Origin of the sequence: Muriicola sp. (genome assembly GCF_049669965.1) — a bacterium.
In the GTDB taxonomy this organism is placed as follows: Bacteria; Bacteroidota; Bacteroidia; order Flavobacteriales; family Flavobacteriaceae; genus Muriicola.
The window spans coordinates 1-55,186 of record NZ_JBATLB010000111.1 but is presented as its reverse complement, the minus strand read 5'-3'; the positions used below and the strand labels follow the sequence as shown (position 1 = coordinate 55,186).

Sequence of the window (55,186 nt, the reverse complement as noted above, 5' to 3'; positions counted from 1 at the left end):
GGGATAGCAGCATGATCGTAAAGGCTTTTACGGAATCTGACGGACTAAAGACCTATTTGTTAAAAGGCGTGTTGGGCTCCAGAAAAGGCAAATTAAAAGTGGCTTATTTTCAGCCTTTGATGCAGTTAGAGATGGTGGCCACCCACAGAAACAAGGGTAGTATGGAGCGCTTACAGGAAGTAAAAAGCACCTATCCCTATCAGACCTTACAGACCAACGTTACCAAGAATGCAGTTGCCTTTTTTCTCTCGGAGATGTTAGTGAACAGCATACAGGAAGAAGAACGCAACCAGGGTTTGTTCCGATATATGGAGGCGGCCTTCCAATGGTTGGATACCCATGATCAGATCGCTAATTTTCATTTGTATTTCTTACTGGAAATTACAAAGTATTTTGGCTTTTACCCCGAAATCGCGACCGGAAGATCTGCCTATTTTGATCTACAGGACGGTCAGTATATCCCCCAACCCGGAGTTAACCCCATGCTAACAGGGATAGAATTAGACCATTTTGCGGACCTCTTAGGCATAAATTTTGATGCAATCCATACGATCAGGATTGGGAAAGAAGAGAGACAGGCCTTATTACAAAAGATAGTCCTCTATTTTGAATTACATTTGCACGGTTTCAGAAAACCCAGGTCACTGGCAGTATTGAACGAAGTTTTTAACTAAACATGCGCCTACTATTCTTATTAGGATGTTATTTTGTTATTTCCTATGGTTGGTCACAGGAAATTAAGGTATTGGATGCCGATACCAGGCAGCCACTTGTCAATGCTTTACTCTACAATGTATCCAAGTCTAAAACTGCCTTATCTGATGTTGATGGGGTATGCGATATTTCCCAGTTCAAAGGATCGGAACGCATTACCATAAGCTATATGGGTTATCAGCCAAGAACGGTTACCAAGAATCAACTCTTAAAACGGGGGAACCGTATTTTCCTGATGCCCCAAACAGAACAGCTAGATGAGGTAGTAATGTCTATCTCCAAATGGGAGCAACAGAAAAAAGACATTCCGCAAAAGATCACCTCTATTAGTGCACAAAGCATCGCATTTACCAATCCCCAAACGGCCGCGGATCTCTTACAGAACAGCGGGCAGGTATTTGTACAGAAAAGTCAGCTTGGAGGCGGAAGCCCTATGATCCGTGGGTTTGCCACTAACAGACTGGTTTTATCTGTGGACGGGGTACGTATGAACAATGCTATTTTCAGGGGGGGAAATATTCAGAATGTAATCTCCATAGATCCTTTTACCATTAAGAATACCGAAGTAATTTTTGGTCCGGGATCTGTGATCTACGGAAGTGATGCTATAGGGGGAGTAATGAATTTCCTAACCCTTCAACCGCACTTTTTAAAGAGAGATTCAGTGGTAGTCTCCGGGAATGCCAATGTGCGCTATGCATCTGCAAATAACGAGAATACCACACACGGCGATGTGAACCTGGCTTCAGAGAAATGGGCATTCTTAAGCAGCATTACCTACAATAGTTTTGATGATCTTAGAATGGGCAGTCACGGCCCGGACAGCTACTTGAGAAATACCCTTGTGGTACGTCAGAACGATACGGATGCCCTTGTTGCCAATGGAAATCCAAAAAAACAGCTGCCCACCGGGTATGACCAGATCAACCTCCTACAAAAAATATCACACAAACCATCTAACACCTGGCAGTACGATCTGGGGTTGTACTATTCGGAAACATCTTCTTATTCCAGATACGACCGACTAATAAGGCCCAACCGTGATGGTACGGCACTGCGTTCTGCCGAGTGGAATTACGGCCCTCAAAAGTGGTTTATGGGAAACCTACAACTCTTTAATAAGGCGCGCAGTAAATTCTATGATGGGATAAAATTTAGCACGGCCTATCAGTTCTTTGAAGAAAGCAGGAACGATCGGAATTATCAGGATGCCATCCGCAACAAAACAAAAGAAAAAGTGGATGCCCTTTCTACCAATATAGATTTTGAGAATAAGAGAATTGGGAACCTTCGGCTGTATTATGGCGGAGAATACATATACAATAAGGTACATTCGGAAGGGAGTCAGGAAAATATTGAAACTGGTGCTAAGAACAGGGCGGCATCGCGCTACCCGGATGGGGCCTCCTGGCAAACACTTGCAGGGTACGTGAATGCAGAGTACAAAGCAATGCCCAATCTGACGGTTTTATCGGGCATCAGGTACAGTCATGTATGGATCAATGCTGTTTTCGACACTACTTTTTACCCCTTTCCATTTACCAAAACTACCCTAAATAATGGGGCTCTAACAGGTAGCCTGGGGATCAGTTGGTTCCCTTCCCAGTCTTTTCAACTAACGCTAAACGGATCAACAGGTTTCAGGGCACCCAACATAGATGATATCGGCAAGATCTTCGATTCCGAACCCGGTTCTGTTGTAGTTCCCAATCCGCAGTTAGAGCCGGAATACGCCTACAACGTGGAAGTGGGAATAAAGAAAAATTTTAAAGATAAGGCTGTGCTGCGCGGGGCCGCTTTTTATACCTATCTGGTAGATGCCCTTGTCCGAAGGGATTTCACCTTTAACGGTGAACGGGAGATACTATACAATGGGGAATTGAGCAATGTACAGGCTATTCAGAATGCTGCAAAGGCCTATGTGTATGGATTTGAGATGGGAGCCGAAGTATTTCTGACCAATGAGCTGCAGTTTACTACAAATCTGACCATTACCAAAGGTATAGAAGAAGACGATAGTGGAGAAGATTCCGCAGCGAGGCATGCTGCCCCCACCTTTGGGGATGTTCATATAATATGGACCCTGCCGCGACTAAAGACAGATCTTTTTCTCAACTATAACGGGGAAATCTCCTATGAAGATCTGGCCCTCACGGAAAGGAGCAAAGACTACATTTATGAGTTAGATGCCAACGGGAACCCTTTTTCTCCCTCATGGTACACACTTAATCTACGCTCACAGTACAAACTCAGCGAAAAGTTAACTACCTCCCTCGCTTTAGAGAATATCACAGACCAACGCTACAGAACTTATTCTTCGGGGATCGTTGCACCGGGGATCAACCTTATTCTAGGGCTGCGCTATTCATTTTAAGGTGGGGACTAAGCCTCACATTTCTATTTATACTACATGCAAAGTAATAAATCACCATTCCCTGAACCAGCGTATAGGTGGTTACAGAACCCCGTCTCAAAAGCTCTTTGGAACCACTTTTTTTGTACTCCTTATAGAGCTTTTTTTGGGTAAAATTCACTAGTTTTGCCACCTTTAAATAGGTCAAAGGAAAGGCAATATGAAGTTTCAGGAATACAAAGGATTGGATTTATCCAATATTGGAGAAGAGATCCTCCATTTTTGGAAGGCCCATCAGATTTTTGAAAAAAGCATTTCCACCAGGGAAGGGAAACCCAACTATGTTTTTTATGAAGGTCCGCCTTCTGCCAATGGCATGCCCGGCATCCACCATGTAATGGCTCGGACCATTAAGGATATCTTTCCGAGGTACAAGACCATGAAAGGATACCAGGTTAAACGTAAAGCCGGCTGGGATACCCACGGCCTTCCCATAGAATTGGGTGTTGAAAAAGAACTTGGGATCACCAAAGAAGACATTGGGGTTAAGATCAGTATAGAAGAGTACAATGCAGCCTGCAAAAAGGCGGTAATGCGCTATACCGATGTCTGGAATTCCATGACCGAAAAAATTGGGTATTGGGTAGATATGGAGGACCCGTATATTACCTATAAATCCAAATATATGGAGTCTGTTTGGTGGCTCCTGAAACAGATCTACGATAAAGGTCTGTTGTACAAAGGGTACACTATTCAGCCATATTCGCCCAAAGCAGGAACCGGTTTAAGTTCGCATGAGTTGAACCAGCCTGGAACGTATCAGGATATTACAGATACCACCGTTACAGCCCAGTTCAAGGTAAGAAAGGAAAGCCTGCCCGCTAACTTGAAGGATGTAGCAGGAGATATTTTTCTCCTTGCATGGACCACCACTCCCTGGACACTGCCGTCTAATACGGCCCTGACCGTTGGTGCCAAAATAGACTATGTGCTGGTGGAGACCTTTAACCAGTACACCTTTGAACCCACGAAGGTGATCCTTGCCAAAGCATTGGTAGGAGAACAATTTAAAGGAAAGTTTGAAGAGGTTAGCTCGGAGGAGGCACTAAACGAGTATTCCAAAGACGATAAAAAGATCCCGTTCAGGATTTTGCAACAAACCAAGGGAAAGGAATTAGTGGGGATACGTTATGAGCAGTTACTGCAGTATGCGCTTCCCTATGAGAATCCGGAAAATGCCTTTAGGGTCATTGCCGGCGATTTTGTAACCACTGAAGATGGTACGGGAATCGTACATACGGCCCCTACCTTTGGGGCAGACGATGCCATGGTGGCCAAACAAGCTATCCCCGAGGTGCCACCTATGCTGGTGCTAGATCAATATCAAAATCCGGTGCCTTTGGTAGACCTACAGGGAAAGTTCAGGCCCGAAATGAAAGAACTGGCCGGTAAATATGTGAAGAATGAATATTATGAAGATGGAGATGCCCCGGAAAAATCAGTGGACGTTGAAATTGCGATCAAACTTAAGGAGGAAAATAAAGCCTTTAAAGTAGAAAAATACCTTCATAGCTATCCCAATTGCTGGCGTACCGATAAACCTATTTTATATTATCCGCTGGATTCATGGTTTATAAAGGTTACTGATATCAAGGATAGAATGTTCCAACTAAACCAAACCATCAATTGGAAACCGAAGGCTACCGGGGACGGAAGATTTGGGAACTGGCTGGCCAATGCCAACGACTGGAATTTATCCCGAAGCAGATTCTGGGGAATTCCCTTGCCTATATGGCGCACAGAGGATGGAACAGAAGAAGTGATCATTGGCTCTGTAGCAGAACTTAAAAAGGAGATATTAAAGGCAGTGAAGGCCGGCTTTATGACTGAAGATGTATTTGCTGCTTTTGAGGTAGGGAATATGGAGGAGGCTAACTATGATACCATAGACCTGCATAAAAATGTAGTAGATGCCATCGTGCTGGTCTCATCCTCAGGGAAACCAATGAAACGCGAATCCGATCTTATAGATGTATGGTTCGATAGTGGATCCATGCCCTATGCGCAATGGCATTATCCTTTTGAGAACAAAGATCTGATTGATGAAGGGAAGACCTTTCCGGCCGACTTTATTGCCGAAGGGGTAGACCAGACCAGGGGGTGGTTTTATACCCTGCATGCCATCGCCACCATGGTATTCGATTCAGTAGCCTATAAGAATGTGGTTTCTAATGGGCTGGTGTTAGATAAGGAAGGGAAGAAAATGTCTAAAAGACTGGGCAATGCAGTAGATCCTTTTGAGACCATTAAAGAACATGGACCGGATGCCACACGCTGGTATCTGATCTCCAATGCAAATCCTTGGGACAACCTGAAATTCGATATGGATGGTATCCTGGAAGTAAAGCGAAAGTTTTTCGGAACCCTTTACAATACCTATTCATTTTTTGCCCTGTATGCCAATATAGACGAGTTTGCGTATGAGGAAGCAGAGATTCCTTTAAAGGAACGCCCTGAAATAGACCAATGGATCCTTTCCGAGCTGCATTCCCTGATCAAAACAGTAGATGAAGCCTATGGAGACTATGAGCCTACCCGGGCAGCAAGGGCCATTTCGGACTATGTGCAGGAAAATTTGAGCAACTGGTACGTTCGCTTGTGTCGCCGCCGTTTTTGGAAGGGTGATTACCAACAGGATAAAATTTCGGCCTATCAAACCCTGCATACATGTTTACTTACGGTAGCCAGGTTATCTGCACCTATAGCACCCTTTTTTATGGAACGCTTATATGTGGATCTAACCCTCCATACAAAAGTAAAGTCCTTGGAGAGTGTTCATCTTTCCGATTTCCCGGCTTATGATAATGCCATGGTAAACAAGGCATTGGAAAGTAAGATGGAAAAGGCGCAGACCATCTCTTCTTTGGTACTTTCTATCCGTCAGAAAGAGAAGATCAAAGTGCGTCAACCCTTACAAAAGGTAATGATACCCGTACTCGATGATAAACAGCGAAGTGAGATAGAAGCAGTGGCAGAGCTTATCAAAACAGAAGTAAACGTAAAGGAAATAGAGCTGCTGGACGATGCCTCCGGGATACTGGTAAAGAAGATAAAACCGAATTTTAAGGTGTTAGGTCCTCGTTTTGGGAAGGATATGAAAAAGATCGCTCAAGCGGTAGGGATGTTGAAACAGGAAGATATCCAACAAATTGAACGGGAAGGCGAAATATCGCTGGCGATAGAAAATAAAAATGTTATCTTACAGTTAGAAGAGGTAGAAATAAGCTCCGAAGACATAGAAGGATGGTTGGTAGCAAGTTCCGGAGGCCTAACAGTGGCCTTGGACGTCACAATCAATGAAGATCTGAAACAAGAAGGCATTGCCAGAGAGTTGGTGAATCGCATCCAGAATCTGCGTAAGGAGTCTGGATTTGAAGTGACAGATAAAATTGACATAAAAGTACTGAAGGACGGTTTTGTAGAAAAAGCGATCGAAAGTAACATGCAATATATAAAAACGGAGACCCTTACCGCAGATCTTGCTCTGGAAGAGCAACTGGAAACGGGTACTGAAATCGTTTTCGATGAGGTTAATACAAGATTGTTGATTCAAAAACACTAGATATTATGGGACAGGATTTAAAAATTAGATATTCAGATAAAGAATTAGAAGAATTCCGAGTGCTGATAGAAGAGAAAATAGTCAAAGCTAAAAGTCATTTAGATTTACTGCGAAGTTCATATATGAATGATGGAAATAACGGTACAGATGATACTTCGCCTACCTTTAAAGCTTTCGAAGAAGGGTCTGAGACCATGAGCAAGGAAGCAAACACACAACTTGCTATACGGCAGGAAAAATTTATCAGGGACCTGAAGAACGCTTTGTTGAGAATTGAGAATAAAACCTATGGTATATGCAGAGTTACCGGGAAACTTATCAATAAAGATCGTTTAAAGCTAGTTCCCCATGCTACTCTGAGTATTGAAGCAAAGAACATGCAAAAATAATGGATAACGTTCTATAAAAGGAACGTTTACTTATGTACCACGTAAAGTACTTTGCATTTTTTCTGATCAGTATGGCAATGCTGAGCCCTGTGTTGGGACAAAAAACCATTAAGAAGGTTTTCCTTTCTCCCCATGTAACGGCTATACAGATAAATACAGATCTTTTTTTTGAGGTAACCGTGGTCACCACTAAAGAAAAGGAGTTGGTGTTGGAAGCTTCCCTGGAGGGCGAATATCAGAAAGATCTTGGGATAGAGGTTAGAGAAAATGGGAACACTCTTTTTGTTGCCGGCGAGTTTCAACCTTATTTTACTCTTCCTAATGATAAACTAAGTGCCCATAAAGTGGTCTCAATTTCTCTCCATGTAATAGTTCCCGAGAATAAAGAGGTGTTTCTGTACGGCGGCAGCGCCAATATTAAGGCAGAAGGTAACTACAAGGAGTTAAAAGTAGTTTTGAACGATGGTACGTGCACGTTTGGAGAAGTAGGGCAGAAGGTGAGCGCCACCACTCAAAGTGGGCCTATAAACCTGGCGATTGCCAGAGGAACGGTAAAGGCCAAATCAAAGTACGGCACTGTTGCCAAGGAAATGATCCCTGACGGGATAAAGCAATACGACCTATCTTCAACCACCGGTAATATCACTATAAAAAAAGCCAGGTAATTTAAAACAACAGGATAAAAACACATCTTCTTGTGAATGTTTAATAATCCCTATTTTTGCCCAGCAGAAAATCATCTATGAATCTAAAGAAGTCAATTGCCCTTATTTTTATCATTCTACTTATAGATCAGATCAGCAAGATCTATATTAAAACTCATTTTATACTGGGAGAGTCCGTAGATGTTTTTAGTTGGTTCAAGATCTTATTCATTGAAAACGAAGGAGCCGCCTGGGGAACTAAGTTGAGTGATCTTTTACCAATATCGGACAGTACGGGGAAGTTGGTACTTACGGTATTCCGCTTGTTCGCCATTGCAGGGATTGGCTACTGGTTATTAGACAGCATTCGGAAAGAAGCTTCTAAAACTTTGGTCATTGCGGTGTCACTTATTTTCGCCGGAGCGGTTGGGAACATTGTAGATTCATTATTCTACGGTCTAATATTCAATGACAGTTATAGCACAGTGGCTACCTTTTTCAGTGCAGATCCCTATGGAGGCTTGTTTTATGGCAAGGTGGTAGACATGCTTTATTTTCCATTAATAGATGCGACCTGGCCAGATTGGATGCCATTGGTTGGAGGAGACACCTTCCGTTTTTTTGAACCTGTATTTAACATTGCTGACACCGCCATTAGTACGGGTGTAGGTATCCTTATAGTGTTTAACAAAAAAGCATTTAGCAAGACGCAAGAGGCGGCTGCTGAAACAGATCAGAAAGAATAGGTCCTACCCGGGGTAACACAGTAGTTTAGTGGGATATCATGAGGACCAACATCTTCAATACTCGCTTCGGCATCGAACATACTCAATCCTACAAAAATAGCTTCTGATCTACACTGACTTAAAAACAGATCGTAATACCCTTTCCCATATCCTACTCTATGACCTTTTTTATCGAAGGCGAGCAAAGGAACAAATATCACATCGAGTTTTAAAGGTGCAATTTCTATGCCTTGAACGGGTTCCGGAATGGCCCATGAATTGGGTTTCAGCAGCGTATTATCTGTTAGAAGAAAATGTTCCAGACTGTTCCCCTTGGCCATTCTGGGAACTACGATCTCCTTGTCCTTTCCCTGAAGGAGGGTAATAATAAGGTTGGTATGAAGTTCTTTTTTGCTGGGACTATGAAGAAAGATGTGGTAATAGGTGTGCGCCCAAATAGGCAGCGATAATAAATTGTTTGCTATGGAGAGGCTGGCTTGGTACACATCTTCTTCGGACGTGTTGTTTCTTAAGTTTAGGTATTTAGTTCGGATTTCTTTTTTAAGCATATAGCCGAACTGTACTTAAGGAAATAGAATACGTTCTACTCTTTGGTGAAAACAGCAAAATAGATCTTGAAGAAGAGCATTAGAATGAGATACATTCCTAAGGTAATCAGATAGTTATCCATTTGCTTGTTTTATGATAGCACTAAAAATAGAAAAAAAATTAAAACAAACTCTATCAAAAGCACATTTTGCCGTTGAACTACACAATTTTATATAAAGTTTAACAGAAACAGACCCTTAGGCTTCTCATTTCTTTATCATAATTATAATTAGATCTTCACAGCTTAAATGATTTTGCTAAATTATATTTGTAATACATTGGCTCCAAATTCTTCAAATGTCAGAAGTATCGGTTGAACTTCAGTTAAATACCCTTCCCCATTCCCCCGGGGTATATCAGTTCTATGATAAGGATAGTAAGATCCTGTATGTCGGAAAAGCAAAAAACCTAAAAAAAAGGGTTACGTCTTATTTTACCAAGACCCATGAGAATGGGAAGACCCGGGTAATGGTCAAAAAGATCCATTCTTTGAGGCATATTGTGGTACCTACAGAATCGGATGCCCTGCTGTTGGAGAACAACCTGATTAAAAAGTACCAACCCCGTTATAATGTCTTGCTAAAGGACGACAAGTCGTATCCCTGGATCTGTATAAAGAAGGAACGTTTTCCAAGGATTTTTCCCACTCGAAAATTAATCAAGGATGGTTCGGAGTATTTTGGCCCCTACACCAGCATGAAAACCGTAAGGACCTTATTAGACCTAATTAAAAGTGTCTATCCTTTGCGCACTTGTAACTACGACCTTTCGGAAGAAAAGATCACTGCCGGGAAGTATAAAGTATGTCTGGAATACCATCTGGGAAATTGCAAAGGTCCTTGTGAAGGGTTACAAACAGAAAAGGAGTATCATCAACAGATAGACGACATCCGGGAGATCATAAAAGGAAACTTTAAAACCTCCCTTCATTACTTTAAGAAAGAGATGAAGGCTCTGGCAGCTGAGATGCATTTTGAGGAGGCAGAGCGCATCAAGAATAAGATCGAAGTGCTGGAGAACTACCAGGTAAAATCGACCATTGTAAATCCCAAGATCAACAATGTAGATGTGTTCAGTATCATTTCGGACGATGCCTATGCCTACATTAACTTCCTGCAACTCTCCCATGGGTCTATTATCAGATCTCATACTATGGAGATCAAGAAGAAGCTGCAAGAAGCGGATAAGGATCTTTTGCAATTGGCGATTATTGAGTTAAGGCAACGATTCAACTCCCAATCCAGGGAACTATATCTGCCTTTTACCCTTACCTTACCCGACGATCTAAAACTTACCGTTCCCAAATTGGGAGATAAAAAAAAGATCCTGGATCTCTCGGAACGCAATGCTAAATTCTACAGACAGGAGCGTTTTAAACAAACAAGGATCACAGACCCAGACCGCCATGTGAACAGGATCATGGCACAGATGAAAAAAGACCTGCGATTATCTGAAGAACCCAGACATATTGAATGTTTTGACAATTCCAACATACAAGGCAGTCATCCTGTGGCAGCCTGTGTTGTTTTCCGGGATGGAAAACCTGTAAAAAAGGAATACCGGCATTACAATATTAAAACAGTGGAAGGCCCGGATGATTTTGCTTCCATGGAAGAAGTGGTTTTCCGCCGCTATAGAAGACTGCTGGAAGAGGAGGCATCCCTCCCGCAGCTAATCGTAATAGACGGAGGGAAAGGTCAGCTATCCTCTGCCCTGAAAAGTCTGGAAGCGCTTAACCTGCGTGGAAAGATCGCAATCATTGGGATTGCTAAGAGGTTGGAAGAGATCTATTTTCCGGAGGATCCCATTCCTCTTTATCTGGACAAAAAATCGGAATCGCTAAAGATCATTCAGCAATTGAGGAATGAGGCCCATAGGTTCGGTATCACTTTTCACCGTAATAAGCTAAGTAATACAGCCTTCGAATCGTTGCTGGAAGGGATTGATGGGATTGGCGACAAGACCGCCGAGCAGGTTCTTAAAAAGTTTAAATCGGTAAAAAGGATCAAAGAAGCCTCTCTGGAAGACCTGAGTGAAGTTGTGGGCTGGTCCAAAGCAAAGAAAATATATGAAAACTTTCATTAATCTGCTATCTTCACTACATGGGTAAATGGTTCCTTTTATTGGCAGTTCTTTTATGCTGTTTTCAATTCTATGGGCAGCAGGAACCTGTGCAGGATCCTCCCAAGGTTGGATTGGTTCTAAGTGGTGGGGGTGCGAAGGGATTGGCCCATATAGGAGCCTTAAAGGTTATTGAGGAGGCAGGAGTTACCATAGATTATATTGGAGGCACCAGTATGGGAGCCATTGTAGGGGCCCTTTATGCCTCCGGGTATTCTGCTGATCAACTCGAAACACTTTTCAGGAATACAGATCTTTCGGATCTTATTCAGGATAACCTGCCCCGGGATGCGAAAACCTTTTATGAAAAGGAAGACTCTGAACGATATGCCCTTACCCTGCCATTCAATAATTTTAAATTATCCTTTCCACAAGGCCTTTCCAGCGGCCAGAATATCTACAATACCTTAGTCAAAATGCTTTTCCATGTAAAGGACGTAAACGATTTTAGCAAACTTCCCATCCCATTTTTCTGTATTGCCACCAATGTTGAGACAGGCAAAGAGGTGTTACTGAACAAGGGATATCTCCCGGAGGCGATTCTTGCAAGCGGCACCTTCCCGTCCTTATTTCAACCTTCGGAAGTGAACGGCGAAGTTTTGATCGATGGGGGTGTACTAAATAATTATCCGGTGGAAGAGTTGCGTGCCAAAGGCGCGGACATTATCATTGGGGTAGATGTACAACATGGCCTCAGGGACAGGGCTTCTCTGATGTCTGCCACAGAGATTTTACTGCAGATTAATAATTTCAGAACCATAAAAGACATGCAGCGCAAGTCCGCTCTTACCGATATTTATATCAAACCCGAGATGGATAAATTTTCGGTGATAGATTTCGAACTTAAAGATACAATTATCAATACAGGAGAGGCAGCGGCCATGCTCCATTTAGATGAATTGAAAGCCCTCGCTACAAAACAAAATAAACCTTTTTCTAAGAGACCTGATATTGTAGAGGAAGATTCCCTTACAGTAAACCGGCTCATCGTTAATGGGAATGATAATTTCTCCAGAGGATATATTAAAGGAAAATTACGGGTAAACCTCAATGAGCGCCTGAGTTTTACCAAACTACAACAAGGAATCAATAATTTGGTGGCTACCGGGAACTTTAATACCATTCGCTATCAGTTAACCTCCAACGGTTTGGGAGATGACCTTACCATGAACCTGGTTGAAAATAAAGACAAATCCTTTCTCCGGATTGCTGCGCATTATGATAATTTGTACAAGAGTGCCGCCTTGATCAATCTTACCAAAAAGAATGTATTGATGAACGATGATGTTGCATCCTTGGACCTGATCCTCGGGGATAATCTTCGCTACAACTTTCAATACTATGTAGATCGGGGCTTTTATTGGAGCTTTGGTATTAATTCCAGGTTTTATGAATTTGTAAAGGAAATAGATTACGGGGTAGTCTTGCAGTCTAATTTTGAGCTGCCGGTGAACAGCAATGTCAATAATATAAATCTGGATGTATCCGATTTTACCAATCAATTCTATATTCAAACTGTTCTTAAAGAAGAATTTGCCTTTATTCTGGGCGCTGAACATAAATTATTGAAATACAGTTCTACCACCTTGAATGAAGTGGTCAATGATTCTACTCAACCTCCGCCAACTGCAAGTCCGGCTACCTTTTTTGAGAAAAGCAACTATTTATCTACCTATGGGAAATTGATCCTGGACACCTATGACGACAAGTACTTTCCGTCTAAGGGAGTATATTTTAATGGCGACTTTCATTTTTATTTATGGTCGTCCGACTTTAATGACAATTTTAAAGAATTCTCTATTGCCAAAGCAACTATTGGAACGGCGTTTTCAGTAGCACCTAAATTATCGCTGAATATAGAAACCTCCGGAGGGTTTAAATTAGGTACCTCCCGCGTGGCTGCTTTTGATTTTGTGTTGGGGGGCTATGGAAATTATCCCATCAATAATTTTGAACCATTTCTGGGATACGACTTTCTGAGTTTGCCCGGGAATAGTTATGTAAAGGCATATGCAAGGTTTGACTATGAATTTAGCCCAAGAAATCACCTGTTGTTAGCGGCCAACATATCCAACGTGGATGACGATATTTTCAGAACCGGGGAATGGTTCACAGCTCCTGATTACTCTGGCTATGGCCTGGGTTATGGCTGGGAATCCTTTTTTGGTCCGGTTCAGATCATTTATTCCTGGTCTCCCGAGAATGACGATGGCAATTTATTCTTTAGCATTGGGTACTGGTTCTAGGATGGGGATAAAATCAACTTGTAGTCTCGGGAACTGAATATTGTACTTCTTTCCCCCTTTTTTACGATCTTTGTAGGGTAAATGAGCTTACAATGTTGCACAAAAGAATAGATATTACCCCTCACTTAAGGGCCATGTGGTAGCCCTCCGGTATAATCAGGATAGGACTAGTACACAATTACACAGAATCAATTCAAAAAATATATCATGGCTACATTAGATAATACTTCATTACACTTACCAAAAGAAAATCCGACAGCTGAGGATTTCCTGCCATTGTTAGGCACAGATCATGTTGAGCTCTATGTGGGAAATGCCAAGCAGGCAGCCTACTATTATATGGCCGCCTGGGGGTTTCAGCCACTTGCTTATGCCGGACTCGAAACAGGCTTAAAGGACAAGGTTTCTTATGTTGTTCAGCAAGATAAGATCAGACTGGTCCTTACCTCTCCTTTAAAATCCGGGGGAGATATTAACCGGCACATAGATAAACACGGGGACGGAGTAAAGGCCATTGCGATATGGGTAGACGACGCAACAAAAAGCTATGCAGAAACTACCAAACGTGGTGCAGAATCATATTTTGAACCCAAAACACTCAAAGACACCCATGGTGAAGTGATCTTATCCGGGATCCATACCTATGGGGAAACAGTTCATGTGTTTGTGGAAAGAAGCAATTACAAGGGTGTATTTATGCCGGGCTACAGGGCATGGAACCCGCAGTATCAACCCACTGATGTTGGACTGAAATTCATAGATCATATGGTGGGGAACGTAGGTTGGAACGAAATGAATAAATGGTGCCATTTTTATGCACACGTCATGGGCTTTGCACAACTGGTTTCCTTTGATGACAAGGATATTTCCACGGAGTATACTGCCTTGATGAGTAAGGTAATGAGCAATGGCAACGGACGCATCAAATTTCCGATCAATGAACCTGCCGAGGGAAGAAAGAAATCGCAAATAGAAGAATATATTGAATTTTACAATGGTGCTGGGGTACAGCATATGGCCCTGGCTACAGACAACATCATTGAAACTGTTACTTCCTTGCGCAATCGTGGCGTAGAATTCCTTACCGTCCCCGTAACGTATTACGAAGACGTATTAGACCGGGTAGGCGAGATAGACGAGGAGCTGGCTCCATTGAGAGATTTGGGAATATTAATAGACCGCGATGAGGAAGGGTATTTGCTCCAGATATTTACCAAACCTATCTTAGACAGGCCTACTATGTTTATAGAGATTATTCAGCGAAAAGGAGCCAAGTCTTTTGGAAAAGGGAATTTCAAAGCCTTGTTCGAAGCTATAGAACGGGAACAAGAATCTAGAGGAACTCTATAGAAACACACCACTTTTTATACTGATTTAATGGTAATTTGATAAAGAATTGTTAACTCTTGAGTTAAATTACGTTAAAACGAAATGTGTTTTCAGTAAGTTATAGTAGATTTGTTGTCATAAGGGGTGGTTCCCTTATAACTTTAAGTATTGGTTTTTCATAATTTAAAGTTTGGTTGGTTATTTAGGAAAAAGCTCCGACGCTCGTCGGGGCTTTTTTTTTTGAAGAGTTTGGAATAAATATTGTTTAATTAACGTTAACGACATGGCCATCAGGCCCGAATTACTATTTTTGAACAAAAATTTGATGAAAAGAACTGCACTGGCATTTTTCCTTCTTCTTCAGGGGATCTTGTTTGCACAGAACAAACAAGAATCTTTTAAGGCCGGAGAATGGTTGAAATTCAGGATACATTACGGTATCCTCAATGCCAGCTATGCCACCTTGCATGTAAAGACAGACTCCGTTGGAGAAGTTCCTGTATACCATGTGGTGGGGAACGGAAAGACCACAGGCTTTGCAAGCATCTTTTTTAAGGTAGATGACACCTATGAAAGTTATTTTGACATGGAGAATGGAAAACCCTATCGATTTATACGAAAAGTCGATGAAGGCGGGTATACCAAGGACATCGAGATCAACTTTGACTATCAAAATAAGCAGGCATTACTAGACGATAAGAAGAACGATAAAAAGTTTACTTTTACATTACAGAACGGTATTCAGGACCTGGTTTCGGCCTTTTATTATTTGCGAAACAATTATAGGGCTAAAGATTTGGTAATAGGTGAGTCTATAGATCTCAACATGCTCTACGACGACGATGGTATTTTTAAATTCAAATTAAAATACCTTGGAAAAGAGATTTTGAAAACCAAGTTTGGCAAAGTAGAATGTCTAAGTTTTAGACCCTATGTACAATCTGGGAGGGTTTTTAAGGAACAAGAGAGTCTCACCCTATGGGTTTCTAATGATCTCAATAAAATACCTATTCGCATTAAGGCCGACCTTACTGTAGGATCTCTAAAGGCAGATCTGGATGGGTACAATGGCCTTAAACATCAGTTTAAGATCATAATGGATTAATAAGGTAATGAAAGACAAAGAACAGATAGCGTCACAGATCCAAAAACTTGCGGAGAAATACAAGGATTCCGGCCAGGATCTAAGCTCCTATTTGGATGGCTTATTGTATCAACGATACCTTACCTATTGGGATTATATTCATTTAGACACCCTGTTAAGCTTACAGGTGCCACGCACCTACTTTCCAGATGAAGAGATCTTCATCATGTATCATCAGATCACAGAACTTTACTTTAAGCTAATTATTCACGAAGAGAAGCAGATCGTAGATGACCAGTCCCAGGAAGTAGGTCATTTTATAGAAAAAGTAAATCGCATCAACAATTACTACAAAGCCCTGATCTCTTCTTTTAGCATCATGATAAACGGGATGGAAAGAGAGCAATTCCTGCGATATAGAATGGCCCTGTTGCCATCTAGTGGATTCCAGTCGGCCCAATACCGCATGATAGAACTCTATGCAACTCCTTTGGAGAATCTTGTGTATGAATCGGAAAGGGATCAGTTTTCGAAAGATACTCCTATAGAAGAGCTTTATGAGCATATTTACTGGAAGAAAGGGGCAACCGATCTGAGTACCGGAGAGAAGACCCTTACCCTGAAGCAATTTGAATACCGATATACGCCTAGATTTATTAGGATTACTAAGGAGGTAGCCGAAAATACCATTTACCATAAATACCTTCATCTGCCGGAAAAAAGCAGGAATAATAAAGTGTTGATTGACGCGTTAAGGAAGATGGACCTGAATGCTAATGTAAATTGGCCGCTGATGCACATGGGTTCTGCCTACCGCTATTTAAACAAGGGCGATAAAGCCATTGAAGCCACCGGGGGTACTAATTGGAAAGAATATCTGCCTCCAAGTTTTCAAAAGGTGGTGTTTTTTCCGAAATTGCACAGCAAACAAGATATAAATAATTGGGGGAAACAATGGGTAGACCACCTGTTCAACCCCGAAAAAGTGTTATAGAAAATGCATAAATACTGGGGCCTCTTTTTAGCATGTATTCTGCTGTCTTCTTGTGGGGAAGACAAAAAAACTACCGATGATGACCAACTGTTAGTGGAAGTTCCTAAAGTTGTTGTCAAGAATATAAAAAAATACGGATTTAACCTTGGCGATTTCGACGTGGTGGAAGACACCATCCGCAAGGGAGATATTTTCGGGACCCTTATGACCCGCAACAAAGTAGACTATCCAAAGATCTACGAACTTACCCAAAAATTTAAGGACACCTTCGATGTGCGGAGAATACGCGTAGGCAATCCCTATACTATTCTCAGATCCAGGGATACTTCCCAGGTAGCACAGATCTTTATTTACGAAAACGATGCCATCAATTACACCGTGGTAGATTTTCGAGATTCGGTTAATGCCTATAAAGGGAGGAAAGAAGTGAAATTAGTACAACGCGAAGCATCCGGGGTGATCCCGCAAGGGGGCTCTTTGTCTGATGTGATCGTGAAGCAAAACATAGACTATCTAATGGTGAATGAATTGTCAGGGATCTATGCCTGGACCATTGACTTTTTTAAATTAGATGCAGGCGATAAGTTCCGCATCATCTATGATGAGAAATATATTAATGACAGTATTTATGCCGGGGCAGGCTCTATTAAAGCAGCTTATTTTGAACACAGAGGGGAACCGTTTTACGCCTTTGCCTATCACAATGATTCCCTGGATATCCGGGAATATTATGACCAGGAATCTAATAATTTGCGCCGTACCTTTCTAAGGGCCCCCCTGAAATTTGGACGTTTATCCTCCCGATATAATTTAAAAAGGAAGATTCGCTATTACGGATATAAAGTACGTCCACATAAGGGAACAGATTATGCCGCACCCATTGGCACGCCAATCTTGGCCACGGCAGATGGGGTGGTCACCGAGTCTACCCGAAGAGGTGGAAATGGAAAATACGTTAAGATCCGTCATAATGGTACTTATAGTACGCAGTACCTGCATATGAAGGCTCAAAAGGTAAAAAAGGGGGAATACGTGAAACAAGGTGACGTTATTGGGTGGATAGGTATGACCGGAAATACAGGAGGGCCTCATGTATGCTATCGTTTCTGGAGAAATGGCAGGCAGGTAGATCCGCTTAGGGAAAAACTTCCCGCTGCCGAACCATTGGCCGAGGTATTGAGACCTGCTTTCTATGAATATATGAATCCCGTGAAGACACAATTAGATTGCATAGAATTCCCCTCAGTACCTTCAGAAGACCAACTAACACTTAACCCATAGAATGTCTTTAGAGAACATTGATCCAACCACTACCTCCGCCTGGAGAAAACTTACAGAACACTACAACCAAAGCAAAGGGGATCATTTAAAAGAGCTCTTCGAAAAAGAGCCTAACAGGGCTACAGAATTCACCAGAAAATGGAAGGATTTCCTGCTCGATTTCTCCAAGAACAGGATTACTACAAGCACATTGGATCATTTGCTGGAACTTGCAAATGAAGCCAGGTTGGCAGATGCCATTAAAAAGTACTTTGCAGGAGATCTTATCAATGAAACCGAAGGAAGGGCCGTATTGCACACCGCCTTACGCGCCGCAAAAGATGAGGTGGTCCTGGTTGAAGGGGTCAATGTAGTTCCAGAGATATATGACGTACGAAACCATATCCGGGAATTCTCAGAAGCGGTCATCTCAGGAGAAAAGAAAGGGTATACCGGCAAACCCATTACCGATGTGGTAAATATCGGGATCGGAGGTTCAGATCTTGGTCCGGTGATGGTCACAGAAGCACTGAAGTTTTATAAAAATCATTTAAAGACCCATTTTGTAAGCAATATTGATGGGGACCATGTACAGGAGATCTTAAAGGAATTAAATCCGGAGACCACCTTATTTATTATTGTTTCCAAAACCTTTACTACCCAGGAGACCCTTACCAATGCCCTGACCATTAAAGACTGGTTCTTACAAAAGGCATCCCAAGCAGATATTGCTCACCATTTTGCAGCAGTTTCTACCAATGTAGAAAAGATCGCAGAATTTGGGATCGCTGAGGAAAATGTATTCCCTATGTGGGATTGGGTTGGAGGGCGCTTTTCTCTTTGGAGTGCGGTTGGTTTATCCGTTGCCCTGGCAATTGGGCCAAAACATTTTGAAGAATTATTGCACGGGGCCCATGAGATGGATGTTCACTTTAAAAATACGGCATTCAAAGATAATATGCCTGTCCTTATGGGCTTGTTGAGTATCTGGTACAACAATTTCCATAAGGCAGAGACGGAGGCCATTATTCCTTATACCCAATACCTCAGTAGATTTTCGGCCTATTTTCAACAAGGCATCATGGAGAGCAATGGGAAAAGTACAGACAGAAATGGAAAACCAGTTTCGTACCAGACCGGGACCATTATTTGGGGAGAACCCGGTACCAACGCTCAGCATGCGTTTTTTCAGTTGATCCACCAAGGCACTAAATTAATACCAGCCGACTTTATTGGCTTTAAGGATTCGCTGTATGGGAATACAGATCATCATCAAAAGCTGATGGCCAATTTTTTTGCACAAACGGAGGCACTGATGAATGGAAAATCGGCCGCGGAGGTAAGGAAGGAACTCGAATTAAAGAATATGACAGAAGAAGCGATCAAAAAGTTAGTTCCTTTTAAGGTTTTTGAAGGAAACAAGCCAACAAATACCCTCCTGATAGATAAACTTACTCCTGGCAGTTTGGGTTCACTCATCGCTTTATACGAACACAAGATCTTTGTGCAGGGCGTCCTTTGGAACATTTTCAGTTATGACCAATGGGGGGTGGAACTGGGGAAACAATTGGCGACTACCACTTTAAAAGATATCCAGAATTCCGAAATTTCAAATCACGATACTTCTACTTTACAATTACTGCAATATTTTAAGAAATTATAGACCATTTTCGTATTTATTTACTCAAGTTCAATTCTTCGAGCGTAAGAGTTTGGTATTGCAAATATTGTGTTAAATTTGTTCTCCTTAATTTAACAATGACTTAATGTGTAAGTGCCTAAAATATGACACTTTTGCTGACAGATTAAAAACTAATTAACACGAGAACTATGAAAAAAATGTACTTCGCCCTTGCTGCGTTTTTGATAACGGCAATGGCTTTTTCACAGGGCATTACCACTGCAAACATGCAGGGACTGGTAACGGACGAACAAGGGGAGCCTTTGTTTGGGGCTAACATTGTAGCTGTCCACACACCTTCAGGAACAACCTATGGTGCTATTTCTAACGAAGAAGGAATCTTCTACTTGCCCAACATCAGGGTAGGGGGGCCTTATGCCGTGAATGTAACCTATGTTGGGTTTCAGGATAGAAGCTTCGACGGGATCAATTTGGGTCTTGGCCAAAGTTACAACCTAAAAGTAGAGATGGTAGAAGGTGTTCAACTCGCAGAAGTGGTCGTAACCTCAGTAAGTGGAGGAATAATTGATCCAGACCGTACAGGTCCCTCCGTAAACCTTAGCCGTGAAACTATAGATGCCCTGCCAACTATTAACAGGAGTATAAACGATTTTACAAGGCTTACTCCACAATCCAGTGGAAACGCCTTTGCCGGAACCTCCAGCAGGTTTAACAACTACACCATCGATGGGAATATTTACAACAACAACTTCGGGTTGGGAAGCGGTCAGTTTGCCGGTGCAAATCCGATCTCTCTGGATGCTATCGAGGAAGTGCAGGTTAATCTGGCACCATATGATGTTCGCTTGGCAGGTTTTACAGGTGCCTCGGTAAACGCCATCACCAAATCTGGTACCAACGATTTCAAAGGGTCTGCCTATTATTTCTTTAGAAATGACCAAATGGTCGGAAATAAATTAAGAGATATTGAACTGAATAGAGGTAGTTCACAAAACGATATAAAAGGTATTTCTCTTGGAGGACCAATTATTAAGAACAAACTTTTCTTCTTTGTAAGTTATGAAGAAGAGGAAGAGGCTGTACCAGGCTTTACTAGACAGGCCTCAAGGCCAGGTCTTTCACCAGACGGACTAACTATTTCAAGAGTTCCGGCATCTCAACTCGATTTTATACGTGAAAGAATGCTTTCCTTATATGGGTATGAAACCGGGCCTTATGAAAATTATCCATTTGCCTCATCACAAACAAGGTTCAATGCAAGACTGGATTATAACCTGAATCAAAGTAACAGGTTCTCATTGCGATACAATGTGTATGAATCTGCCAGCGATGTTTCCATAAATGGGAACTCCAACAGGTATTTAGCCACGCGTTACCGAAACACCAGAAGAGATAATATTGAGGCCATGACCTTTGCCAATGCAAACTATACCAACGACAGAAAGGTAGAATCCTGGGTAGGAGAATGGAATGCCAGGGTAAAAGATAATATGGTAAACCAGTTAACCGTTGGATACACCTCAATTCAAGATCCTAAACGGGGAATTCCGGGTGGGCAAGCCTTCCCTTTTATAGAAGTACTTGAGCCGGATGCGGGTGGTAACCTGTTGTATTATACTGCTCTTGGAAACGAACTGTTTACTGTTGGTAACCTATTGGAAAACAACATATTAAATATTACTGATAACTTTACAATCTTTAAAGGAAAGCATACCTATACCATGGGGGCTAACTTTGAATACATGACTTTTAAGAATGCTTTTAACCCTGTATTTAACGGCTTCTACAGGTTCACTAGCTATGACAGCTTTGTTGAAACAGTGATCAATCAAACTCCGGGAGCTTTTCCGGATGCCTTTGCTAAAGGATATGCCCTAGATGGTTCATCAACTCCTCCGGTAGATGAGACCAAATTCGGACAGTTTGGGGTGTATTTCCAGGATGAATATCAAGTAAACAATAACCTGAAAGTAACAGGGGGTCTTAGGATTGATTTCCCTTTCTACGCTACGGATATTCCAAGCAACACCTTGCTAGATGGTCTTAATAAGACATTTACTGATGGGGATGGAAACGACTTCACTCCGGATGTAAGCCAGTTCCCAAAAGTGAAGCCATTGTTTTCTCCAAGAGTTGGGGTTAACTGGGACGTTAAGGGAGAAGGCACCACACAGGTACGAGGTGGTACAGGGGTTTTCTCAGGACGTATTCCTTTTGTATGGCTAAGTAACCAGATCAATGGTTCTGGTGTGGTTAGAGGAGGTCTTGGGTTTGAAGGTGCCGATGTAGCTACGGAATTTGGACCAGGTTATGTGTTTAACCCGGATGTTACCTTTGGTAATCCTGCAAATCCGTCACAGACCCTTTCTAATGAGTTGAACCTTACAGACCGTGACTTTAAATTACCTCAGGTATGGAGGACAAACATAGGGGTCGATCATGAACTGCCTTGGGGTATCACAGGAACTTTGGATTTTATTTATTCAAAAGACCTGTCTACACCTATAGTTTATAATCCTGTGTTAAGAGCTCCCGATGGGAACCTTGCCGGGCCTGATCAACGTCCTTACTGGGATGGAGGATATTCCAATGATGCTGATTTTAGGAATGTTTTCTATTTAACCAACGCTGATAAAAAGGCAGACTATATCTCCTTATCTGCTCAGTTGCAGAAACAGTTCGATAACGGATTCTACACCATGATCGCTTATACCCTTTCAAGGGCTAGAGATCTTGATGCCTCTGGAGGGTCACAGGCCGGTTCTCTTTGGACTGCCGTAGTGCAGGAAAACAGGAACAGTCCTGAACTAAGCTTTGCCGGATTTGACCAACCTAACCGTTTTATCGCCAACGTTGCTTACAAAACGGATAACAGCACTATTTCATTATTCTGGGAAGGTGGAGAAAACGGACGTTTCAGCTATACCTATGCCGGAGACTTCGGGGACAATTCTAATCGTTTAATTTATATCCCTAATGATGCCTCAGAACTAAATTTTGAAGAGTTTACCTTGGGAGGTAACACCATTACGGCTCAGCAACAGATCGATCTCTTCAATAATTATATCGACAGGGATGAGTATCTCAGTGCTAACCGTGGTACCGTGGCTCAAAGAAACGGAGCTAAAAACCCATGGTTAAACAGATATGATCTAAGAATTACTCAGGATATAAAACTAACCAATGATGAAAAGAACAAGATCCAATTGTCACTGGATTTTCTTAACATCGGGAATATGTTAAATTCTGAGTGGGGTGTTCCACAGTTTGCCTTTCAGCGAACTCCTCTTAGCTTCAGAGGCCGAAATGCCAGTAATGAGCCTATATATCGTTTGAACACCATCCCAGGAACCTCAGATTTCCCAACATCTACTTACAGACCATCTACCAGCATTGGTGATACCTGGAGGTTGCAGGTGGGAGTGAGATACCTGTTTAACTAAGAAATATATTTCAATAAGAGAACCCCGCTTTATGCGGGGTTTTTTATTGGAAAAAATTACTACTTTTAAAAGAAATAAACCATAATGAAAGATAGTCTTATGACCGACTGGATATCCGTACTGCATTCCTATTTGGCCTACATAGTTCTGGCCCTTTTGTTTCTCGCCGTGGCCAATGCCATCACAGGCCTCATTGGCAAACGTATGTTTACCCTGGAAAAGGATTACCGCCTCAGCCTGTTTACTTTGATCCTTTGCCATATGCAATTGATAATTGGGTTGTTGCTGTACTTTATCTCATCTAGCGGATTCTTCGCCGTTAAAACCCTGGGCATGGGGGGACTCAACCCTGCAGCGCGACTTTTAGCCGTTGAACATCCGTTTATCAATATCCTGGCCGTGGTGATAATCACTATTGGTTGGTCTCGCCATAAAAAAGTGATGGAAGCCCGCAAAAAGTTCAAGGTCATTGCCCTGTTATACGGCCTGGGATTGCTGTTGATTCTTACAAGAATACCCTATGCGCAATGGTTTAATTAGAAAATTAAATACTATGAAATATATAAGTACAATACTTACGTGTCTGTTTTCGGTCATTGTGATGGCCCAGGAGAAATCTTTGTTTAATGGGGAAGACCTTACGGGCTGGACCATTTATGGCACCGAAAAATGGTATGTGGAAGATGGCCTTTTGGTCTCAGAAAGCGGCCCCGATGCACAGTATGGATACCTTGCCACAGATGAACCGTATAAAGATTTTGAATTAACGTTAGATTTCCTTCAGGAAGCCGATGGCAATAGTGGGGTATTTATCAGATCTACCATAGAAGGTACCAAAGTAAGTGGATGGCAGGTTGAGGTGGCCCCCAAAGGAAAACACACCGGGGGGGTCTATGAATCCTACGGCCGTGGTTGGCTGGTTAAGCCAGAGATAGAAAAGGAGCTTGTCCTGAGAGAAGGACAATGGAACACCATGAAGATCCGTGTCATGGGAGATCAGCTTACCTCCTGGCTCAATGGGGTACAGATGGTTAGTATAAATGATGCCGCCATTGGCGCCGGGGAAGGCTCCATAGCCCTGCAGATCCATGATGGGGGCGGGATCAAAGTAAAGTGGCGGAATATTAAATTAGTGACGCCGGAGTAAAGGAAAACTGCCTTTTGATAAAATAAACAATCAACAACAAGTTGCTGTTCGCAAAACTTTTGAAAGGGGATTTACCAAGCGGATAAATCAAATGAAGCGCTTCCATTCGCAGTTCCTTTTACACTGATAACTTCGAATGATTCATCAATAAAAAAGGCAATATCATCGTTTGCCTCATCGCCAAAAACCCTTGCAAGCCCTGAGGGATCCATACAAATAGCGGTGTATTCGTCAGCGGCAATTCCCTTTGCACCTGTTTCCTCAATAAAACCCAATAAACGGTCCATTCTACTGCGCTCACTAAAATGAGTGTCTGTAATCTTTCCTTGTAAAAAAGGGATGCTTAAAAAATTGGTTACAATAGTTTCACCTGTCCAAACGAATTCGCCTAAAATGGCCATTCCCGCACTCGTACCACCTATAACCACATTTCTATTAATTGCGCGTTGTAGTGCATCTTCAATGGAATTGTCTTTCCAATATTCTACATACTTGCCCTGGTTACCCCCGGCAAACCAGATAGCTTCAGCAGCATCAATCTTGGCAACTATGGCCGCATCTTCTGTTACTCCTGAAAAAACCAGGGTTTCCACAGAATTGACAGACGAACCTAATTCTGAAAATAAATAATCGTTATACCCATCAGACCCGGAAGCACGCATTACCAGCACATCTCCACCTTGTGCGCGATTTAAAAACCAGCGCATGGCATTATCATTTTCCGTACGCCCACCCATCATGCAAACACCACCCGCTGGGGCGGTCACTGTATTTGGATTTCCTGTATAAAATGAGGTCACAGGTATCTGGTTTTCTGGCAATGGGGGTTTTGCGATTGTTTCTGATTCCTGACCAGTGCATGAATCCATGAGTAGCATAAAGAATATTAACACTAGCAATATCGAAGGAAAGCGCATAGAACAAACTTTTGTTGCTAAAATAGTGCAAAAGAATGAAATTAGTCACCCCTTAATAAGGGCTTCACTTTTCTAATAAGGAAAGCATACACTGGAAAATGATCGCTATAGCCACCCGTATACCGGCCTCCCGCGTAGGTTCTGAGGGGATACCCCTTGAATGGTCCTTGTGGTATTCTTAAAGAAGAGGGATTGTAAATACCAACCTTCCATACTTTCAGTGGGGAATGGCCATTTACAAGATTTCCACTTACATAAAACTGATCAAAAAGACTCCATCGATCTCTATAGGCCAAACTTCCCTCCCCCTTTTTAAAAAGTTGTTCCATGGGATTAAATAACTCCATATCCTTTATCGCAGCGCTTTTATTCTTGGTTTTGAGCACCTTTCTAAAAGTGTAGTCTGTGGGGTTGTCATTAAAGTCTCCCATGCCAATGATCCTTGGATTATTCTCCATGTGTTTAATGGAATCTATGATGCTAAGATTCAATTCGGCAGCGGCTATTCTATGAGGCCGACTTCTAGATTCACCTCCCCGTCTGGACGGCCAGTGATTTATGATTAGATAGATGGCTTGATTATCTAAAAAACCATTGACTACTAACTGATCCCTGGTGTATTCCCGAAATCGCTGTTCATTTAAGAGTTTAAGTGTATGATACTTCATGGCAGTAGGGAGGAAAGTACTTTTCTTAAAAAGCATTGCAACGTCTATTCCCCTTTCGTCCGGACTATCCTTATGAACGATCCCGTAATTGGATGCCTGTAATAAAGGATGTGCAACCAGATCTTGCAATACCTTTAAATTTTCGACCTCACAAAGACCTACGATGTCTGGTGGACTTTTCCTAAAGGAGAATCCAACCCTTTTGATTACCTGTGCCAGATGATCAATTTTTCTATTATACCGTTCTGAGGTCCATTGATAGGATCCTGCCGGGGTAAATGCATCGTCAAAGACAAGTGAATCTTCTTTGGTATCAAACAAATTCTCCACATTGTAAAAAGCAATCGTATGCACTGTATAAAGATCAGTTTCTTGGGCATTCCCCACTAAACAGGCAAGCATCATAAAACGTATCTGTAAGAACTTCATAGGTATTAGTTGTTGAACTGCCTCGTATATTAAGGTCGAAAGTAGTATTCAAAGATGCAAGGGGATTGCAGCACAAGCCGCTATTTTGGTCCTGATAAAAAAATGATCGAATTGATTTTGTAGAGGACAATGAAAAGGTGGGGGCGTTATTTTTGGGAAAAATTCAGGGCTATCTTTCTAATGTACAGCATTCTTAGCATAGGTTTAATACAGATGGGAAAGGCTCAAACCTCTATCATTGCAGGAGTGGTCATGGAATACAGAGATCAAAAAGTCGTCCCGGAAGTCATGGTACAAATAGAGGGAACTACTACAGAAAGCAGCACCAACAAGAAGGGTGAATTTGTACTGGTCACGGCATTAAAAGGGGAACAGCAGCTGGTTTTTTCTTCGCCGAATATCCTTTCAAAATACTATCCTGTACTTATAGAAACAGACAGTCTTCTACTAGGGGTAATATTTGTAGAACAAAATATTGCCACTGAAAAAACAGATAATTTGGTGTCACTTACGGAAGCCGACCTGTTTGATAATGCAAGTCTGGAGACCGCCTCCGGATTGTTGCAGGCAACCCGCGATGTATTTCTCTCCAGAGCAGCCTTTGATTTTAGTCAGGTGTATTTTAAAGTACGCGGCTACGATTCCAATGAAGGACGGGTACTTATTAATGGCATCCCTATGAATCGCATCTGGGATGGAAGACCTCAGTGGAACAATTGGGGCGGACTTAATGATGTTACGAGGAATCAGGAACTGAATTATGGTTTGTCACCCTCCGATAATTCCTTTGGCGGCCTGCTCGGAAGTACATTTATAGATATGTCGCCCTCTATGGCAAGGCCGGGATTGCGCTTATCGGCCGCGACCTCCAACAGAACCTATACCAACCGGATCATGGCCTCGTATCATTCAGGAATAAGTAAAAAGCGCCTGGCATATTCATTGTCCTTTTCCGGCAGAGGCGCGCGTGAAGGATTTGTAGACGGAACACCCTATAAAGCCTATTCGCTGTTCGCTGCTGTAGACTATGCTTTCTCCTCTCTACATACTTTGGGAATTACAATGATCAATGCTTACAACAGTAGGGGAAGGTCTTCGGCCCTAACAGACGAAGCAACAACTTTGCTGGGGTCTACCTATAATCCTTATTGGGGGTGGCAGGAGGGCTTACTGAGATCATCGAGAATCAGAACACTACAGGAACCAATATGGATGCTGTACTACAAATACAAGTCTAAAAATATACGTATAAGAGCTGCTGTGGCTCAACAATCCGGAGAAATTAGCAGTAGTAGATTGGGATACTACGATGCTCCAAACCCCGAGCCCATCTATTACAGGTACATGCCCAGTTACTATATCAACAGTCCGATTGGCGCAAACTTTATCGGAGCAAATGAGGCCAGGGCAGCGTTATTGCGTAACCCTCAAATACCCTGGGAAACACTCTATGAGTCAAACAAAACGGAATCCAGGCAAGATAACGCAGCCTATGTTTGGTATGACGACGTTAACAAAGAAGGAGTATTCACTGCCAATACGGTGTTGAATCTCACTTTTGGGAAGTCATTTAAATTAGATACAGGCCTTAGTTTTCAGCGTTCTAAGACCCATAGCTTTGCGAAAGCAAAGGATTTGTTAGGGGCTTCTGAATTAGCAGACATAGATCCATTCACGAATACACGTAACGATGTCAACGGCTCTCTGAGTAAGCAACAAAATGACATTTTCAACTACAACTATACTATAGAATCCTATCATTTGAAAAGTTTTTTACAAGCCCGTTTATTTTGGAAACAATGGGACATTTTTGTCGCAGGAGAATATGCTGAGAGAGATTTCCAAAGAAACGGGCTTTTTTTAAATGAACGCTATTTACAAAACTCCGGAGGTAAAGGTGAAAAAAAGCGCTTTCAAAACTTTTCAGCAAAAGGAGGCGTATCATACAGACTAAATTCCAGACAATGGTTCAAAGCAACTACATATTTGGGAACTAGCGCCCCACTATTAAAGTCGCTTTACATCAATCCAAGGGAGAATCACGAGATCGTACCCAACATTGCAAATGAAAAAGTCCAAAGTATTGACATAACCTACCTCCTTCGAATGCCAACACTTACCGCAAGAGTATCTTCATATTACACTCGTTTTCAAAACACTACTGAAATAAATTTCTTTTATGTGGATGCCGGTGTGGGATCCGATTTTGTGCAAGAAGTAGCGACAGGGTTGGATAAACTACATAAAGGAATTGAAATAGGTGTGGAATATGATGTAGGTCCAAATCTTAAAGCATCTGTTGTAAGTGGTTTGGGAACCTATCAATATGCCAGTGACCCCGAAATTACTATCAATTTTGATACCGCAGGGGCAAGTGAAGAGCTTCTGCAAACGAACGGATCTGTTGATCTGGGTATAGCAGCCCTCAAGAACTATCGGATCTCACAAGGGCCCCAAACTGCCCTGTCTGTTGGCCTTGAGTATCGGGATCCGTCTTATTGGTGGATCGCCGGCACCGCAAATTATCTCGCTCAAAACTATATTGACATCGCCATGATAACACGTACGGAAAGCTTCAAAATAGATCCAACTACCAATATGCCATTTCCCGAAGCAACGGAAGACCAGATAAGATCATTGCTCAGACAGGAGTCTCTACCAGCCGTATACCTTCTTAATCTGGTTGGGGGAAAGTCCTGGTTGTATAAGGGTCACTACATCAGTGTTTTCTGCAGTCTTAATAATGTTTTTGATACCGTGTATAAAACAGGGGGGTATGAGCAAAGCAGAAATGGAAATTACGGTCAGTTGCAGCAAGATATGAGTACTGGCAATCCGGCCTTTGGCCCAAAATACTGGTATGGCTTTGGACGCACTTTTTTTCTCAATGTTGCGGTAAGCTTTTAAACGTAAAAAGAGATGAAATTTTTAAGTGCATATTTATTATTCCTCTTTCTCATGATGACCGTCTTAACTTCCTGCCTCAGGACTGAAGAATGGGAGCTACCTTCCGGTTTTTGTGAGTCTAGCACTAAGGCAAATACAACTTTTCAAAATGTTTTTGATCTATACCAAGGGAGTACCTCAAAAATTTTGGAGGATCTGATCCTCGAAGGATACGTGACCTCATCAGATGAAAAGGGAAATTTCTTTAACACCATTCATATTCAGGACAAAGCCATCAACCCCATACATGGTATTCAGATAGAAGTAGATCTCCGAGATTCTTATTTGCGTTTTTATCCCGGTGATAAGGTAAGCATTCATCTGCAAGGTTTATATCTGGGAAGAACCAAAGGAATCTTCAAACTTGGAAGTGTCTTTACTTCCTTTGGCAATCTAAGCGTTGGTAGAATTCCTACACATGCAGTAAAAAATCATATAAAAAGATTTTGCGATCAAAGCGTCACTTTAACTCCTAAACAAACAAGTATTGAAGAACTTCAGTTTCAGTCACCAAATACTTTGATAGAAATAGACAAGGTGGAATTCAGTGAAGAAGAACTGGGGCAGGCGTTTGCAGTGACTGGCGAAACTACTAAACGAAAACTAATTAACTGTAATGACCAGAACATACTGTTGATCAACAGTGGTTATGCCGATTTTTCCGATGAAATTCTTCCCGAGGGTATGGGCTCTGTCACAGGAATATATTATCCTGAAAATGGGGTGCCACAACTAATAGTGAGATCACTTACCGATCTGAATTTGACAAATGAACGTTGTGCAGATCTGATCACTGAATTTACTTCTGAGTTTTTGTTTATCTCGGAAATTGCCGATCCAGATAATGCCAGTAGTGCACGTTTTGTAGAATTGTATTATTCTGGCCCCGATTCTCTATCCTTGAAGGGATGGCATTTGGATAGGTACACAAATGACAACAATACCCTGGGTTCTACCATTGATCTAAGCGATTTTGTACTCTATTCGGATCAAACTATTGTATTGGCTTCGGATGCGGAGGCTTTTGAACTGTTTTATGGGTTTGTTCCCACTCTGGAGGCGGGATTAAATAGTCCCGCAGATTCTAACGGCGATGACAATCTGGTCTTGGTAGATCCTTTTGGTACTATTATAGATATTTTCGGTGTGGTAGGAGAAGATGGTTCAGGGACCAATCATGAATTTGAAGATGGGCGTGCCCTGCGAAATTTTACGATTCAGAGGGGCAATCCGGTGTTTACCTTTTCAGAATGGACTGTTTACAATGATACCGGTGCTGAGGGAACTATTAACCAGCCACAGATGGCCCCACAGGACTTTTCGCCTGGAACCAGGGAATAAATTCATTGCCAAATAACAGGGTATTTCCTTATTTTAATGAATAATACTTGTTATTGATCCATAAGATCAACACACCAAACGTAACGGCCACCACCACCAGCAAATCGTTCACCAGACCTGTGGTGCTAAAGGAAAGACGGATCAGGATGGTAGAAATGATAAAACCGGAATTTCGGATTACGGCATTAAATTGATCCATGTGGAAAAACGAGAAGAGCAATAGCAATACATCTGCCAGGATCAGGATGGTAAAAAATTCATTAAAAAAGATAAGGTTAACATCGCCCAGTGAATGTATCCCACCGTTCATGGCCCCGGTAACATCTGCAATCCAGGTGCCAAAGCTATATAAGGCTAAACCCACAAATACAGGGACCAATAAAATAGCCAGTATTTTTTTTCTTCGAATAAGCAGGCCCAGCGTATCATTAGACTCTTTTATTTCACCCCTTACTTTTTTGCGATTTTGATTTAGTTTATTGAAAAGAAAGATAAGCCCAAACAAAAACAAGGTAGTGACTAGGTCAAAAGTGAGCTGAAGGTCATAGCTGTTTTCAAACCAATTGGAATTCAAATCGAGGTTGGAAAGATCCTTGAATATCCTCCGAATAATTACGAGGGTGATGATCTCGTATTGTTTGCTGATATAGAGGGAAATAGACTTGGGAAGATAATATACCAGCAAATACACCTCATACACCAGGATAAAGGAAAAGGGGGTATAAATCGCAGCAATGGGGTTCTTAAATAAAGAAGATGAAAGGGTTATGCTCCCCGGCAGAAAATCTTTAAATAAAATGAGGGCCAGATGCACCAGGAAGCTAAGTATAGCAATGGTTATGATGACTTTCTCACTCTTCTGTTTGGTGTTTTCAGATAAAAACAGTTCTTGCAGACGATCTATAGTGCTGTTAGTTGTATTCATTGAAGATGTAAATAAAAATTAAAGGTATTATAAGGGTACCCAGGCATATTGCACAAGTTTTTCTAGAGTAGTAAATTCAAGGGCCTTTTGGTGCGTTGCTTCAAGCACCACAGGGGGCGCCACGCCGGCTTTTTCTGCTTCTATCCACCTGGAAATACACAAACACCACTGATCTCCTGGATTTAAACCGGGAAATTGCCATTGAGGGATGGGGGTACTGAGATCATTTCCACGTTCTTTTGAAAATGTAAGAAATTCGGAGGTTACCCGGGCACAAAGCACATGGGTACCTGTGTCCGAATCCATAGTTCTGCAAAAACCATCTCTGAAATACCCCGTCATTGGATCATAGCAGCAGGGTTCCAGGGGCATCCCGAAGACATTGAATACTTTCTCTTTCATACTACAATATACGGTATAAAATTATACCCTACATTTGAATAGATGAGGAGTCTTTTATATATTTTGGCATATGGAACATGAATCTTTTTTTAACGCGATCAGACAAGGAGAGGCAGCGCAAGTTAATAGAGCCCTTCAAGAGAATCCCGCGCTGGTCAATATCAGAGATCAGAGGGGCTCTACCCCCCTAATTTTGGCAGCATATTACAATCATGGCCCTATCGTAGGCTTACTTTTGGAGCACGGAGCCTTGGTAGATGAGAAAGACAGCGTAGGGAACACTGCTTTAATGGGCGTGTGCTTTAAGGGTTTTGTAGACGTGGCAGCTCAACTAATGAAAGCAGGGGCCAATGTAAACACCACCAACGCGATGGGAGCCAGTTGCCTTATTTTTGCCGTTACCTTTAACCAGCCCGATATAGCTCGTTTACTTATTTCACATGGGGCCGATGTAGCTATCAAAGATACCCGTGGTAATACTGCCTTAGATCATGCCAAAATGCAGGGATTCGGTCATTTGGAAGAGATTTTAACTCAGAAATAAGCATTGTATAAAATGGATCTTCAACTTTCCATAGCCTTTATTCAGACCAGCCTTTTCTGGCATGAACCAGAAAAGAACAGGGCTTCGTTCTCAGACAAGATCCGTAGCCTTGAACATGGGGTAGATCTTATCGTACTGCCGGAGATGTTTACAACTGGTTTTACTATGACCCCGGAAGCCATTGACAAGAATCAAGGAATAAAAACCCTGCAATGGATGAAGTTCGAGGCTCACACTACCAATGCCGCTGTGGTAGGGAGTATTCCTTTTTATGAAAACGGGCAGTATACCAACCGACTTTTCTTTGTGGAGCCCAATGGGAACTATCAGTCGTATGATAAGCGCCATACATTTACCCTGGCAGGAGAGCATCTTACCTACGCCTCCGGAAAAGAGCATCTTATAGTAGAATATAAAGGATTTAGGATCTGCCCTCTTATTTGTTACGATTTGCGTTTTCCGGTATGGTCAAGAAATACAGCCAATTATGATCTATTGTTGTATGTGGCAAACTGGCCCAAACCCAGAATTTCGGCCTGGGACACCCTTTTAAAGGCAAGAGCAATTGAGAATATGGCCTATTGCATTGGGGTGAACAGAATTGGAAAAGATCACAACCACAATGAGTATTGTGGACACTCTGCTTGTTATGACACTCTTGGAAATCAATTGGTATTTTCAACAAAAGATGAGGTACTTTCTGTAATCATTCATAAAGATCATTTAACGGAGACAAGGACAAAACTCAGATTCCTGGAAGACAGGGATGCGTTTACTCTTCAATAGGGAAGACCTGCTCTAGTTCCCAATTGGCCCTTACTTCAATTTCCGAAGGGAAATACACGATCTTTTCCGGTTGAATTTTTTCGAGGAAGTTCCCAGTATCCCATCGCTGGTTGGCATTAGCGTCGAAAATAACCCGTAGCAGGTATTTTTTTGGCTCCAATAAGTTAAACTCATACAGCATATCTTCTTCAGAAATAATGGAGCGTACCATCTTGCCTTTCGGTTCTATAAGCTGCAGGATAATAGGATAGGTAACGGCGCCTTCCAATCGTATTCGCAGGTTTCCATAATCTGCATAACTCCCAGTTTTTAATTTGTATAACAGCGTATCATTGGTAGCCCCAAAAAGCTCGGTTAAGGCACCCGGGAGAATGGAAAGCGAATAGGTCTCATTGGGTTCTTTGTCAAAATCAAATACCATACTGTTGCCCAGCGTATCCAGTTGTATTTTCAAAGCCTGGGGAATAGTATCCTTATTTGTCAGGGAAGCCCTGCTTGTATCTATCTGGAGAATGGGAATGTTGGCACCAATGGCCATGGTATCAAGAAAGCCAATAGTTCCTCGGTATTTGGGGGACAGAACTAATGAATCTGAAGGTAGCTTGCGCGTTTTAACCGTAAATGTATCGCGTTTTTGGATGCGTTCATTCAGTACTTCAAAGATCAACGAGTCTACTTCAAATGGGGTAAACCAATAATTTAATGTGTCCTTTCCGGGTTCTTTGGCGACATACGTGCGAATAGAATCAGGGATGGGGGTTATAGGGTTTATCTGCAGTTGTTCATTATAGCCATTATATCCAAATATGATCTTGTTTGCGGCACTGAATTTGGGTGTAGAGGGGCCATATTTGGGAACTTCTCTAAAGAGATTCAATAAGTAAATAGAGTCCGATGGTAATGTGATGGTATCCTCTACAAACCCTATCTTGTCTGTGACCGCATCGTACAGATTGTTCTTCCCCTCATCTTTAACGGCTATTAACCGATACTTCCCGGCCTTTAGGTTTTGAAGCCTGAATATAGTGGTACTATCCTGAGTATTGGTAATGTAATTTGGTGGTTTCTTATTGATAATACTATCTGTATAAGCTGTGTCTATTTCATAGAGCATTACACTAATAAATTCATCGGTCTCTTTGCTAAAAGCATCTTTTACAACTCCTAATAAGGCCAGGGAATCTATATAATCCCCGGTAGAAAAGACGTAGGTGAGATAGGAACTGGGGTTGTTCTCATTATTGTCTACAATACTTTGTCCAAAATTTAAAGTATAGGTAGTGTTCTCCCGTAAGGTATCCTTAATAGTCAATTCTACATACTTACTGGCCCCGCCCTGTGGACTGATATCCGGGGGATACAGAAAAGGGGGGGAGACGATGAGCTGATTTTGTACGTCCTGTAGTTTAATGTACTCGTCAAAATAGAGTCGGATTTTGTTCGACTTAAAATTGATGGTGAGATTCTCGGGTTCGGCTTTGATCAAAACAGGGGCTTGGGTGTCTTTTGGCCCTCCGGTAGGGCTCCCTCGCCTAGCACACTGATGCAGTGCCAAGGCCATAAATAGCAGAAACAACCCGGCAATAAAACGCTTTGTAATAGCCATGCAACCCATAGTTTAAGCAAAGAAACAACTAATTTGTAGATTTCTAAAATTAAGGGACCATGGCCATAGTCGCTATATAGAGGGTAACATTGCGTTCCTCGGCAAGGGCCTTTGCACAGGCCTCAAGTGTAGCACCGGTAGTGATCACATCGTCTACAAGTAATATTTTTTTATTTGCAATATTACCTACCCCTGATTTAACAAAGGAAGGGGCCTGATGTTGCCAACGGAAGATCCTTGATTTTTGCGTTTGAGTCTGAGTGTGTGTAGTTTTCATCAGGATGTCATCGGCAAAAGTGGCATTCAGATGATGTGCCAATCTTTTTGCAAAACCTTCAACCTGGTTATACCCCCTCTTTTTAAGTTTTTTTGGATGCATAGGTACCGGCAAAACCAGATCTATTTGCGGAAGACCCCTATCCTTTTTAAGGATGGATCCATACCAATCGCCCAGGAAAATTCCTATTTGTGGTTGATTCTTGTATTTTAAGTAGTGAATAAGGTTCTTTACAATGCCTATATCGTGATAAAATAGAAAGCTGGAAGCTTTTTTAATGTCCACACGCCCATAAAAAGTGTGATCTAAACTGTTTTCTTCTTCAAAATTGAACTCGGTAAGTGGTATTTGGTCTCGACAAGACGTACACAATGTCTGCTCTCCCCGATATAATCGTGCATTACATCCAAAACACAGGCGGGGTAAGAGAACCGTGTTGAGATCATTTATTATATTTGGTAGCTTGAGTAAAATCAAATCTTAACGCTTTAAAACCTACTTAGAACATAGCCCTTATTGAATGGATATTCAAGATACTAAATTCAATTATAAAATCATCCTGGCGGCTTTGGTGGCAGTAATTATTGGTGTTCTTATCGCCTTTTATTACAGTTATGCCCAATCTCAAACCCAGATCCAATATCTGGAAGGCGAAAAAGGACTACTTGTTCGAGATCTAACCCTTATGAAAACAGAGGTAGATAGGCTATCTGCCCTCAATGAGGTCAATGAGATTGAACTTCAGGATTCTAAATTCCGGGTGCAGCAATTATTGGATTCTGTGGGCCGACTAACATTTACCATAGACAAACTAAACGAGTTTAAAAGTGAACTCAGGACCCTTGAGGCCAAATACGATAGTATTAAGCTGAATAATAATCTATTGCGTTATAACAATAGGTTACTTGCAGACAAGTATGATGAGACCAATAATATGTTGGAGGAACTTAGAGGTCAAAGCAATTCACTTGCCCAGGCAGAGGCCCTATTGCGAAGAAAGAACCAGGAACTCAGCAAGGAACTTAAATTAAAGAGCTATCTCGCCCTCGTAAACTCTGAGGGAAGCGGATTCAGAATGCGCAGTGGTAAACCCATTAAAACCAATAAGGCCTCTACGATAGAAAAGTTACGTGGCTGTATCACCGTTCAGGCAGATCCAAATGCGACTATTCAGGAAAAAGTCTTGTATTTTCAGTTTCTTGGACCCAATATGGGAATCATTGAAGACAACGCCAATGTGATCTCTGTTAATGGAAACATCTATAGCAAAAGAGTTACATTGATTTTCAAAGGAGAAGAAATGAGCGTCTGTGATTTTATTACGGTTCCCGAAGGATCCCTGCTGGAAGGCACCTATACCCTAAATGTATTTGAGGACGAAAAATTACTGACAACCACAGAATTTCAGTTAAAATAATCATTAGAGTCTTTCCCTAAAGTTCTATTTTTGCCAAATGGCAAACCAAGAAGACATTTTCAGAAAAGTTATTTCCCATGCAAAGGAGTATGGATACGTCGTGCAATCGAGTGAGATCTACGACGGCCTGAGTGCTGTATACGACTACTTACAGAATGGTGCGGAATTAAAAAAGAATATACGCGAATACTGGTGGCAGGCAATGGTTCAGATGAATGAGAACATTGTGGGCATAGACGCTGCCATTTTTATGCATCCTACTATATGGAAAGCCTCCGGCCATGTAGATGCCTTTAACGACCCCCTTATAGACAACAAAGACTCTAAAAAGAGATATCGCGCAGATGTTCTGGTAGAGGACCATGTAGCCAAAATAGAGGCTAAGATTGACAAAGAAGTAAGCAAGGCTGCAAAGCGTTTTGGGGAAGCTTTCGACAAAGAACAGTTCCTGGCCACCAACGCACGCGTGGTAGAATACCAGGAAAGATCACAGATCATCCTAAAACGACTTGCCAGATCTTTGGAAAAAGAAGACCTGGAAGATGTAAAAAACCTCATTGTTGAACTAGATATTGTTTGCCCGCTTTCCGGATCTAAGAATTGGACCGATGTAAAACAGTTCAATTTAATGTTTGGGACAAAATTGGGAGCCTCGGCAGATTCTGCGATGGATCTATACCTGCGTCCGGAAACTGCCCAGGGTATTTTTGTGAACTTCCTCAATGTACAGAAATCAGGTCGTTTAAAGATCCCTTTCGGGATTGCACAAATAGGCAAGGCATTCAGGAACGAGATCGTTGCCCGTCAATTCATTTTCCGCATGCGCGAATTTGAACAGATGGAAATGCAGTTCTTTATTAGGCCCGGCACTCAAAAGGAATGGTATGAGACCTGGAAAAAAACCAGAATGAAATGGCATCTTTCCCTGGGAATGGGCGAAGAGAATTACCGTTTCCATGACCACGAGAAATTGGCCCATTATGCGGATGCAGCTGCAGACATTGAGTTTAAATTCCCCTTTGGATTTAAGGAGTTAGAAGGGATACATTCGCGCACAGATTTTGACCTTGGGAGCCATGAAAAGTTCTCAGGAAAAAAACTTCAGTACTTCGATCCGGAACTGGAAGAAAGCTATGTTCCTTATGTAGTTGAAACCTCTATTGGTCTAGATCGTATGTTCCTGGCGGTTCTTTCCAATGCGCTGGTAGAAGAAGAGCTGGAGAATGGGTCAACACGCACCGTTCTTAAGATCCCTGCTGTACTGGCCCCTACAAAAGCGGCAGTATTGCCTCTGGTTAAGAAAGACGGACTGCCCGAGATAGCACATAAGATCATTGCAGATCTGCGCCTCGATTTCAGTGTGATCTACGACGAGAAAGATGCTGTAGGACGCAGATACAGAAGACAAGATGCGGCCGGGACACCATTCTGCATTACCGTAGACCACCAGACATTAGAAGATGAGACCGTAACGCTTCGCCATAGGGATACTATGGATCAAAAGAGGATCGCCATTAAAGACATTGCGTCTATCATAGAAAAAGAAGTAGGAATGCGCTATTGGCTGCAGAAGATCGCAGAAGACTAAAGAGTATACCTTAGTCTGATTCCTGTATAAAAATTCCTGTTGTTGCCGGGATAGTAATAGCGAGGTTCTGCCCCGCCAAAAGCCTGTGTATTTATTAAAACCGATTGGGCATAGCGAACATTGAACAGATTATTGATGCCCAATGAGACCCCCAGACTAAATACTGAACTAAGTTTTTGTTCATAGCGCCATTTTGTGTTAAAGACATGGAATGGATCGCTACTCAGACTATTGGAATCTGTTAGGGGAATACTGCTAACATATTGATGGGTGGTGTTCCAAAACAGTCTGTCTTTGAATGCTATTTGCAGCCCACTGTTTATTCTGTGTTTGGGCACACCCGTGAGGGGATTTCCTGAAAAATCATCGTCCCCATTCACAAAATCAACAAAACTATGCCGGTTATAGGTGTAGTTTACAAAGGGAGTGATACGCATCATAGAGGTGAGATCCCAACGATAATTGATCGCGACCTCCAGACCTTGATGTTTTGTCCTTCCTGCATTTCTTCCAACAAATTGATCATCGCCAATCCGTTCGGCCACTAATAGATTCCTAACATCCATTTGATACAGCGTAAGCAAGAGGTGGAGCTTATTCTTCAAAAGAAATAGCTGGGAGCCAACCTCATAGTTTGTTCCTGTCTCCTGAGCAATATCCGGATTTATAACCCCGGCCGGAGTTAAGGTTTCTTCTACCGTTGGGTTGGAAAACCCCCTGCTCACATTGGCATATACGGATTGATAGTTTGTAAAATGGTAGTTGAGGGTAACGCTTGGCAGGGCTATGGTCCTGAATTTTCTGTCTGCACTCTGATTACTGTCTCCTGTATTGTACAGATCCCTGAAATCGAACTGTGTGTTATTCACATTTAATCCAAGCTGCAGGCGTAGTTTTTCGGATAAGTCTGCAGTAAAGGAGCCAAAAGTATTAAGCTGAGTGCGAAATTCTTTATTGTCCGCAAACAGATCTCCCTGCAGACTTCCTTCCCCATTGTTATCGGCATATAGGTTCGCATATTCTTCCCAATTGTATTCATCCTTGTACAATTCGGCTCCAAATGAGTATTCGGTCTCCATGCCTCCCAATAGCGCAGTACCCATGAAGCGCGATCGAAAACCAAATCCGTTGGTAAATTCATCCAGGATGCCAAAAGGACGGGCTTCATAGTGGTCCAGATAGGTGTAGAATACGCTACTGATATTCTTTAGACGGGGAGAAAAGTTATGCTCATAATGTATACCTACCAGAGTGTATTTATTGGCTTCAAATCCTTTGGAGGCAGCCCAGGTAAATGCTGCCTGTGTTGGATCTTCATTAAATGCAGTAATACCCAGCGAGCTTGGAATCTGGGCGGTGTAGTCTATATAGTTGATCAGCAATCCGATCTTGTTTTTTGAATCTATTCGATAGTTGGTATTTAAGAGCAATCCATCTCTTTGAAAACTGTTGTTTTCCCTATACCCATCCGTATCCAGATAATCGTAGTTCAGGGCTACAGATAATCCCTTATCTGCATGTCTTACGGATAAATTATTTTTAAATAGTCCATATGAACCAATGGTCGTATTGTTCGAAAAAGTGCTGCTATTTCCCAGAGCTTCTTTAGTGCTAAGTAAAATCGCACCTCCCAGATTGGTGCCAAATGCCGTTGCTTTTGGACCTTTTACAACTTCCACCTGACTAAGATTTTCCAGGTCATAAGCTTCAAGAGTAGAAAAACCGCTTCCGTTGGTCACTGGGATCTCATTGTAATACATACGAAGTTTATCCGTCCCGAAAAGGGTCCGTGCCCCAATACCCCTAATGGTTATTCTATTGGTATTTAAAGCCCCAGACAGCACGTAAACACCCGGAATTTGATTGATGGCGGATACAGCATCTATGGGACTGAAGTTATCAAAGATCTTCTCTCCAATGATCTGTGAGGGAACAATACCGGTGGTTTGTTTTTCACGTAATTCTTCGAGCAGAAGAACTTCTTTTAAAACCGTAACACTGTCTTGGGTGGCAGGTGTCTGGCCAAGCGCTATAAGGGTGCTTAACAAGAGATAACAGCTTACAAAAGTTCTTCTCATGCCTTAAATTAAAGACGTCAAAAGTAAGGATTAAAACCTAAAACCCAGGGAAACACCCCCTCTGCCCACTACTTCTGGGGAAAAGTCCGTACTGAAGAAATTTCGGCCTAAACCACCATAAACTTCAGCAATAAATCCCTTTTTTGAGATAAATTTCCCGCCTACACTGATTCCTAAGGCAAAATCTGTATATGTTTCACCAGTTCTAACTGTTTCCTGAGTGATTTCGTTGAAATCAAAAAAATCTTCTTCTCCCGAATTCAACATCCCAAATCCTTCCACAAAGAACCCGCTGGCAAAACCCTTTGAAAAATATCGTCTATAAAAAGGCGTAATGGAATATTGTCTATAGTAGTCAAAAATATCGTCATCATTCCCTGCATTAATCAAAAACGAAATTCCAAAGGAAGCTTCTTCATGAAGAATGTGTTCATAGGCAACATCTATATATTTAAATGCAATTAAATTAAATGCATTGATCTTCAGTTCATCTCTGTCTTTGTCATCTAGGATGGTATCCTGAGAAAATAAAGTATTTCCGTACAAAATTAGCAGAAGGCATAGGACAAATAGTCTATTCATTTTTTTCTATTTGGAAGCCCGAAAGATAACATCAAAAAAACAACTAGTTGCTAAAGAAAGAAACCTTTTTATTAACTGAGATCATACAGAACATAATGTGTAAAGGTTTTCTTCTGACCCAAACATTCTTTATTTTCGATCAAAAATGACATAGATGAAGATTGTTTCCTACAATGTAAATGGAATTAGAGCGGCAGTAAGCAAGGGATTTCTGCAATGGCTGCAAAGTGTAGACCCTGATGTGGTTTGCCTGCAGGAGATCAAAGCCATGGAAGAACAGTTAGACCTTTCGCTCTTCGAAAAGGCAGGCTATCAGTATCACAATTGGTTTAGTGCAGAGAAAAAAGGCTATAGCGGGGTGGCCATCCTGTCTAAAACAGCACCAGACCATGTAGAATTCGGGACCGGAATAGACTATATGGACCGGGAAGGAAGAAATCTGCGAGCCGATTTTGGGGATACCTCTGTGATGAGCCTGTATCTTCCGTCCGGGACCAACCTCGCAAGATTGGACCATAAGCTTCAGTATATGGCCGACTTTCAGACCTATGTCAATGCACTAAAAGAAAGCTATCCCAGGTTGGTTATTTGCGGGGATTATAATATTTGTCATACGGCTATCGATATACACGATCCTGTAAGGAATAAGAATGTTTCTGGTTTTCTACCCGTTGAACGCGAGTGGATAGGGAACTTTCTTGAAAGCGGTTTTATTGATAGTTTTCGTCATTTTAACCAAGAGCCCCACCAATATACCTGGTGGAGTTACCGGGCCAATGCACGTAACAACAATAAAGGCTGGCGCCTGGATTATGGAATGGTAAGCAAACCGTTGGAAGATCGGCTCAAAAGATCGGTGATCCTGTCTAAAGCCAAACACAGCGATCATTGTCCCATTTTGGTGGAATTGGAGCAACCGCAGTTTTGATTTACATAATCTATGAGTACTTTTGCGCCCATTAAAAGTAAGTATACAAAATGATCTACAACACCCTGCCCCATACCAGCCTTGAAGTAAGTAAGATTTGTTTAGGAACCATGACCTGGGGACGTCAGAATACGGAAGCCGAAGGACATGAACAAATGGACTATGCCGTAGAGAAAGGAATCAACTTTTTTGACACCGCAGAACTCTATCCAATCCCTGCGCATCCGGACCGCTATGCCCACACCGAGAAGATCATTGGCAGTTGGTTTAAAAGGTCCGGAAAACGCGATGATATAGTCCTGGCATCTAAGATCGCCGGAAAAGCAGAGTTTACAAAGTTTATTCGCACCACAGGATTTAAAAAAGAGTCGCTCATAGAGGCAGTGAACGGTAGCCTGGAACGTCTTCAGACAGATCACATAGACCTGTATCAATTACATTGGCCGGAACGATCTACCAATTATTTTGGGCAACGTGGATATACCCATGATCTTTCAGATTTCTGGCAAGACAATATTCATCAGGTATTGGAAACACTCAGGGAGCTTATCAAAGAGGGCAAAATAGGTCATGTTGGACTTTCCAATGAAACCCCCTGGGGTGCCATGCGTTTTTTGGAAGAAAGTAAGGTACATGAAACCCTGCCCAGAATGATCACCATTCAAAATCCTTATAGTTTGTTAAACAGACTCTTTGAAGTGGGGCTTTCAGAGATCTCCATCAGGGAGAAACTGGGCCTGCTGGCGTATTCGCCCCTGGGTTTTGGTGTATTGAGCGGAAAATATCTTGGGGGTGCAAAGCCCGCTAATGCACGGTTGACACTCTTTCCGGCCTATGGCCGCTACAGCAATGAAAATGCCCTAAATGCCACACAAAAATATCAAGAGCTGGCAGACAAGCACGGAGTTTCTCTCACCCAGATGGCCTTGGCATTTGTCACTTCCAGGCCTTTTTTAACGAGTACGATCATCGGGGCTACTTCCATGGAGCAATTAAAGGAGAATATTGGCAGTGTAGATCTTAACTTAAGCGAAGAACTGCTCAAAGAGATTGAGGCTATTCACCAGGCGATCCCAAACCCTGCCCCCTGATTAAAATTTCTTTTGATCTACGTCATTAATGAATTGAATGACCCCATTCATATAGTTCTTCTGGTCGTCGTATTGTGATAAATGACTTCCATTAGGACAATAGAGATAACGTCCATGCTGTACTTCTTTGGACATCCACTCCATATGTGCCGGATCCATGGTGTCGTATTGGGCGCCAATCACCAGGGTTGGCACCTTTATTTCATTTAGTCTGTTCTTAACATCCCAATCCTTAAGGGTAGCGTTTCCGGTTACACCAAATTCACTGTATCCCTGCATATGAACATAGACCTGATTATTGGCATGTGTTAAACTGCGCATAACTGCCTCCGGCCACTCATCTGGTGGCATCCGGAGAACATGTTCCGTATAGTAATATTGAAAGAGTAACTCCCCGTATTTTGGATTTTCAAAATCTCCGGCATCTTCCATGGCCTTTATTTCCTTGTAGATAGCAGGATCCATCTGAGGGCCTAAAACTTCCTGGGCGTATTGGTTGTACTCCGGTATGCTGCTCATCATATTTGATATGACCAGACCTTTTAGGTTATCCTGGTACTTTAAGGCATATTCCATGGCAAGCATCCCACCCCATGACTGACCCAAAAGATAGAAGTTGGAAGCATCAAGACCCAGCGCCAGGCGCAGCTGTTCTACCTCTTCCACAAAGCGTTCTTTGGTCCACAGATCCAAGTCGTCTGGTTGGTCACTGTAATAAGAACCCAATTGATCATAATATATATATTCTATGCTTTCTTGAGGGAAATACCCGTCAAAACAGCTGTATAATTCATGGGTCATGCCCGGTCCGCCATGAAGAAGCAATACTTTTTTAGTGGGATTGTTCCCCACTCTTTTGGTCCATACCTTAAACGTTCCTTTTGGGGTGGTGATGGGGATCATCTTGATTCCACCGGTAAATTGATCGTCTCTTCCTTCAAAACTTAAATAGTCCGGTTTTGTATCTGTGTTGCTGGTTGAAGGAGTTTCCATAGATTGTTTGCAACTTATCAGCAACATTGAAAAGATCAGAAGGACAAAGACATTTTTCATTGAGTATATCATTTTAGTATGTACTTAAAAATAGTATAATTTGGAGTACTAACCGAACAACTTATTGACTACTTCCTCAATTCGGGAGACCTTAATAATGGTGATGGAGGGATTCTTAATTCCAATTTTGTTATTCTTGGAAACAAAAATACTGGTAAAGCCCAGTTTCTCTGCTTCCAGGATACGTTGATCTACCCGGCGAACAGGTCTAACTTCGCCAGCCAGACCAATTTCGGCCGCAAAACAGATCCCTTTTTCTACAGCAATATCTTCGTTGCTCGAAAGTACGGCGGCCACTACACCAAGATCAATAGCAGGATCATCCACGGTAATCCCGCCGGTGATGTTCAGAAATACATCCTTTGCCCCTAATTTAAAACCGGCGCGTTTCTCTAAAACGGCCAGGAGCATGTTGAGTCGTTTGCTGTTGAAACCTGTGGTGGTCCGCTGAGGTGTGCCATACACTGCGGTACTTACAAGGGCTTGTATCTCAATTAACAAAGGCCGCATTCCTTCCAGGGTAGCTACTATGGCCGTACCGCTGAGATGATCTTCATTTTTAGAGATCAGGATCTCCGACGGATTGCTCACTTCCCGGAGTCCATCACCCTGCATTTCGTAAATTCCTAATTCGGCCGTAGATCCGAATCTATTTTTCAAAGATCTTAGAATGCGATACATATAATTGCGGTCACCTTCAAATTGCAGGACCGTATCTACCATATGTTCCAGGATCTTTGGCCCCGCTATAGAGCCGTCTTTGGTAATGTGCCCAACCAGGATGACAGGGGTATTGGTCTCTTTTGCGAATTTGATGAGTTCTGCGGTACATTCCCTGATCTGAGAGATACTCCCCGGGGAAGATTCGATATAATCTGAGTGCAGTGTCTGGATAGAATCTATGACCAGGATATCTGGCTGAAGACTTGCTATCTGTTGAAAGATCTTTTGCGTCTTGGTTTCGGTTAAGATATAACAGGTATTTGTGCCGGGATAAAGTCGGTCCGCACGCATCTTTATTTGTTTTAAACTTTCTTCCCCTGAAACATAAAGGGTTTTATAAGGCAGTTTAAGTGCGATCTGCAATAGGAGCGTACTCTTGCCTATTCCGGGTTCTCCCCCCAGTAGAACAAGGGACCCGGGCACTAAACCCCCTCCTAAAACACGATTAAATTCCTGATCTTTTACGTCCCAGCGCTCTTCCTTGTCCGTACTTATCTCTGAAATAGATAAGGGAACAGCTGCCTTGCTGCTACCGTTCACCTTTGTTTTCCAGACAGAGGAATCCTCTTTTTGGATAAGCTCTTCTACAATAGTATTCCATTCCTTACAGGCACTGCATTGCCCTGCCCATTTGGCATATTGGGTGCCACAGTTCTGACAAAAGAAGGCGGTTTTAGTTTTAGCCATGATCTGGCTAAAGATATTGTGGTTCCAATTAAAAACAAAAGAAACGCCCTGCTATTAATAAGCAAGGCGTACGCTATTTTAAATTAATTTTTCTGTAGGCTAGAATCCGAAATCGGCCTTAAGGGCATCTATCTTTTCCAAGGCTAATTCCTTGGTCAGAAAATCGATCTCTTGCATCCCAAAGGCCTTTTCAAAAGTGCGCAGGGCCTTTTTTGCCTCACCTAATTCTTCGTAGTATTCCCCTTCAAAGTAGAATCCCATCATCGTGTCAGGATATTGCTTCTTACAGAGATCGGACAAAGGCTTTAAGGCTTCAAAGTCATCTTTCTTTTTACTGGCAGCATAAATGGCCATAATATCATTAAGACTCACTTGTTTTTGGAATCCAAAAAGTTCTTCTATCATGGCATACTTGTCTTCTAGATACTTAAAAACCGGCTCTTCCGAGGTAAGAATTTTTTCTTTGTACTCTTTAGGGCTAATAGGTTTAAAGACCTCAAACATTTGTTCCCATGCTTTTCCAAGACCATAGGTTGCTATAGATACCTCATTTGCATCGGGATATTCATCATACGAATAGTGCAGGGTTGGTTTATCTATACTCTTAAGGTTCTGATCTAATAGTTTCACCACAGAATTTGAAGTGCTGTTACCCCCTTCTGAAATAAGATGATAAAAGATCTGCTGATCTATGGCTAAAATTCTTTCAGGTACCCTGGTTTCCATTTCAGGAGCCAATCTTGGGGAAATACTTATGAAGGCACTGAAAAAGGAACGATCCTTAAAAAGGTAATAATTGCCAAAATTTGCGGTGATATCATAACCAATGAACATTCTGAATGGGGCTGTACTGTAGTTCAGATCTAGGTAAGGGATTATTTCCATCCCTAAAAATTCATAGAATTGCTTCCCCTTATCAGAGGGTAAACCAGAAACTTCGTCAAAGGCACAATCTTCCCACCGAAGATCGTCTTTACTTTGTTCAACACCCACTACAATTACCTCAGGCATGCCTTCAAACCTGCTGTAGAATTTGGCATTTGCGACCACCTGATCAAAGAGGTATTCCGCGTCTAATACTACTACTAAGGGGTATTTTTTCTCAGGAGAATAGTCTTCCGGAAAATAGTAGGAAACATTTCGCCTTTCCTGTAATTTAAAGGATTCGAAGATTTCATGGGTAACTTGTGCCAAGGAGGCCTGAGTGAGGAATACCACAAGGGCCAGAGATAAGACAATTCTCATTAGGTTTGTTTTATTGATTAGGGAAGCCTAACGGTTCCTGTTCAATAACGGTAAGAGTAGAAAAGATATTGCACCAAAGACCACCACCATAAGTGTTTGTGAGATCCACATGATCCATCCGAATGCGTCCCCGGAGACGGCACTTATACCAAAGATGGCGAGCGATTTGCTTACGGCAATAGGATAGAGCCCTATTCCCCCATTGGTGGTAGACATGGCAAAAGCACCGGCGATAAAGCCCACCAACAGTTCTGAGAGAGATAAGGATATGGTCTCCACAACGGTAAATTTAATGACCCAAAACATGGCAATATAGCTCCCCCAGATAAACAAGGTATGGAAAAGGAATGCCCATTTCTTTTTCATTTTGAAGATACTCAGAAGACCATCTAGCAGGCCTTTGACAAGATCTTTAAGTTTTATGGCTAGTCTGCTGGTAGACCTGCGTAAGAAAGCCAGAAAGAGGAAAAGGAACAATACACCCGAAGCCACCAGAAAGATTGTCGCCGTTAGCCCAATTCCATTGGCTTTCAAGTATCCCATAATTATATCAGTTTGGGATACCAAGGCAATAAAAATTATGATCAACAGCATCAACAGATCGATTACTCTTTCCGTAACGATGGTGCCAAAACCTTTTTGAAAAGGTACATTTTCATAGGTAGCCAAAGCCGTGGCCCGCAAGACCTCTCCAGACCTTGGGATGCCCAGGTTGGCAAAATAGGCCATTAAAATAAACATGATATTATTGCGGACCTTTGGTTTGTACCCCATGGGTTCCAGAAGGAAATTCCATCGCACGGCCCTCGAAATATGGCTTAAAATGCCTATCAGAACGGAGATGCCAACCCAAAAAAGATCTGCTTCTTTAATATATTTAAAGATCTCCTTTCTATTCTCGGGAGTAGTGCTATAATAAGAATACCAAACCAAAAAAACCCCAAGCAAGATGGGGATGATGATTTTTAAAAGTTTTTTTAAGCGAGTGCTCAAAGGTTAGGTTAAAAGATTGTTCTCTTCATTGGGAAAAATCATGGCTGGTTCAAAAACTTTAGCTTCTTCCAGTTCCATCCAGGCATAGGTGATCAGGATAAGAATATCACCTACGGCCACTTTTCTTGCAGCGGCGCCGTTGAGCGTTAGTTCTCCTGTATTTCTAGGACCGGGTATAGCGTAGGTTTCCAACCTTTCCCCATTGTTATTGTTCACGATCTGAACCTTTTCACCTCTTATGATATTGGCCGCATCCATAAGATCTTCATCAATGGTTATACTTCCTATATAATTAAGGTCGGCTCCGGTAACTTTAACCCGGTGTATCTTCGATTTTACAACTTCAATTTTCATGGTGCAAAAGTAATCAATTCAAAGCGATATTGTCAATGAGGCGAACGCCCTCAGCGTAAACGGCAATAAAGCCTCTGTATTTCAAATTTTCTTGTTTTCTCTTTAAAGGAGTAAGCGTTTCTGTATCAGCGATCTGAAAATATTCTAATTCGATATCCGGCTCCTTGTGAAACGCACCCTTTACGTACTCTATGATCTTTGTCGCATTTTCCGTGCCAAACATACACTTTGCAGCATGCAGGGTCTTGTATATGATCCCTGCTCTTTGCCGTATGGACTCAGACAAGAGTTGATTGCGGGAACTCATTGCTAATCCGTTAGGTTCCCGTACAATAGGACATCCCACTATATCTACAGGGAAATGGAGCTTATCGGCTAGTTTTCTTACGATCTGAAGTTGCTGAAAGTCCTTTTCTCCAAAATAGGCCTTATCTGGCCTGACAAGGGTAAGCAGAATTTCTACAATGGTGGCTACCCCATTAAAATGCCCTTCTCTAAAGGCCCCTTCCATTACTTTATCCAACCCGTTGAAGGAATAACTCTTTGAAGAGATGTCCAAAGAATACAATTCGGATACAGATGGGGCAAAGACGATGATCTCTTCACTCACACTTTTTAGCAAAGCCAGATCTGCTTCTAAGGTCTTGGGATATTTTTCGAGATCTTCCGGGTTATTAAATTGGGTGGGATTGACAAAAATACTGACAACCACTTTTGAGTTCTCTGATAGCGCCTGCTGAACCAGACTAAGATGGCCTTGGTGTAAGGCACCCATGGTTGGTACTAAACCCAGTGTTCCAGGCTTACCTTTATCAGAACTCAAAAAAGAATGTAATCCTTTCTTGTCAAAAATTGGCTTCATACAAAAATTTAAAAAGCGAGCAAACTTACTATAATTACGGCTAATCTGCATAATTTTTGTAATTTTGCACCTACGTTTCTGCGATAAATAAAAGACGACCTGTATGAATGGTAAAAAGATATTGTTTGTATCTTCAGAATTAGTGCCCTACCTACCCGAGAATGAAGTTTCCCTAATGTCTTACGAAGCACCCAGAATGGTGAATAGCAACGGAGGTCAAATTCGTATTTTTATGCCTCGGTATGGAAACATTAATGAGCGGAGACATCAATTACATGAAGTGATCAGATTGTCTGGCATGAACCTGGTGATCAACGATATGGACATGCCCCTGATAATTAAGGTGGCATCTATCCCGAAGGAAAGAATTCAGGTCTATTTTATAGACAATGATGAGTATTTCAAGAGAAAAGCAACTTTTACAGACGAGAATGGAGCCATGTTCGCCGATAATGATGAACGGGCAATTTTTTTTGCAAAAGGAGTGGTAGAAACAGTTAAAAAACTAAATTGGAATCCAGACATAATCCATGTTCACGGTTGGTTGGCCTCTTTACTTCCTCTTTATTTAAAGAATTTATACGCGGACGAACCCCTGTTCGCGGATAGTAAGATTGTACTATCGGTTTATGGAAAAAGCTTTGAGGGTAGCTTAGATAAGGACCTTATAAAAAAGGTGACCTTTGATGGCGTGCCCGAGGAGGCGGTTAGCTTGCTAAAGGATCCTACCTATAATAATTTGTTAAAAATAGGGGTGAATTACGCGGATGCTGTAATTTTAGCTGCTGAAGGCATACCGGAAGAATTGCTTTCACACATCAATAACCTTCAAAAACCTGTGTTGCCCTACGTTCCACTTCAAGAATTTGAAGAAGCGTATGCTAATTTTTATAACACTGAAGTTTTAAATTAAGCTCCATGCAATTTTTATCCAGAGGTATTGTTCCTGTAATTTTAGGAACGTTTTTACTACTTGTGTCTTCATCGTGTGATGAAGAAGTCACTACCATAGGGAATGGTGTCATAGACGAAAATCCTTTTAGTTCGGACAAAGCTGTTTATGATGTCTTTGCTTTCAACAAAAAAATAGAAGCGGTACAGACCAACAAACTTCCTGTTTACCAGATAGGGGTTTATAATGACCCTATTTTTGGAAGAACAACTGCCAGTATTACTTCTCAGCTTTCTTTAGCTGGAGGTGTGGGAAATCCATCCTTTGGGAATTATGCTCAAAGTACGGAGGATGTGTCAGGAACGGATGATATTGAAGCAACAATTGAGGAGAACGAAACGATCTCTGAGGTGATATTATATATTCCTTATATAAGGAATAATAATTCTGATACGGACCTGGACGGGGTAGCCAACGAATTTGATCTTGATCCGCAAGATCCCAACAGTGATAGTGATGGCGATGGACTTACAGACAACGAGGAACGCCAGGCCGGCTCTGATCCCCTTAACGAGGATACAGATGGGGATGGAATTTTAGATGCTGAAGACACCAGTACCCTGGCAAACAGATTCCCAGTCAGGAGACAATTAGACAGTATTTATGGGAATCGTGAGGCGCCTTTTAACTTTAAGGTAGAACGCTCTACTTTCTTCCTGCGCGATCTTGATCCGAATTCCAATTTTCTGGAATCGCAGGAATATTTTTCATCACAAGAATTTGCCCCTTCTTTTGTTTCTGATGTACTTTTTGAGGGTCCTGTTCAAATATCGGATGAACAAACACTTGTTTTTGTTGAAGACGATCCTGATACCGAAGACGATGAGTCATTGCAAGCGCCCCAGGTTATTGAACCGGGAATTCGGGTTGCTTTGGACGCAGCATTTTTTCAAACTAATTTTTTAGATAAGGAAGGTCAGTCCGAGCTGATCAGCAATTCAAATTTTAAGGAATTTTTACGCGGGTTACATCTTTCTGTTACTCCCATCACAGATGATATTATGTTGTTGCTAGACCTTCGTAATGCTAACATCACGATTACCTATCAATATGACAGGGTGGTAGATTCGGAGGTGGAAACAGCTGAAAGGGATTATATCCTGAGCTTTATAACGGGGCTCGGCAATGCTCCAATACAAGGAAACGCTGTAAATACAATTCTTACAGAGACCTACCCTCCGGAAATAGCAGATAATCTCAATACAGGCACCAATGCTTCAAGGATCTATCTTAAAGGGGGTCCTGGAACCTATACAGAGATCAAACTTTTTGATGCCAATAATGGTGAAACTATCCTTAATACTATAAAATCGCAGAATTGGATCATCAATGAAGCCAATCTTGTTTTTTATGTGGATAGAGATGCACTAGATGCCGTTGGTGGTGTTATAGAGCCCGTTCGTTTGTATATGTATAATACAGAGAATAATAATCCTGTTTATAATGCTGGGAATGATTTCTCGGTGGCAGATTCTCGTTTTGGTATCTATTTGGATTATGACGCCCTCCTGGAAGAGGAGAACAATCAAGGGATAAAATATACCATACGTATTACGGATCACATCAATAACCTTATCCTCAGAGATTCTTCCAATGCCACTTTAGGTCTTATTGTATCTCCAGACATAAGAATAACGGGCGTTTCAAGAGCATTGCTAAGCGATAATACAGAACAGGATTTGCCGGTAGCCGCCAATCTAACGCCATTGAGTACTGTACTATTCGGAAGCGCAGCCGGAGTGCCGGAGGAGAAGAAGCTCAAACTAGAAATATTTTACACCGAAGCAAACTAAATAGGGCGTGTCATACCACTTGTGGATAATAGACGTTATTTAACCGGAATACGTTTTAATATAAGTTACTTCTTGTAAATTTACGGTAAATAGAATCTCTTAATTTCAAATTTCTATGTGTGGTATTGTAGGGTATATTGGTTACAGGGAAGCTTATCCCATCATTATGAAGGGATTACAACGACTGGAGTACCGAGGGTACGATAGTGCCGGGATCGCCTTGTATGATGGAAATCAGATTAATCTATCCAAAACAAAAGGCAAGGTAGAGGACCTTAGAAATAAGTCCCAAAAGGATATTTCCATTAGCGGTACCCTGGGAATGGGACATACAAGATGGGCAACCCATGGTGTCCCCAATGATGTAAACTCACACCCCCACTACTCAAATTCCGGAAACCTTGTTATTATCCACAATGGGATCATAGAGAATTATGAGGCCATAAAAACCGAATTGAAAAAAAGGGGCTATGTCTTTGAATCTGATACAGATACCGAGGTCCTGGTCAATTTAATAGAAGAAGTTAAGACAAAAGAAAAAGTAAAACTGGGAAAAGCCGTTCAGATCGCACTTAATCAGGTAGTTGGGGCGTATGCCATTGCAGTTTTCGACAAACAAAAACCAGACGAGATAGTAGTAGCCAAGTTGGGAAGTCCACTTGCCATTGGTATTGGGGATAAGGAATTCTTTATAGCTTCCGATGCTTCCCCCTTTATAGAATTTACGAATAATGCCGTCTATCTGGAAGATGAAGAAATGGCGATCATACGCCCGGGAAAAGAGATTAAACTTCGCAAGATTAAGGACGATGCCGTTGCCTATCCTATGATCCAGGAACTTCAATTAAATCTGGAAGAAATCGAAAAAGGAGGCTATGATCACTTTATGTTAAAAGAGATCTACGAACAACCCAGAGCCATTAAAGATACCTACAGAGGAAGATTGCTGGTAGACCAGGGGATCATTAAAATGTCCGGGATAGATGATAATTTGGAGAAATTTCTCAACGCCAATAGAATAATTATTGTGGCTTGCGGTACTTCATGGCATGCAGGTCTTGTGGCCGAATATATCTTTGAAGACCTCGCACGCATCCCAGTAGAGGTAGAGTATGCATCAGAATTCAGATACAGGAATCCGGTAATTACCAAAAATGACGTGGTTATTGCTATCTCTCAATCAGGAGAAACAGCAGACACCCTTGCTGCCATAAAACTAGCCAAAGAAAATGGTGCTTTTGTTTTTGGAGTTTGTAACGTAGTAGGATCTACTATTGCTCGTGAAACGCATGCGGGTGCCTATACCCATGCCGGACCGGAAATCGGAGTAGCCTCTACCAAGGCATTTACTACTCAAATTACCATTCTTACCCTAATCGCTTTAAAACTGGCTAAGGAAAAAGGGGAATTATCCGGATCTAAATACCATGAAATGCTGGCCGAACTGGAAAACATCCCAAAAAAGGTTGAAAAAGCATTGGAAGCTAATCCATTGGTTGAGATCATAGCAGATGTTTATAAAGATTCTGAGAATTGTCTCTATCTAGGGCGGGGTTATAATTTCCCTGTGGCACTCGAAGGTGCTCTAAAACTTAAGGAAATAAGCTATATACACGCAGAAGGTTATCCGGCTGCAGAAATGAAACACGGCCCTATTGCCCTGATCGATGAACAAATGCCGGTGATAGTGATCGCTACCAATAAAGGTCATTACGAAAAAGTGGTTAGCAACATTCAGGAGATCAAATCCAGAAAAGGAAAGATCATCGCCATTGTCACCGAAGGAGATACACAGGTACGGGAATTGGCAGACCATGTCATTGAAGTACCGGAGACCTTTGAAAGCCTTACGCCACTGCTTACTACTATTCCGCTGCAATTACTTTCGTATCATATTGCAGTAATGAGAGGGTGTAATGTAGATCAGCCACGTAATTTGGCCAAGTCGGTTACCGTAGAATAGGCATAACCCTACATTTCTTACTATTAGACAGTCAAAATGGTTTAGGCGAACCTTCTTTTGGCTTACTTACGCCTCCCCTTTGCGGCATTTATACAACTGTATTTTCTGAGAATTTCGCAATTAGAGAGCTTCCTTATTTGCAATATGTTATTTCTAACTACAGCTTTTTTTTGAATTCCTATTCCACCGTGTAAAAAAATCGCTAAATTGCCTTCATAAATTAAGAACTAAGACGAATGAGAACACTACTCTTTTTATGCTTCCTTCTTGCGGGGATAGGCATTAATGCACAAACGACAATTCAGGGAACGGTTAAAGATGCTGCTGGCGATCCGGTTCCGGGTGCTAACATTATTATAATAGGTACCACTACCGGGACAGTGACAGATTTTGATGGAAATTTTGTGTTGGCAACATCACAGACTCCGCCCTTTACCCTTCGTATCTCAAGTATTGGATATTCTGAAGTGACCGCCCAGGTGACCAGTAACAATCAAACCCTGGCCATCATTCTGCAGGAATCCTCCACTTTACTCGATGAGATAGTGGTCTCGGCCTCCAGGACCCCGGAACGATTATTCGAATCTCCGGTATCCGTGGAACGTTTCGGTCTTAAAGAGATTAAGAATACGGCCGCAGAATCCTTTTATGGCGGTTTACAAAATTTAAAGGGAGTAGATATCAATACCAACAGTTTAACTTTCCAATCTATCAATACCAGGGGGTTTGCAACTTTTGCCAATACTCGTTTCCTGCAATTGGTAGACGGCATGGACAACTCGGCTCCCGGACTTAACTTCGTTTTGGGAAACCTGGTGGGGATGTCCGAACTGGAAGTACAGAGTGTTGAAATATTACCTGGTGCCTCTTCGGCACTTTATGGAGCCGGCGCCTTTAACGGTATCCTCTTTATGAGGAGTAAAAGCCCCTTCGATTTTCAGGGGATCAGCGCCTATTTTAAAACCGGGATCACTTCCCAGGAAGCAGCCGGGGATAATAACTATTACGATTTTGGTATACGCGCTGCCCACGCCTTCAGCGATAAGTTAGCGGTAAAAGCCAATTTCTCCTTTTTAAAAGGAGAAGACTGGCATGCGAATAGAACGGATGACATTTTTAATCCTGGAGCAGACAGGACCAACCCTGCATATAACGGCCTCAATGTGTATGGGGATGACTTCACTGTTTTACTACCTTTTGATCAATTAGCAGGATTGCCATCTGGCACCCTTGGATCCGCTAGAGTATCCAGAACTGGGTATGATGAGATAGACCTGGCCAATTATGGTGCCGAAAGTGTTAAAACCGACTTTTCAGTCTATTACAGGCCTTTTGCAGATGATTTTGAGATCATCTATAATGGCAGGGTAGGACGTGGAAATACCATTTACCAGGGTGCCAGCAGGTACGCCATCAAGAATTTTATCCTGCAACAACATAAATTGGAATTTAGAAATAAGAATTTCTTCTTAAGAGGGTATATTACCTCCGAGAACTCGGGAGATTCGTATGACACCCGTTTTACTGCATTGAACATCAATCGTCGTTGGAAAGGAGATCAGCAATGGTTTCAGGAATATGCCCAAACCTATATAGGAGCCCGTTTAGGCATAGGGTCTGGCGTACTCGCAGATGATGCAACAGCTCATGCCGTTGCCAGGCAAGTAGCAGATACAGGCCGATTTTTACCAGGGACACCCCAATATCAAAGTGC

General features: G+C 42.0%; 43 protein-coding genes. 28 read left to right on the top strand and 15 right to left on the bottom strand.

What is annotated here, in order from left to right; all coding sequences use genetic code 11:
* The 6 genes from recO to WBM49_RS06125 form a co-directional block, all read left to right on the top strand.
* On the top strand, window positions 1–674 hold a 674-nt coding region (gene recO / locus WBM49_RS06150), incomplete at its 5' end, for a DNA repair protein RecO (protein WP_424371183.1).
* A gap of 2 nt (window positions 675–676) precedes the next feature.
* On the top strand, window positions 677–3,088 hold the full coding sequence (locus WBM49_RS06145) for a TonB-dependent receptor (protein WP_424371182.1): 2,412 nt from the start codon (window positions 677–679) through the stop codon (window positions 3,086–3,088).
* A gap of 199 nt (window positions 3,089–3,287) precedes the next feature.
* On the top strand, window positions 3,288–6,689 hold the full coding sequence (gene ileS, locus WBM49_RS06140) for an isoleucine--tRNA ligase (protein WP_424371181.1): 3,402 nt from the start codon (window positions 3,288–3,290) through the stop codon (window positions 6,687–6,689).
* Window positions 6,690–6,694: 5 nt separating this feature from the next.
* Window positions 6,695–7,078 (top strand): TraR/DksA family transcriptional regulator, encoded by a 384-nt coding sequence (locus tag WBM49_RS06135; RefSeq protein ID WP_424371180.1) that lies wholly within the window; start codon window positions 6,695–6,697, stop codon window positions 7,076–7,078.
* A 32-nt stretch (window positions 7,079–7,110) separates the two neighbouring features.
* Entirely contained in the window at window positions 7,111–7,743 is a 633-nt protein-coding gene (locus WBM49_RS06130) for a hypothetical protein (protein WP_424371179.1), read from the top strand.
* 77 nt (window positions 7,744–7,820) lie between these two features.
* Window positions 7,821–8,468, top strand: a complete 648-nt coding sequence (locus WBM49_RS06125; protein WP_424371178.1) for a lipoprotein signal peptidase — start codon at window positions 7,821–7,823, stop codon at window positions 8,466–8,468.
* On the opposite strand, the gene WBM49_RS06120 is transcribed toward WBM49_RS06125, so the two are convergent.
* Entirely contained in the window at window positions 8,456–9,016 is a 561-nt protein-coding gene (locus WBM49_RS06120; RefSeq protein ID WP_424371177.1) for a 5-formyltetrahydrofolate cyclo-ligase, read from the bottom strand. The genes WBM49_RS06125 and WBM49_RS06120 overlap by 13 nt on opposite strands.
* Window positions 9,017–9,353: 337 nt before the next feature.
* Between WBM49_RS06120 and uvrC the strand changes: the two genes are divergently transcribed.
* From uvrC to WBM49_RS06070, 10 genes are all read left to right on the top strand, one after another.
* Window positions 9,354–11,141, top strand: coding sequence for an excinuclease ABC subunit UvrC (uvrC, locus tag WBM49_RS06115; protein ID WP_424371176.1), 1,788 nt, complete (start codon window positions 9,354–9,356; stop codon window positions 11,139–11,141).
* Between the two features lie 17 nt (window positions 11,142–11,158).
* Window positions 11,159–13,423, top strand: coding sequence for a patatin-like phospholipase family protein (locus WBM49_RS06110; RefSeq protein ID WP_424371175.1), 2,265 nt, complete (start codon window positions 11,159–11,161; stop codon window positions 13,421–13,423).
* A 207-nt stretch (window positions 13,424–13,630) separates the two neighbouring features.
* Window positions 13,631–14,773: a 4-hydroxyphenylpyruvate dioxygenase gene (gene hppD, locus WBM49_RS06105; RefSeq protein ID WP_424371174.1), complete on the top strand. Its 1,143-nt coding sequence runs from the start codon at window positions 13,631–13,633 to the stop codon at window positions 14,771–14,773.
* Between the two features lie 304 nt (window positions 14,774–15,077).
* Window positions 15,078–15,857, top strand: coding sequence for a DUF3108 domain-containing protein (locus tag WBM49_RS06100; protein ID WP_424371173.1), 780 nt, complete (start codon window positions 15,078–15,080; stop codon window positions 15,855–15,857).
* A gap of 7 nt (window positions 15,858–15,864) precedes the next feature.
* Window positions 15,865–16,830, top strand: coding sequence for a tryptophan 2,3-dioxygenase family protein (locus tag WBM49_RS06095; RefSeq protein WP_424371172.1), 966 nt, complete (start codon window positions 15,865–15,867; stop codon window positions 16,828–16,830).
* 3 nt (window positions 16,831–16,833) lie between these two features.
* Window positions 16,834–18,111, top strand: a complete 1,278-nt coding sequence (locus WBM49_RS06090) for a peptidoglycan DD-metalloendopeptidase family protein (protein ID WP_424371171.1) — start codon at window positions 16,834–16,836, stop codon at window positions 18,109–18,111.
* Between the two features lies 1 nt (window position 18,112).
* A complete protein-coding gene (gene pgi / locus WBM49_RS06085) occupies window positions 18,113–19,753 on the top strand; it encodes a glucose-6-phosphate isomerase (protein WP_424371170.1) in 1,641 nt (546 codons plus the stop codon).
* Window positions 19,754–19,920: 167 nt separating this feature from the next.
* Window positions 19,921–23,175, top strand: coding sequence for a TonB-dependent receptor domain-containing protein (locus WBM49_RS06080; RefSeq protein ID WP_424371169.1), 3,255 nt, complete (start codon window positions 19,921–19,923; stop codon window positions 23,173–23,175).
* Between the two features lie 84 nt (window positions 23,176–23,259).
* The gene (locus WBM49_RS06075; RefSeq protein WP_424371168.1) at window positions 23,260–23,715 is read left to right on the top strand and encodes a hypothetical protein; all 456 of its coding nucleotides are present in this window, start codon (window positions 23,260–23,262) and stop codon (window positions 23,713–23,715) included.
* Between the two features lie 13 nt (window positions 23,716–23,728).
* Window positions 23,729–24,322, top strand: a complete 594-nt coding sequence (locus WBM49_RS06070) for a 3-keto-disaccharide hydrolase (protein ID WP_424371167.1) — start codon at window positions 23,729–23,731, stop codon at window positions 24,320–24,322.
* 71 nt (window positions 24,323–24,393) lie between these two features.
* On the opposite strand, the gene WBM49_RS06065 is transcribed toward WBM49_RS06070, so the two are convergent.
* On the bottom strand, window positions 24,394–25,122 hold the full coding sequence (locus tag WBM49_RS06065; protein ID WP_424371166.1) for a cyanophycinase: 729 nt from the start codon (window positions 25,120–25,122) through the stop codon (window positions 24,394–24,396).
* A gap of 158 nt (window positions 25,123–25,280) precedes the next feature.
* Complete coding sequence (locus tag WBM49_RS06060; protein ID WP_424371165.1) at window positions 25,281–26,336, bottom strand: endonuclease/exonuclease/phosphatase family protein; 1,056 nt, start codon at window positions 26,334–26,336, stop codon at window positions 25,281–25,283.
* A 129-nt stretch (window positions 26,337–26,465) separates the two neighbouring features.
* Between WBM49_RS06060 and WBM49_RS06055 the strand changes: the two genes are divergently transcribed.
* Entirely contained in the window at window positions 26,466–29,243 is a 2,778-nt protein-coding gene (locus WBM49_RS06055; protein WP_424371164.1) for a TonB-dependent receptor, read from the top strand.
* A 12-nt stretch (window positions 29,244–29,255) separates the two neighbouring features.
* Window positions 29,256–30,623: a DUF5689 domain-containing protein gene (locus tag WBM49_RS06050; protein WP_424371163.1), complete on the top strand. Its 1,368-nt coding sequence runs from the start codon at window positions 29,256–29,258 to the stop codon at window positions 30,621–30,623.
* 28 nt (window positions 30,624–30,651) lie between these two features.
* On the opposite strand, the gene WBM49_RS06045 is transcribed toward WBM49_RS06050, so the two are convergent.
* Complete coding sequence (locus WBM49_RS06045) at window positions 30,652–31,548, bottom strand: hypothetical protein (RefSeq protein WP_424371162.1); 897 nt, start codon at window positions 31,546–31,548, stop codon at window positions 30,652–30,654.
* Between the two features lie 27 nt (window positions 31,549–31,575).
* Window positions 31,576–31,950, bottom strand: a complete 375-nt coding sequence (locus WBM49_RS06040; RefSeq protein ID WP_424371161.1) for a DUF2237 family protein — start codon at window positions 31,948–31,950, stop codon at window positions 31,576–31,578.
* Between the two features lie 70 nt (window positions 31,951–32,020).
* Between WBM49_RS06040 and WBM49_RS06035 the strand changes: the two genes are divergently transcribed.
* Window positions 32,021–32,494 carry an ankyrin repeat domain-containing protein gene (locus WBM49_RS06035; protein WP_424371160.1) on the top strand — a complete coding sequence of 158 codons (474 nt, stop codon included), beginning with the start codon at window positions 32,021–32,023 and terminating at the stop codon, window positions 32,492–32,494.
* Between the two features lie 12 nt (window positions 32,495–32,506).
* Window positions 32,507–33,280: a nitrilase family protein gene (locus tag WBM49_RS06030; RefSeq protein ID WP_424371159.1), complete on the top strand. Its 774-nt coding sequence runs from the start codon at window positions 32,507–32,509 to the stop codon at window positions 33,278–33,280.
* Here the strand turns inward: WBM49_RS06030 and WBM49_RS06025 are convergent.
* Both WBM49_RS06025 and WBM49_RS06020 read right to left on the bottom strand, forming a co-directional pair.
* A complete protein-coding gene (locus tag WBM49_RS06025; protein ID WP_424371158.1) occupies window positions 33,267–34,886 on the bottom strand; it encodes an Ig-like domain-containing protein in 1,620 nt (539 codons plus the stop codon). The genes WBM49_RS06030 and WBM49_RS06025 overlap by 14 nt on opposite strands.
* Window positions 34,887–34,935: 49 nt before the next feature.
* Window positions 34,936–35,640: a ComF family protein gene (locus tag WBM49_RS06020; RefSeq protein ID WP_424371157.1), complete on the bottom strand. Its 705-nt coding sequence runs from the start codon at window positions 35,638–35,640 to the stop codon at window positions 34,936–34,938.
* A gap of 43 nt (window positions 35,641–35,683) precedes the next feature.
* On the opposite strand from WBM49_RS06020, the gene WBM49_RS06015 reads away from it, so the two are divergent.
* A complete protein-coding gene (locus WBM49_RS06015) occupies window positions 35,684–36,580 on the top strand; it encodes a hypothetical protein (RefSeq protein WP_424371156.1) in 897 nt (298 codons plus the stop codon).
* A gap of 37 nt (window positions 36,581–36,617) precedes the next feature.
* The gene (locus tag WBM49_RS06010) at window positions 36,618–38,168 is read left to right on the top strand and encodes a glycine--tRNA ligase (RefSeq protein WP_424371155.1); all 1,551 of its coding nucleotides are present in this window, start codon (window positions 36,618–36,620) and stop codon (window positions 38,166–38,168) included.
* On the opposite strand, the gene WBM49_RS06005 is transcribed toward WBM49_RS06010, so the two are convergent.
* Both WBM49_RS06005 and WBM49_RS06000 read right to left on the bottom strand, forming a co-directional pair.
* Window positions 38,165–40,246 (bottom strand): TonB-dependent receptor family protein, encoded by a 2,082-nt coding sequence (locus tag WBM49_RS06005; protein ID WP_424371154.1) that lies wholly within the window; start codon window positions 40,244–40,246, stop codon window positions 38,165–38,167. The genes WBM49_RS06010 and WBM49_RS06005 overlap by 4 nt on opposite strands.
* 30 nt (window positions 40,247–40,276) lie before the next feature.
* Window positions 40,277–40,828, bottom strand: coding sequence for a DUF3575 domain-containing protein (locus WBM49_RS06000; protein WP_424371153.1), 552 nt, complete (start codon window positions 40,826–40,828; stop codon window positions 40,277–40,279).
* Window positions 40,829–40,982: 154 nt separating this feature from the next.
* Between WBM49_RS06000 and WBM49_RS05995 the strand changes: the two genes are divergently transcribed.
* The gene (locus WBM49_RS05995) at window positions 40,983–41,756 is read left to right on the top strand and encodes an exodeoxyribonuclease III (RefSeq protein ID WP_424371152.1); all 774 of its coding nucleotides are present in this window, start codon (window positions 40,983–40,985) and stop codon (window positions 41,754–41,756) included.
* 50 nt (window positions 41,757–41,806) lie between these two features.
* Complete coding sequence (locus WBM49_RS05990; protein WP_424371151.1) at window positions 41,807–42,847, top strand: NADP(H)-dependent aldo-keto reductase; 1,041 nt, start codon at window positions 41,807–41,809, stop codon at window positions 42,845–42,847.
* Here WBM49_RS05990 and WBM49_RS05985 read toward each other — a convergent pair whose 3' ends face one another.
* The 6 genes from WBM49_RS05985 to panC form a co-directional block, all read right to left on the bottom strand.
* A complete protein-coding gene (locus tag WBM49_RS05985) occupies window positions 42,848–43,900 on the bottom strand; it encodes a proline iminopeptidase-family hydrolase (RefSeq protein ID WP_424371150.1) in 1,053 nt (350 codons plus the stop codon).
* Between the two features lie 48 nt (window positions 43,901–43,948).
* Window positions 43,949–45,310: a DNA repair protein RadA gene (radA, locus tag WBM49_RS05980; protein ID WP_424371149.1), complete on the bottom strand. Its 1,362-nt coding sequence runs from the start codon at window positions 45,308–45,310 to the stop codon at window positions 43,949–43,951.
* Window positions 45,311–45,409: 99 nt separating this feature from the next.
* Window positions 45,410–46,555 carry an alpha/beta hydrolase gene (locus tag WBM49_RS05975; protein WP_424371148.1) on the bottom strand — a complete coding sequence of 382 codons (1,146 nt, stop codon included), beginning with the start codon at window positions 46,553–46,555 and terminating at the stop codon, window positions 45,410–45,412.
* A 27-nt stretch (window positions 46,556–46,582) separates the two neighbouring features.
* Window positions 46,583–47,548, bottom strand: a complete 966-nt coding sequence (locus WBM49_RS05970) for a lysylphosphatidylglycerol synthase transmembrane domain-containing protein (protein WP_424371147.1) — start codon at window positions 47,546–47,548, stop codon at window positions 46,583–46,585.
* A gap of 3 nt (window positions 47,549–47,551) precedes the next feature.
* Window positions 47,552–47,902, bottom strand: a complete 351-nt coding sequence (gene panD, locus WBM49_RS05965) for an aspartate 1-decarboxylase (RefSeq protein ID WP_424371146.1) — start codon at window positions 47,900–47,902, stop codon at window positions 47,552–47,554.
* Between the two features lie 13 nt (window positions 47,903–47,915).
* Window positions 47,916–48,764, bottom strand: coding sequence for a pantoate--beta-alanine ligase (gene panC / locus WBM49_RS05960; RefSeq protein ID WP_424371145.1), 849 nt, complete (start codon window positions 48,762–48,764; stop codon window positions 47,916–47,918).
* A gap of 103 nt (window positions 48,765–48,867) precedes the next feature.
* Here panC and WBM49_RS05955 point away from each other — a divergent pair, with 103 nt between their 5' ends.
* The 4 genes from WBM49_RS05955 to WBM49_RS05940 form a co-directional block, all read left to right on the top strand.
* Complete coding sequence (locus tag WBM49_RS05955) at window positions 48,868–49,677, top strand: glycogen/starch synthase (RefSeq protein ID WP_424371144.1); 810 nt, start codon at window positions 48,868–48,870, stop codon at window positions 49,675–49,677.
* 5 nt (window positions 49,678–49,682) lie between these two features.
* On the top strand, window positions 49,683–51,509 hold the full coding sequence (locus WBM49_RS05950; RefSeq protein WP_424371143.1) for a DUF4270 family protein: 1,827 nt from the start codon (window positions 49,683–49,685) through the stop codon (window positions 51,507–51,509).
* Window positions 51,510–51,624: 115 nt separating this feature from the next.
* A complete protein-coding gene (glmS, locus tag WBM49_RS05945; protein WP_424371142.1) occupies window positions 51,625–53,472 on the top strand; it encodes a glutamine--fructose-6-phosphate transaminase (isomerizing) in 1,848 nt (615 codons plus the stop codon).
* Window positions 53,473–53,708: 236 nt separating this feature from the next.
* On the top strand, window positions 53,709–55,186 hold a 1,478-nt coding region (locus WBM49_RS05940; RefSeq protein WP_424371141.1), incomplete at its 3' end, for a carboxypeptidase-like regulatory domain-containing protein.

Coding starts and splice junctions, on each gene's coding strand:
- WBM49_RS06145 (WP_424371182.1), top strand. CDS start 677: ATGCGCCTACTATTCTTATTAGGATGTTATTTTGTTATTTCCTATGGT.
- ileS (WP_424371181.1), top strand. CDS start 3,288: ATGAAGTTTCAGGAATACAAAGGATTGGATTTATCCAATATTGGAGAA.
- WBM49_RS06135 (WP_424371180.1), top strand. CDS start 6,695: ATGGGACAGGATTTAAAAATTAGATATTCAGATAAAGAATTAGAAGAA.
- WBM49_RS06130 (WP_424371179.1), top strand. CDS start 7,111: ATGTACCACGTAAAGTACTTTGCATTTTTTCTGATCAGTATGGCAATG.
- WBM49_RS06125 (WP_424371178.1), top strand. CDS start 7,821: ATGAATCTAAAGAAGTCAATTGCCCTTATTTTTATCATTCTACTTATA.
- WBM49_RS06120 (WP_424371177.1), bottom strand. CDS start 9,016: ATGCTTAAAAAAGAAATCCGAACTAAATACCTAAACTTAAGAAACAAC.
- uvrC (WP_424371176.1), top strand. CDS start 9,354: ATGTCAGAAGTATCGGTTGAACTTCAGTTAAATACCCTTCCCCATTCC.
- WBM49_RS06110 (WP_424371175.1), top strand. CDS start 11,159: ATGGGTAAATGGTTCCTTTTATTGGCAGTTCTTTTATGCTGTTTTCAA.
- hppD (WP_424371174.1), top strand. CDS start 13,631: ATGGCTACATTAGATAATACTTCATTACACTTACCAAAAGAAAATCCG.
- WBM49_RS06100 (WP_424371173.1), top strand. CDS start 15,078: ATGAAAAGAACTGCACTGGCATTTTTCCTTCTTCTTCAGGGGATCTTG.
- WBM49_RS06095 (WP_424371172.1), top strand. CDS start 15,865: ATGAAAGACAAAGAACAGATAGCGTCACAGATCCAAAAACTTGCGGAG.
- WBM49_RS06090 (WP_424371171.1), top strand. CDS start 16,834: ATGCATAAATACTGGGGCCTCTTTTTAGCATGTATTCTGCTGTCTTCT.
- pgi (WP_424371170.1), top strand. CDS start 18,113: ATGTCTTTAGAGAACATTGATCCAACCACTACCTCCGCCTGGAGAAAA.
- WBM49_RS06080 (WP_424371169.1), top strand. CDS start 19,921: ATGAAAAAAATGTACTTCGCCCTTGCTGCGTTTTTGATAACGGCAATG.
- WBM49_RS06075 (WP_424371168.1), top strand. CDS start 23,260: ATGAAAGATAGTCTTATGACCGACTGGATATCCGTACTGCATTCCTAT.
- WBM49_RS06070 (WP_424371167.1), top strand. CDS start 23,729: ATGAAATATATAAGTACAATACTTACGTGTCTGTTTTCGGTCATTGTG.
- WBM49_RS06060 (WP_424371165.1), bottom strand. CDS start 26,336: ATGAAGTTCTTACAGATACGTTTTATGATGCTTGCCTGTTTAGTGGGG.
- WBM49_RS06055 (WP_424371164.1), top strand. CDS start 26,466: ATGAAAAGGTGGGGGCGTTATTTTTGGGAAAAATTCAGGGCTATCTTT.
- WBM49_RS06050 (WP_424371163.1), top strand. CDS start 29,256: ATGAAATTTTTAAGTGCATATTTATTATTCCTCTTTCTCATGATGACC.
- WBM49_RS06045 (WP_424371162.1), bottom strand. CDS start 31,548: ATGAATACAACTAACAGCACTATAGATCGTCTGCAAGAACTGTTTTTA.
- WBM49_RS06040 (WP_424371161.1), bottom strand. CDS start 31,950: ATGAAAGAGAAAGTATTCAATGTCTTCGGGATGCCCCTGGAACCCTGC.
- WBM49_RS06035 (WP_424371160.1), top strand. CDS start 32,021: ATGGAACATGAATCTTTTTTTAACGCGATCAGACAAGGAGAGGCAGCG.
- WBM49_RS06030 (WP_424371159.1), top strand. CDS start 32,507: ATGGATCTTCAACTTTCCATAGCCTTTATTCAGACCAGCCTTTTCTGG.
- WBM49_RS06025 (WP_424371158.1), bottom strand. CDS start 34,886: ATGGCTATTACAAAGCGTTTTATTGCCGGGTTGTTTCTGCTATTTATG.
- WBM49_RS06015 (WP_424371156.1), top strand. CDS start 35,684: ATGGATATTCAAGATACTAAATTCAATTATAAAATCATCCTGGCGGCT.
- WBM49_RS06010 (WP_424371155.1), top strand. CDS start 36,618: ATGGCAAACCAAGAAGACATTTTCAGAAAAGTTATTTCCCATGCAAAG.
- WBM49_RS06005 (WP_424371154.1), bottom strand. CDS start 40,246: ATGAGAAGAACTTTTGTAAGCTGTTATCTCTTGTTAAGCACCCTTATA.
- WBM49_RS06000 (WP_424371153.1), bottom strand. CDS start 40,828: ATGAATAGACTATTTGTCCTATGCCTTCTGCTAATTTTGTACGGAAAT.
- WBM49_RS05995 (WP_424371152.1), top strand. CDS start 40,983: ATGAAGATTGTTTCCTACAATGTAAATGGAATTAGAGCGGCAGTAAGC.
- WBM49_RS05990 (WP_424371151.1), top strand. CDS start 41,807: ATGATCTACAACACCCTGCCCCATACCAGCCTTGAAGTAAGTAAGATT.
- WBM49_RS05985 (WP_424371150.1), bottom strand. CDS start 43,900: ATGAAAAATGTCTTTGTCCTTCTGATCTTTTCAATGTTGCTGATAAGT.
- radA (WP_424371149.1), bottom strand. CDS start 45,310: ATGGCTAAAACTAAAACCGCCTTCTTTTGTCAGAACTGTGGCACCCAA.
- WBM49_RS05975 (WP_424371148.1), bottom strand. CDS start 46,555: ATGAGAATTGTCTTATCTCTGGCCCTTGTGGTATTCCTCACTCAGGCC.
- panD (WP_424371146.1), bottom strand. CDS start 47,902: ATGAAAATTGAAGTTGTAAAATCGAAGATACACCGGGTTAAAGTTACC.
- panC (WP_424371145.1), bottom strand. CDS start 48,764: ATGAAGCCAATTTTTGACAAGAAAGGATTACATTCTTTTTTGAGTTCT.
- WBM49_RS05955 (WP_424371144.1), top strand. CDS start 48,868: ATGAATGGTAAAAAGATATTGTTTGTATCTTCAGAATTAGTGCCCTAC.
- WBM49_RS05950 (WP_424371143.1), top strand. CDS start 49,683: ATGCAATTTTTATCCAGAGGTATTGTTCCTGTAATTTTAGGAACGTTT.
- glmS (WP_424371142.1), top strand. CDS start 51,625: ATGTGTGGTATTGTAGGGTATATTGGTTACAGGGAAGCTTATCCCATC.